The sequence below is a fragment of the Streptomyces gelaticus genome, assembly GCF_014649535.1.
Classification (GTDB): Bacteria; Actinomycetota; Actinomycetes; order Streptomycetales; family Streptomycetaceae; genus Streptomyces; species Streptomyces gelaticus.
In genome coordinates, this window is sequence record NZ_BMTF01000006.1 from 169,434 (window position 1) to 227,104 (window position 57,671).

At 70.4% G+C, this 57,671-nt stretch carries 52 protein-coding genes and 2 pseudogenes (1 of these 54 only partly in view); 36 read left to right on the forward strand and 18 right to left on the reverse strand.

Annotated features, from left to right (window positions below; all coding sequences use genetic code 11):
* The 3 genes from glpK to IE107_RS11340 all read right to left on the reverse strand — a co-directional run.
* A partial coding sequence (glpK, locus tag IE107_RS11330; protein WP_229866846.1) for a glycerol kinase GlpK occupies positions 1-1,467 on the reverse strand: 1,467 nt, incomplete at its 3' end.
* Positions 1,468-1,523: 56 nt separating this feature from the next.
* The gene (locus tag IE107_RS11335; RefSeq protein ID WP_189543598.1) at positions 1,524-2,315 is read right to left on the reverse strand and encodes an MIP/aquaporin family protein; all 792 of its coding nucleotides are present in this window, start codon (positions 2,313-2,315) and stop codon (positions 1,524-1,526) included.
* A gap of 235 nt (positions 2,316-2,550) precedes the next feature.
* Positions 2,551-3,315: an IclR family transcriptional regulator gene (locus IE107_RS11340; protein WP_229866847.1), complete on the reverse strand. Its 765-nt coding sequence runs from the start codon at positions 3,313-3,315 to the stop codon at positions 2,551-2,553.
* A gap of 239 nt (positions 3,316-3,554) precedes the next feature.
* Between IE107_RS11340 and metH the strand changes: the two genes are divergently transcribed.
* The 3 genes from metH (at position 3,555) to IE107_RS11355 (ending at position 9,854) form a co-directional block, all read left to right on the forward strand.
* Positions 3,555-7,067: a methionine synthase gene (gene metH, locus IE107_RS11345; RefSeq protein WP_189543600.1), complete on the forward strand. Its 3,513-nt coding sequence runs from the start codon at positions 3,555-3,557 to the stop codon at positions 7,065-7,067.
* 119 nt (positions 7,068-7,186) lie between these two features.
* Complete coding sequence (locus IE107_RS11350) at positions 7,187-7,888, forward strand: HAD family hydrolase (protein WP_189543601.1); 702 nt, start codon at positions 7,187-7,189, stop codon at positions 7,886-7,888.
* 364 nt (positions 7,889-8,252) lie between these two features.
* Positions 8,253-9,854: an ABC transporter substrate-binding protein gene (locus IE107_RS11355; RefSeq protein WP_189543602.1), complete on the forward strand. Its 1,602-nt coding sequence runs from the start codon at positions 8,253-8,255 to the stop codon at positions 9,852-9,854.
* 49 nt (positions 9,855-9,903) lie between these two features.
* Here IE107_RS11355 and IE107_RS11360 read toward each other — a convergent pair whose 3' ends face one another.
* The gene (locus tag IE107_RS11360) at positions 9,904-10,575 is read right to left on the reverse strand and encodes a response regulator (protein WP_093541287.1); all 672 of its coding nucleotides are present in this window, start codon (positions 10,573-10,575) and stop codon (positions 9,904-9,906) included.
* 10 nt (positions 10,576-10,585) lie between these two features.
* Positions 10,586-11,431 carry a RecB family exonuclease gene (locus tag IE107_RS11365; RefSeq protein WP_229866855.1) on the reverse strand — a complete coding sequence of 282 codons (846 nt, stop codon included), beginning with the start codon at positions 11,429-11,431 and terminating at the stop codon, positions 10,586-10,588.
* 171 nt (positions 11,432-11,602) lie between these two features.
* Between IE107_RS11365 and IE107_RS11370 the strand changes: the two genes are divergently transcribed.
* The 3 genes from IE107_RS11370 (at position 11,603) to IE107_RS11380 (ending at position 14,646) form a co-directional block, all read left to right on the forward strand.
* Positions 11,603-12,853, forward strand: coding sequence for a site-2 protease family protein (locus IE107_RS11370; RefSeq protein WP_189543603.1), 1,251 nt, complete (start codon positions 11,603-11,605; stop codon positions 12,851-12,853).
* A 61-nt stretch (positions 12,854-12,914) separates the two neighbouring features.
* Positions 12,915-13,820, forward strand: a complete 906-nt coding sequence (locus IE107_RS11375) for a tRNA (adenine-N1)-methyltransferase (protein WP_189543604.1) — start codon at positions 12,915-12,917, stop codon at positions 13,818-13,820.
* Between the two features lie 247 nt (positions 13,821-14,067).
* Positions 14,068-14,646: a hypothetical protein gene (locus IE107_RS11380; protein WP_189543605.1), complete on the forward strand. Its 579-nt coding sequence runs from the start codon at positions 14,068-14,070 to the stop codon at positions 14,644-14,646.
* 39 nt (positions 14,647-14,685) lie between these two features.
* Here the strand turns inward: IE107_RS11380 and IE107_RS11385 are convergent, their stop codons facing one another.
* Complete coding sequence (locus tag IE107_RS11385) at positions 14,686-14,997, reverse strand: ferredoxin (RefSeq protein ID WP_189543606.1); 312 nt, start codon at positions 14,995-14,997, stop codon at positions 14,686-14,688.
* A 241-nt stretch (positions 14,998-15,238) separates the two neighbouring features.
* Between IE107_RS11385 and arc the strand changes: the two genes are divergently transcribed.
* From arc to prcA, 6 genes and pseudogenes are all read left to right on the forward strand, one after another.
* Positions 15,239-17,005: a proteasome ATPase gene (gene arc / locus IE107_RS11390; RefSeq protein ID WP_189543607.1), complete on the forward strand. Its 1,767-nt coding sequence runs from the start codon at positions 15,239-15,241 to the stop codon at positions 17,003-17,005.
* A gap of 234 nt (positions 17,006-17,239) precedes the next feature.
* Complete coding sequence (gene dop / locus IE107_RS11395; protein WP_189543608.1) at positions 17,240-18,751, forward strand: depupylase/deamidase Dop; 1,512 nt, start codon at positions 17,240-17,242, stop codon at positions 18,749-18,751.
* Positions 18,752-18,871: 120 nt separating this feature from the next.
* Entirely contained in the window at positions 18,872-19,090 is a 219-nt protein-coding gene (locus IE107_RS11400; protein ID WP_124718707.1) for a ubiquitin-like protein Pup, read from the forward strand.
* A gap of 101 nt (positions 19,091-19,191) precedes the next feature.
* A pseudogene (locus IE107_RS36275) lies at positions 19,192-19,382 on the forward strand (endonuclease domain-containing protein); the annotation flags it as partial.
* On the forward strand, positions 19,334-20,179 hold the full coding sequence (gene prcB, locus IE107_RS11405; protein WP_189543609.1) for a proteasome subunit beta: 846 nt from the start codon (positions 19,334-19,336) through the stop codon (positions 20,177-20,179). The pseudogene IE107_RS36275 and the gene prcB, both read left to right, overlap by 49 nt.
* A 58-nt stretch (positions 20,180-20,237) precedes the next feature.
* The gene (gene prcA / locus IE107_RS11410; protein WP_189543610.1) at positions 20,238-21,050 is read left to right on the forward strand and encodes a proteasome subunit alpha; all 813 of its coding nucleotides are present in this window, start codon (positions 20,238-20,240) and stop codon (positions 21,048-21,050) included.
* A 67-nt stretch (positions 21,051-21,117) separates the two neighbouring features.
* Here the strand turns inward: prcA and IE107_RS11415 are convergent, their stop codons facing one another.
* Complete coding sequence (locus IE107_RS11415; RefSeq protein WP_189543611.1) at positions 21,118-22,158, reverse strand: LacI family DNA-binding transcriptional regulator; 1,041 nt, start codon at positions 22,156-22,158, stop codon at positions 21,118-21,120.
* A 134-nt stretch (positions 22,159-22,292) separates the two neighbouring features.
* On the opposite strand from IE107_RS11415, the gene IE107_RS11420 reads away from it, so the two are divergent.
* The 12 genes from IE107_RS11420 to IE107_RS11475 all read left to right on the forward strand — a co-directional run bounded on the left by IE107_RS11420 (position 22,293) and on the right by IE107_RS11475 (position 34,299).
* Positions 22,293-23,552, forward strand: coding sequence for an MFS transporter (locus IE107_RS11420; protein WP_189543612.1), 1,260 nt, complete (start codon positions 22,293-22,295; stop codon positions 23,550-23,552).
* Positions 23,553-23,561: 9 nt separating this feature from the next.
* Entirely contained in the window at positions 23,562-24,923 is a 1,362-nt protein-coding gene (gene pafA, locus IE107_RS11425; RefSeq protein ID WP_072484408.1) for a Pup--protein ligase, read from the forward strand.
* A gap of 126 nt (positions 24,924-25,049) precedes the next feature.
* Positions 25,050-25,997, forward strand: coding sequence for an FKBP-type peptidyl-prolyl cis-trans isomerase (locus IE107_RS11430; protein ID WP_189543613.1), 948 nt, complete (start codon positions 25,050-25,052; stop codon positions 25,995-25,997).
* A 46-nt stretch (positions 25,998-26,043) separates the two neighbouring features.
* Positions 26,044-26,418, forward strand: a complete 375-nt coding sequence (locus tag IE107_RS11435; protein ID WP_189543614.1) for an FKBP-type peptidyl-prolyl cis-trans isomerase — start codon at positions 26,044-26,046, stop codon at positions 26,416-26,418.
* A gap of 113 nt (positions 26,419-26,531) precedes the next feature.
* Entirely contained in the window at positions 26,532-27,485 is a 954-nt protein-coding gene (locus IE107_RS11440) for a helix-turn-helix transcriptional regulator (RefSeq protein WP_189543615.1), read from the forward strand.
* A gap of 16 nt (positions 27,486-27,501) precedes the next feature.
* Positions 27,502-28,458, forward strand: a complete 957-nt coding sequence (locus IE107_RS11445) for a helix-turn-helix transcriptional regulator (protein ID WP_189543616.1) — start codon at positions 27,502-27,504, stop codon at positions 28,456-28,458.
* 19 nt (positions 28,459-28,477) lie between these two features.
* The gene (locus tag IE107_RS11450; RefSeq protein ID WP_189543617.1) at positions 28,478-28,774 is read left to right on the forward strand and encodes a CpXC domain-containing protein; all 297 of its coding nucleotides are present in this window, start codon (positions 28,478-28,480) and stop codon (positions 28,772-28,774) included.
* A 19-nt stretch (positions 28,775-28,793) separates the two neighbouring features.
* Complete coding sequence (locus IE107_RS11455; RefSeq protein WP_189543618.1) at positions 28,794-28,991, forward strand: hypothetical protein; 198 nt, start codon at positions 28,794-28,796, stop codon at positions 28,989-28,991.
* Between the two features lie 212 nt (positions 28,992-29,203).
* A complete protein-coding gene (gene tatA / locus IE107_RS11460; RefSeq protein WP_014157210.1) occupies positions 29,204-29,497 on the forward strand; it encodes a Sec-independent protein translocase subunit TatA in 294 nt (97 codons plus the stop codon).
* A gap of 49 nt (positions 29,498-29,546) precedes the next feature.
* Positions 29,547-30,494: a twin-arginine translocase subunit TatC gene (gene tatC / locus IE107_RS11465; RefSeq protein WP_189543619.1), complete on the forward strand. Its 948-nt coding sequence runs from the start codon at positions 29,547-29,549 to the stop codon at positions 30,492-30,494.
* A gap of 17 nt (positions 30,495-30,511) precedes the next feature.
* Positions 30,512-31,420 (forward strand): diacylglycerol kinase, encoded by a 909-nt coding sequence (locus tag IE107_RS11470; protein WP_189543620.1) that lies wholly within the window; start codon positions 30,512-30,514, stop codon positions 31,418-31,420.
* 44 nt (positions 31,421-31,464) lie between these two features.
* Positions 31,465-34,299, forward strand: coding sequence for a DEAD/DEAH box helicase (locus tag IE107_RS11475; protein WP_189543621.1), 2,835 nt, complete (start codon positions 31,465-31,467; stop codon positions 34,297-34,299).
* A 280-nt stretch (positions 34,300-34,579) separates the two neighbouring features.
* Here the strand turns inward: IE107_RS11475 and IE107_RS11480 are convergent, their stop codons facing one another.
* The 4 genes from IE107_RS11480 to IE107_RS11495 all read right to left on the reverse strand — a co-directional run bounded on the left by IE107_RS11480 (position 34,580) and on the right by IE107_RS11495 (position 39,041).
* Complete coding sequence (locus IE107_RS11480; protein WP_189543622.1) at positions 34,580-35,023, reverse strand: SPW repeat protein; 444 nt, start codon at positions 35,021-35,023, stop codon at positions 34,580-34,582.
* A 255-nt stretch (positions 35,024-35,278) separates the two neighbouring features.
* Positions 35,279-36,907 (reverse strand): molybdopterin-dependent oxidoreductase, encoded by a 1,629-nt coding sequence (locus tag IE107_RS11485; protein WP_189543623.1) that lies wholly within the window; start codon positions 36,905-36,907, stop codon positions 35,279-35,281.
* A 58-nt stretch (positions 36,908-36,965) separates the two neighbouring features.
* Positions 36,966-38,330: a cryptochrome/photolyase family protein gene (locus tag IE107_RS11490; RefSeq protein WP_189543624.1), complete on the reverse strand. Its 1,365-nt coding sequence runs from the start codon at positions 38,328-38,330 to the stop codon at positions 36,966-36,968.
* Positions 38,331-38,456: 126 nt separating this feature from the next.
* Positions 38,457-39,041: a sigma-70 family RNA polymerase sigma factor gene (locus IE107_RS11495; RefSeq protein ID WP_189543625.1), complete on the reverse strand. Its 585-nt coding sequence runs from the start codon at positions 39,039-39,041 to the stop codon at positions 38,457-38,459.
* 188 nt (positions 39,042-39,229) lie between these two features.
* Here IE107_RS11495 and IE107_RS11500 point away from each other — a divergent pair, with 188 nt between their 5' ends.
* The 3 genes from IE107_RS11500 (at position 39,230) to IE107_RS11510 (ending at position 41,897) form a co-directional block, all read left to right on the forward strand.
* Entirely contained in the window at positions 39,230-39,892 is a 663-nt protein-coding gene (locus IE107_RS11500) for a PadR family transcriptional regulator (RefSeq protein WP_189543626.1), read from the forward strand.
* 215 nt (positions 39,893-40,107) lie between these two features.
* Positions 40,108-41,121, forward strand: coding sequence for an ABC transporter ATP-binding protein (locus IE107_RS11505; RefSeq protein ID WP_189543627.1), 1,014 nt, complete (start codon positions 40,108-40,110; stop codon positions 41,119-41,121).
* Positions 41,118-41,897, forward strand: a complete 780-nt coding sequence (locus IE107_RS11510) for an ABC transporter permease (RefSeq protein WP_189543628.1) — start codon at positions 41,118-41,120, stop codon at positions 41,895-41,897. Before IE107_RS11505 ends, IE107_RS11510 begins: the two co-directional genes overlap by 4 nt.
* Before the next feature lie 9 nt (positions 41,898-41,906).
* On the opposite strand, the gene IE107_RS11515 is transcribed toward IE107_RS11510, so the two are convergent.
* Together IE107_RS11515 and IE107_RS11520 are read right to left on the reverse strand one after the other, a co-directional pair.
* Positions 41,907-42,377 carry an ABA4-like family protein gene (locus IE107_RS11515; protein WP_189543629.1) on the reverse strand — a complete coding sequence of 157 codons (471 nt, stop codon included), beginning with the start codon at positions 42,375-42,377 and terminating at the stop codon, positions 41,907-41,909.
* Complete coding sequence (locus tag IE107_RS11520) at positions 42,374-43,378, reverse strand: hypothetical protein (protein ID WP_229866848.1); 1,005 nt, start codon at positions 43,376-43,378, stop codon at positions 42,374-42,376. The genes IE107_RS11515 and IE107_RS11520 overlap by 4 nt, the downstream gene beginning before the upstream one ends.
* Before the next feature lie 110 nt (positions 43,379-43,488).
* Between IE107_RS11520 and IE107_RS11525 the strand changes: the two genes are divergently transcribed.
* Positions 43,489-44,163, forward strand: coding sequence for a MerR family transcriptional regulator (locus IE107_RS11525; protein WP_373302431.1), 675 nt, complete (start codon positions 43,489-43,491; stop codon positions 44,161-44,163).
* Positions 44,164-44,230: 67 nt separating this feature from the next.
* Here IE107_RS11525 and IE107_RS11530 read toward each other — a convergent pair whose 3' ends face one another.
* Positions 44,231-45,073 (reverse strand): siderophore-interacting protein, encoded by an 843-nt coding sequence (locus IE107_RS11530; protein ID WP_189543631.1) that lies wholly within the window; start codon positions 45,071-45,073, stop codon positions 44,231-44,233.
* 47 nt (positions 45,074-45,120) lie between these two features.
* Positions 45,121-46,029, reverse strand: coding sequence for a 5'-3' exonuclease (locus IE107_RS11535; RefSeq protein WP_189543781.1), 909 nt, complete (start codon positions 46,027-46,029; stop codon positions 45,121-45,123).
* Positions 46,030-46,353: 324 nt separating this feature from the next.
* Between IE107_RS11535 and IE107_RS11540 the strand changes: the two genes are divergently transcribed.
* From IE107_RS11540 to IE107_RS11555, 4 genes are all read left to right on the forward strand, one after another.
* Positions 46,354-47,427 carry a quaternary amine ABC transporter ATP-binding protein gene (locus IE107_RS11540; protein WP_189543632.1) on the forward strand — a complete coding sequence of 358 codons (1,074 nt, stop codon included), beginning with the start codon at positions 46,354-46,356 and terminating at the stop codon, positions 47,425-47,427.
* The gene (locus IE107_RS11545) at positions 47,420-50,056 is read left to right on the forward strand and encodes an ABC transporter permease/substrate binding protein (protein WP_189543633.1); all 2,637 of its coding nucleotides are present in this window, start codon (positions 47,420-47,422) and stop codon (positions 50,054-50,056) included. Before IE107_RS11540 ends, IE107_RS11545 begins: the two co-directional genes overlap by 8 nt.
* Before the next feature lie 158 nt (positions 50,057-50,214).
* The gene (locus tag IE107_RS11550; RefSeq protein ID WP_189543634.1) at positions 50,215-50,760 is read left to right on the forward strand and encodes a helix-turn-helix domain-containing protein; all 546 of its coding nucleotides are present in this window, start codon (positions 50,215-50,217) and stop codon (positions 50,758-50,760) included.
* Positions 50,761-50,772: 12 nt separating this feature from the next.
* Positions 50,773-51,477 (forward strand): helical backbone metal receptor, encoded by a 705-nt coding sequence (locus tag IE107_RS11555; RefSeq protein WP_189543635.1) that lies wholly within the window; start codon positions 50,773-50,775, stop codon positions 51,475-51,477.
* Here IE107_RS11555 and IE107_RS11560 read toward each other — a convergent pair.
* Positions 51,416-52,567 (reverse strand): TDT family transporter, encoded by a 1,152-nt coding sequence (locus tag IE107_RS11560; protein WP_189543636.1) that lies wholly within the window; start codon positions 52,565-52,567, stop codon positions 51,416-51,418. The two genes, IE107_RS11555 and IE107_RS11560, sit on opposite strands and share 62 nt — an antisense overlap.
* 70 nt (positions 52,568-52,637) lie before the next feature.
* On the opposite strand from IE107_RS11560, the gene IE107_RS11565 reads away from it, so the two are divergent.
* Positions 52,638-53,573 (forward strand): LysR family transcriptional regulator, encoded by a 936-nt coding sequence (locus tag IE107_RS11565; protein ID WP_189543637.1) that lies wholly within the window; start codon positions 52,638-52,640, stop codon positions 53,571-53,573.
* A gap of 176 nt (positions 53,574-53,749) precedes the next feature.
* Here IE107_RS11565 and IE107_RS11570 read toward each other — a convergent pair whose 3' ends face one another.
* Complete coding sequence (locus IE107_RS11570; protein WP_189543782.1) at positions 53,750-54,445, reverse strand: FadR/GntR family transcriptional regulator; 696 nt, start codon at positions 54,443-54,445, stop codon at positions 53,750-53,752.
* 71 nt (positions 54,446-54,516) lie between these two features.
* Between IE107_RS11570 and IE107_RS34810 the strand changes: the two are divergent.
* A pseudogene (locus IE107_RS34810) lies at positions 54,517-54,720 on the forward strand (hypothetical protein); the annotation flags it as partial.
* A 367-nt stretch (positions 54,721-55,087) separates the two neighbouring features.
* Here IE107_RS34810 and IE107_RS11580 read toward each other — a convergent pair.
* Positions 55,088-56,290, reverse strand: coding sequence for an amino acid deaminase/aldolase (locus tag IE107_RS11580; RefSeq protein WP_189543638.1), 1,203 nt, complete (start codon positions 56,288-56,290; stop codon positions 55,088-55,090).
* Positions 56,291-56,766: 476 nt separating this feature from the next.
* Between IE107_RS11580 and IE107_RS11585 the strand changes: the two genes are divergently transcribed.
* Positions 56,767-57,669, forward strand: a complete 903-nt coding sequence (locus IE107_RS11585) for a hypothetical protein (protein WP_268246584.1) — start codon at positions 56,767-56,769, stop codon at positions 57,667-57,669.
* Positions 57,666-57,671 carry the start of a type VII secretion-associated serine protease mycosin gene (mycP, locus tag IE107_RS11590; protein WP_189543639.1) on the forward strand. It continues 1,182 nt past the right edge of the window, so the window shows 6 of its 1,188 coding nt (coding positions 1-6); its start codon is at positions 57,666-57,668; its stop codon lies beyond the right edge, outside the window. Before IE107_RS11585 ends, mycP begins: the two co-directional genes overlap by 4 nt.

The window sequence follows — 57,671 nt, forward strand, 5'->3', positions numbered from 1 at the left end:
CTCGCGGTCGCGACTGTCCGCGTCCATGCGGGGGGTCCACTCGGCGGCCCGGCGCCAGTTGGCGCGCAGCGCGTCGGTGTCCGGCCAGAAGCCGACGGCGAGACCGGCGGCGTAGGCGGCGCCGAGGCAGGTCGTCTCGGCGACCATCGGCCGCACCACGGGTGCGTCCAGGAAGTCGGCGAGCGTCTGCATCAGCAGGTTGTTGGAGGTCATGCCGCCGTCGACCTTGAGGGCGGTCAGCTCGACCCCCGAGTCCTTGGTCATGGCGTCGGTGATCTCGCGGGTCTGCCAGGCGGTGGCCTCCAGGACGGCACGGGCGATGTGCGCCTTGGTGACGTACCTGGTCAGACCGGCGATGACGCCACGGGCGTCGGAGCGCCAGTACGGGGCGAACAGGCCCGAGAACGCGGGCACGAAGTACGCGCCGCCGTTGTCCTCGACCGACAGGGCCAGGGTCTCGATCTCGGCCGCCGATTTGATCAGGCCCATCTGGTCGCGCATCCACTGCACCAGCGAACCGGTGACGGCGATGGAGCCCTCCAGGGCATAGACCGGCTTCTGGTCGCCGATCCGGTACCCGACGGTCGTCAGCAGTCCGTTGTACGAGTTGACGGGCGTCTCACCGGTGTTCATCAGCATGAAGGTGCCGGTGCCGTACGTGGACTTGGCCTCGCCCTGGGAGAAGCAGGTCTGGCCGAAGAGCGCCGCCTGCTGGTCACCGAGCGCGGACGCCACCGGGACGCCGTCGAGCACGCCGCCCTTGGCGTTGCCGTACACCTCGGCGGAGGAACGGATCTCGGGGAGCACCGCGGCCGGGATCTCCATCGAGTGGAGGATCCGCTCGTCCCACTGCATGTCGTGCAGGTTCATCAGGAGCGTGCGCGAGGCGTTGGTGACGTCGGTGACGTGGACGCCGCCGTCGGTGCCGCCGGTCAGGTTCCAGATGACCCAGGAGTCCATGGTGCCGAAGAGGATGTCGCCGCGCTCGGCACGCTCGCGCAGCCCCTCGACGTTGTCGAGCAGCCAGCGCACCTTGGGGCCGGCGAAGTACGAGGCGAGCGGGAGACCGGTCTCGCGGCGGAAGCGGTCCTGGCCGACGTTGCGCCCGAGCTCCTTGCAGAGCGCGTCCGTCCGGGTGTCCTGCCAGACGAGGGCGTTGTGGACGGGCTCACCGGTGTGCTTGTCCCAGAGCAGCGTGGTCTCGCGCTGGTTGGTGATGCCGATCGCCTTCACGTCGGCGGCCGTGATGCCCGCCTTGACGATGGCGCCGGCCACGACTTCCTGGACGTTCTCCCAGATCTCGGTCGCGTTGTGCTCGACCCAGCCCGGCTTCGGGAAGATCTGTTCGTGCTCCTTCTGGTCGACGGAGACGATTCGGCCGTCCTTGTCGAAGACGATGCAGCGGCTGGAGGTGGTGCCCTGGTCGATGGCCGCGATGAACGGGCCGGTGGTGTGTGCGTCGGTCACGGTGTGCTCCCGGAAGTCTGTGTGGTCGTGGGGGTTGCGGCTCTGGGTGCCGCGGCTCAGGCGAAGGCGACGTTGTAGAGCCCGCCCGCGATCGCGCCGCCGATGAGCGGTCCGGCGACCGGGATCCACGCGTAGCCCCAGTCGGAACCGCCCTTGTTGGGCAGTGGCAGCAGCGCGTGCACGATACGCGGGCCGAGGTCGCGAACCGGGTTGATCGCGTAGCCCGTCGGGCCGCCGAGCGAGAGACCGATACCGACGACCACCAGAGCGGTGACCAGCGCGCCGAGCGTGCCCAGGCCGTTGCCGTCGTCGTTGAGGCCCTGGGTGAGGATCGCCAGGACGAGCACGACAGTGGCGATGATCTCCGTGACCATGTTCTGCACGGCGTGGCGGATCTCGGGGCCGGTGGAGAAGATGCCCAGGACCGGGCCGGCCTTCGGTGCGGCGGCCTTGTCGACCATGCCCTCTTCACCCGTGTGGGCGCCCACGACCTCCGGATCCGTGAGATGAGCCCGGAACTGCCCGTAGTACGTCAGCCAGACCAGCACCGCGCCGATCATCGCGCCGAGCAGCTGGGAGCCGAGGTACAGCGGAACGTCGCTCCACTCGGTGCCGCCCTTGATCGCGAGACCGATCGTGACCGCCGGATTGAGGTGCGCGCCCGAAACGCCACCGGCCAGATACGCGCCGGTCAGCACGGCGAAACCCCACCCGAAGGTGATGGCCGTCCAGCCGGCGTTCTGCGCCTTGGAGCGCTTGAGAGTGACGGCGGCACAGACACCGCCGCCGAGCAGGATGAGCACGGCGGTACCTATGGTCTCGCCGATGAAGATGTCGGAGCTGGACACCCGCGACTCCTTTGTCCTTCGTCCAGGGAAGCCGAACCCCGGGTCCCTCCGGTGGTCCGCGCCCTCGTGTGAGGGCGTTTTCCGGCCCTTGGCGCTGTCACACCCTAACGCTTGTTTCCGTTTGGTGTTCGACAATGCCGACCGATGAACGGCAATGCTTCCCTCAGGTGAATCAGGCGTCAAGGGTTGTGTGGCCTATAACTCGATCGTTACCGGCTACGGTCCGCCGCGACGGTCAGAACCGTCCGGCGCCCAGGTCCCTGGAGACCGCCCGTGCGCAGTCGCGCACCGCGGCGATCAGCTCCGGGCGCAGCTCCCCGTCCGCGCAGACCCGCTCCACGGCGCCGGTCACGGCCACCGCGCCGACCGGCATCCGCCGCCGGTCGTGGATCGGGGCGGCCACCGCGGCCACGCCCTCCCAGGTCTCCTCCACGTCGGCCGCCCAGCCGCGCGCCCGGATCAGGTCGAGCATCGCCTCGAACTCCTCCGCATCGGTGACGGTGCGCGGGGTGAAGGACTGCCGCTCGGCCTCCATGGCCTCGGTGTGCGCCACCGGGTCGTACGCCGACAGCACCTTGCCCAGGGCCGTGGAGTGCAGCGGCTGCATGGCCCCGACCTCCAGGACCTGCCGGCTGTCGTCGGGGCGGAAGACGTGGTGGACGATGAGGACGCCCTGCTGGTGCAGCACGCCCAGATGGGCGCTCTCGCCGCTGGAGCGGGCCAGGTCGTCCGTCCAGACCAGCGCGCGGGCCCGCAGCTCGTGGACGTCCAGATAGCTGTTGCCCAGGCGGAGCAGTTCGGCGCCCAGCTGATAGCGGCCGGACGCGGCGTCCTGCTCGACGAAGCCCTCGTGCTGGAGCGTGCGCAGGATGCCGTGTGCGGTGCCCTTGGCCAGGCCCAGTGAAGAGGCGATGTCGGACAGTCCCAGCCGACGCTCGCCGCCTGCCAGCAGACGCAGCATCGCCGCCGCCCGCTCCAGCGACTGGATGTTCTTGGCCATCGCGCCGTACTCCTCCACCTCGGTTCGACAATGCTGAACACTATCGGTCGATGTCGACCTCCGCTCGATCGCGCGGCGAAACCGCGGCATCGCTGCGAACCGGACATCCCCCCGCACAGCATGCAGTCCGCTCCGTGGGACGAAGTGACGGCCCCGGGCGCCGCCCGGCTAGGCTGGCCTGGTGCGCCTTCCACCGAAGACGCAAAGCCGACAGCCGTCGCATCCCAGGGAGTACATCCATGGCCTCGTCGCCGACCCCTTCCGCCGACAGCCGGAACCGAGCCGAAGCCCTCCGCGAGGCGCTCGCCACGCGTGTGGTGGTGGCCGACGGTGCCATGGGCACCATGCTCCAGGCACAGGACCCGAGTCTCGAGGACTTCCAGCACCTCGAGGGCTGCAACGAGATCCTGAACGTCACCCGCCCCGACATCGTGCGCTCGGTGCACGAGGCGTACTTCTCGGTCGGTGTGGACTGCGTCGAGACGAACACCTTCGGTGCGAATCTCGCGGCCCTGGGCGAGTACGACATTCCCGAGCGGGTCTTCGAGCTCTCCGAGTCCGGCGCGCGCATCGCCCGCGAGGTCGCCGACGAGTTCACCGCCTCCACCGGGCAGCAGCGCTGGGTGCTCGGCTCGATGGGCCCGGGTACGAAGCTGCCGACGCTGGGCCACGCCCCGTACACCAAGCTCCGCGACGCCTACCAGCAGAACGCCGAGGGCATGATCGCCGGCGGCGCCGACGCCCTCCTGGTCGAGACCACCCAGGACCTGCTCCAGACCAAGGCCTCCGTCATCGGCGCCCGCCGCGCCCTGGAGGCCACCGGCGCCAACCTGCCGGTGATCTGCTCCGTCACCGTCGAGACGACCGGCACCATGCTGCTCGGCTCCGAGATCGGTGCGGCGCTCACCGCTCTGGAGCCCCTCGGCATCGACCTCATCGGCCTGAACTGCGCCACCGGCCCCGCCGAGATGAGCGAGCACCTGCGCTACCTCGCCCGGCACTCCCGCATCCCGCTCTCCTGCATGCCCAACGCCGGCCTCCCCGTGCTCGGCAAGGACGGCGCGCACTATCCGCTGTCCCCGGCCGAGCTCGCCGACGCGCAGGAGACCTTCGTCCAGGAGTACGGCCTCTCGCTGGTCGGCGGCTGCTGCGGGACGACCCCGGAGCACCTGCGCCAGGTCGTCGAGCGGGTCCGCGGCACGGCCGTCACCCCCCGCGCCCCGCACCCCGAGCCGGGGGCCGCCTCCCTCTACCAGAGCGTCCCGTTCCGTCAGGACACCTCGTACCTGGCGATCGGTGAGCGTACGAACGCCAACGGGTCGAAGAAGTTCCGCGAGGCCATGCTCGAAGCCCGCTGGGACGACTGCGTGGAGATGGCCCGCGACCAGATCCGCGAGGGCGCGCACATGCTCGACCTCTGCGTCGACTACGTGGGCCGCGACGGGGTGGCGGACATGGAGGAGCTGGCCGGCCGTTTCGCCACCGCGTCCACCCTCCCGGTCGTGCTGGACTCGACGGAGCTGCCCGTGCTGCGGGCCGGTCTGGAGAAGCTGGGCGGCCGTGCCGTACTGAACTCGGTCAACTACGAGGACGGCGACGGTCCCGAGTCCCGGTTCGCCAAGGTCACCGCGCTGGCCGTGGAGCACGGCGCCGCGCTGATCGCGCTGACCATCGACGAGGAGGGCCAGGCCCGCACCGTCGAGCACAAGGTCGCTGTCGCCGAGCGGCTGATCGAGGACCTCACCGGCAACTGGGGTGTCCAGGAGTCGGACATCCTCATCGACACCCTGACCTTCACCATCTGCACCGGTCAGGAGGAGTCGCGCCGCGACGGCGTCGCCACGATCGAGGCGATCCGCGAGCTGAAGAAGCGCCACCCCGATGTGCAGACCACGCTGGGCCTGTCCAACATCTCCTTCGGCCTCAACCCGGCCGCCCGTGTCGTGCTGAACTCCGTCTTCCTCGACGAGTGCGTCAAGGCCGGTCTCGACTCCGCGATCGTGCATGCCTCCAAGATCCTGCCCATCGCCCGCCTGGAGGAGGAGCAGGTCAAGGTCGCCCTCGACCTGATCTACGACCGCCGCGGCGAGGACTACGACCCGCTCCAGAAGCTCATGGAGCTCTTCGAGGGTGTCAGCACGAAGTCCATGAAGGCGGGCAAGGCCGAGGAGCTTCTGGCCCTGCCGCTCGAAGAGCGGCTCCAGCGCCGCATCATCGACGGTGAGAAGAACGGTCTGGAGAGCGACCTCGACGAGGCGCTGCGGACCCGCCCGGCCCTCGACATCGTCAACGACACCCTCCTTGAGGGCATGAAGGTCGTCGGCGAGCTCTTCGGCTCCGGCCAGATGCAGCTGCCCTTCGTCCTCCAGTCCGCCGAGGTCATGAAGACCGCGGTGGCCTACCTCGAACCGCACATGGAGAAGTCCGACGCCGAGGGCAAGGGCACCATCGTCCTGGCCACGGTCCGCGGCGACGTCCACGACATCGGCAAGAACCTCGTCGACATCATCCTGTCCAACAACGGCTACAACGTCGTCAACCTCGGCATCAAGCAGCCCGTCTCCGCGATCCTGGAGGCCGCCGAGGAACACCGGGCGGATGTCATCGGCATGTCCGGCCTCCTGGTGAAGTCCACCGTGATCATGAAGGAGAACCTGGAGGAGCTGAACCAGCGCAAGCTGGCCGCGGACTTCCCCGTCATCCTCGGCGGCGCGGCCCTCACCCGGGCCTACGTCGAGCAGGACCTCCACGAGATCTACGAGGGCGAGGTCCGCTACGCCCGCGACGCGTTCGAGGGGCTGCGCCTGATGGACGCGCTGGTCGCGGTCAAGCGCGGTGTCCCGGGTGCGGTCCTGCCCGAGCTCAGGCAGCGCCGGGTGCCCAAGCCCCACACCGCGGTCCTGGAGATCGACGAGCCGGAGGAGGGCGTACGCTCCGACGTCGCCGTCGACAACCCGGTCCCCGAGCCCCCCTTCTGGGGCACCCGGGTCGTCAAGGGGATCCAGCTCAAGGAGTACGCGTCCTGGCTCGACGAGGGCGCCCTCTTCAAGGGCCAGTGGGGGCTGAAGCAGGCCCGCGCCGGCGACGGCCCGACGTACGAGGAGCTGGTGGAGACCGAGGGCCGCCCGCACCTGCGCGGCTGGCTCGACAAGCTCCACACCGAGAACCTCCTGGAAGCCGCCGTCGTCTACGGCTACTTCCCGTGCGTGTCCAAGGGCGACGACCTGATCCTGCTCCACGAGGACGGCTCCGAGCGGACCCGCTTCACCTTCCCGCGCCAGCGCCGCGGCCGCCGCCTCTGCCTCGCGGACTTCTTCCGCCCCGAGGAGTCCGGCGAGCGGGACGTGATCGGTCTCCAGGTCGTCACCGTCGGCTCGAAGATCGGCGGCGAGACCGCGAAGCTCTTCGAGGCCAACTCCTACCGCGACTACCTGGAGCTGCACGGCCTGTCCGTGCAGCTGGCCGAGGCCCTCGCCGAGTACTGGCACGCCCGGGTCCGCTCGGAACTGGGCTTCGGCGGCGAGGACCCGTCCGATGTCGAGGACATGTTCGCGCTGAAATACCGGGGGGCGCGTTTCTCCCTCGGCTATGGCGCCTGCCCCGATCTGGAGGACCGGGCGAAGATCGCCGAGCTGCTCCAGCCGGAGCGGATCGGGGTGCATCTCTCGGAGGAATTCCAGCTGCATCCGGAGCAGTCCACCGACGCGATCGTCATCCATCACCCGGAGGCGAAGTACTTCAACGCGCGGTAAGACGCCGTTCAACGCGCGGTAGCAGGACAAGTCGTACACTTGTCGGTCCAGCGCAGGCCGGTCGCCCTTCCCACGGAAATGGCGGCCGGCCTTCTCGTCCCTTACGGAAGGTGTGCCGGATGACCAGCACGGTCCCAGCGTCCATGACCCGCACGGCCGAAGGCGCCGCGCTCCAGGCCGTCCTCCTCGACATGGACGGCACCCTCGTCGACACCGAGGGGTTCTGGTGGGACGCGGAGGTGGAGGTCTTCGCCGAGCTCGGTCACCGGCTCGACGAGGCATGGCGGGACGTGGTGGTCGGCGGGCCGATGACCCGCAGCGCGGGGTACCTCATGGACGTCACCGGCGCGGACATCACCCTCGACGAACTCACCGTGCTGCTCAATGACCGCTTCGAGAAGCGCATCGGCCGCGGTGTGCCGCTGATGCCGGGCGCGGCGCGGCTGCTGGCCGAGCTGGCCACGCACGAGATCCCCACGGCCCTGGTCTCCGCCTCGCACCGGCGGATCATCGACCGGGTGCTGGATTCGGTGGGCCACCACCACTTCGCCCTCACCGTCGCGGGCGACGAGGTCACCCGCACGAAGCCGCACCCCGAGCCCTATCTCACCGCCGCTTCCGGCTTCGGTGCCGACCCCGAGCGCTGCGCGGTCGTCGAGGACACCGCGACCGGCGTCGCCGCCGCGGAGGCGGCCGGCTGCCGGGTGGTCGCGGTACCGTCGGTCGCTCCCATCGCCCCGGCGTCCGGCCGGATGGTCGTGGGGTCGCTCGAAGAAGTCGATCTCGCCTTCCTCCGGCGCCTGATCACGGGAACGCGGTGATCCGTGCACCGAGAGTGTTTCTGTGAACAAATGGAAAAGCTCTCGGTGGTGAATGGTGCATTTTCCGTCGCGTGCAGGTGCGGCAGTCAGGGTGGGCGATAAAGGATTCGAACAGCGAAGGCGTGAGCTTTCTCACCCGCGCGCAAATCAAAGCCTTTCGGGATCGCCCGGCGTGTCCGTTTTGCTGTGGTGGAATGTCCCGGTTCATCTCGATATCAACGGAACCTTTTCGGTTCGGGAAATCGGCTCGCCGTCGATTCCCGCCCGCCATTCGAATACGCATCGGCGCTTCTCCGGTCCGGCATTGCCGACGACGCCTACTAATGTCGCTTTCTCCATTCCGGAACGAGGGAGAGCGTCCGAGATGAACCGCAAGACTCTGGTGCTGCCGGCCGTCGTCGGCCTGCTCGCGCCCGCACTCGCCGCCTGCGGCGCGTCGGGGGACGGGGGCGAGGGCAGCGCCGCCATCGTTGTCGGCACCACGGACCAGTTCGTCGCCTCGAAGGACAACCCCGCACCGCTCGATCCCGCCATCGGCTACGAAGCCGGCGTGTGGAACGTGCTCCGGCAGACCGTGCAGACCCTGGTGCATGTGCCGCGTGGCGGCGGCGAGCCGGTGCCCGAGGCCGCGGAGAGCTGTACCTTCACGGACACGCAGAACGAGAGCTACCGCTGCAAGCTGCGCAGCGGTCTGAAGTTCTCCGACGGCAAGGCCGTGACCGCCGACGACGTGAAGTACTCCATCGACCGCGTCATCCGCATCCATGCCCCCAACGGGCCCGTCGCCCTGCTCGACAACATCGACACGGTCGAGACACAGGGCGATCGGGAGATCATCTTCCATCTGCGCGCGCCGGACGCCACGTTCCCTTACAAGCTCGCCACCCCGGTCGCCGGGATCGTGCCGCAGAGCCGGTACGGGGCGAAGTCCGCGCGCGCCGGATTCCAGGTGGACGGCTCCGGCCCGTACACCATGAAGCCGGAAGTCGAACACAATCAGGTCGTCAAGGTGGTCTTCACCCGGAACCCTCACTACAAGGGGGATCTGAAGGTGCGGAACGACAAGGTCGAGCTGGACGTCTTCCCCGACCCGAAGGCCATGGGCAAGGCCTTCGACAGCCAGAAGATCGACATGATGGCCCGCACCATGTCGCCCGAGCAGTCCCAGCAGATGCTCCAACGGCCCGAAGACGGAATCAAGCTCACCGAGATGCCCGGCCTCGCCATCCATTTCCTGGGTTTCAACACCGACGACCCGGCCGTCAAGAACAGGGCCGTCCGTCAGGCCATGGCCCAGATCATCGACCGCGGTGAGATCGCGAGCAAGGTGTACGGCACCACGGCCGAACCGCTGTACTCGCTGATCCCGTCCGGAATCACCGCGCACGCCAACTCGTTCTACAACAAGTACAACGAACCCAGCCCTGAGAAGGCCGCGGCGATCCTGAACGACGCGGGCGTCGAGACCCCGGTGAAGCTCACGCTCCACTACCCGACCGACCGTGCCGGCGCCGGCACCGCCGCCGAGTTCGGAGCCCTGAAGAAGCAGTTCAACGACACCGGGCTGTTCGACGTCTCCGTTCAGGGAACCCCCTGGGCGAAATACCGCCCGGCACAGCTGCGCGGCGACTACGCCGTCTACGGCATGGGCTGGTTCCCCGACTTCCCGGACCCCGACAACTTCGTGGCGCCGTTCCTCGGCCGGAACAACTTCCTCAACTCGCCCTACAAGTCCGCTCTGGCGCAGAAGACACTCATCCCGCAGTCCCGCCGCGAGACCGATCGCAGCGCCGCGGCCAAGACCTTCCAGCGGCTCCAGGACACCGTCGCCGCGGACGTGCCCGTACTGCCGATCTGGCAGGGCAAGCAGTACGCCGCCTCGCGCGACGGCCTCACCGGCGTCGAATGGGCGGTCAACTCCTCCGCCGACCTCCAGTTGTGGGAGCTGGCGAAGGGCGCCCGCTGAGCCAGGAGGTGCCCCGGCCCTGTCCGGCCGGGGCACCCACCCGCTCAGGTCACTGGGCGCCGGGACGCACCAGGCCGCTCTCGTACGCGTACACGGCGGCCTGCACCCGGTCGCGCAGCCCGAGCTTGGTCAGCACATGGCCGACATGCGTCTTGACGGTCGTCTCGCTGACGAAAAGATCCGCGGCGATCTCCGCGTTCGACAGACCGCGGGCCACCAGTTTCAGCACCTCGACCTCGCGGTCGGTCAGTGTGTGCAGGGTGTCGGGCACCGGCTCCTCGCCGGACGGCAGATGGTCCGCGTACTTGTCGAGGAGCCTGCGGGTGATGCTCGGTGCGAGCATCGCCTCGCCCGCCGCGACCACCCGGATGGCCTGCACCAGCTCATTGGCCGGAGCGTCCTTCAGCAGGAAGCCGCTGGCACCGGCGCGCAGTGCCTCCACCACGTACTCGTCGAGATCGAACGTGGTCAGCACCAGCACCTTCGCGGGGCCGTCGCGGCCCGGCCCGGTGATCTGGCGCGTCGCCTCGACGCCGTCCATCCGCGGCATGCGGATGTCCATCAGCACCACATCGGGCTGCAGCGCCCGCACCTGGTCGAGAGCCTGGAGACCGTCACCGGCCTCGCCCACCACCGCGAGATCGCCTTCCGCCTCCAGAATCATCCGGAAGCCGGTGCGCAGCAGCGGTTGGTCGTCGACCAGTAGGACGCGGATAGCCACAGGGTCTCCTTCACGGTCCTTCGAGGGTCACAGGCCGGCCGGCCTCAGCGCGGACCGGATCTATTCTGCCCTGCACATCCTGCCCGGACTCCGCCGGGCGGACCGTCAACGGATAGACCGGGGGAGTACCACCGAATTCGGGACAGACCGACTGGTGGTCGCACCAGCCGCAGAGCTTCGTCGGCCGGGGCCGCCACTCACCCGTCTCCGTGGCCAGCCGGATCGCGTCCCACAGCGCCAGCAGCTTGCGCTCCACCCGCTCCAGGTCCGCCACCACCGGGTCGTACGTCAGGATGTCCCCGCTGCCGAGGTAGACGAGCTGGAGCCGGCGGGGCGCCACACCTTTCAGCCGCCAGATCACCAGGGCGTAGAACTTCATCTGGAAGAGCGCACCCTCCGCGTACTCCGGGCGTGGTGCCTTCCCCGTCTTGTAGTCGACGATCCGGACCTCGCCCGTCGGCGCCACGTCGATCCGGTCGATCACCCCGCGCAGCCGCAGCCCCGACTCCAGCTCCGTCTCGACGAAGAGCTCCCGCTCGGCGGGCTCCAGACGCGTCGGATCCTCCAGCGAGAACCACCGCTCCACCAGGCCCTCCGCCTCCGAGAGCCAGCGCGAGAGCCGCTCGCCCCCGGCATCCTCGGCGAACAGCTCCGACAGCTCCGGCTTCGACTCCAGCAGCCGGTCCCACTGGGCGGGGACCAGCGCCGTGGCCCGGCCCGCCGTGCGCTCCGCCGCGGGGTTGTCGAAGAGCCGCTCCAGCACCGCATGCACCAGCGTGCCCCGGGTAGCCGCCTCACTGGGCTTCTCCGGCAGCCTGTCGATGACCCGGAAGCGGTACAGCAGCGGACACTGCATGAAATCGCTCGCCCGCGACGGTGACAGGGACGAAGGCGGCGAAGCGGGCCGCGGCAGGGTGGTCATGTCGAAGACCCTACGGCCCGCCACTGACAGCGGGCGGCATACCATCGACCACACAGCCTCGAACACTGCATGATCGTGCCGTAGGGCACCGACCGAAGGGACCCCGTGGACGAGAGCGGCGACAGCGGGCGGCCGCAGCCCGGCGCAGGGGGAACGACCTCCGGCACCGGCCCCGGCAAGGACGGACCGCAGCGTCCCGAAGAGCCCGGAGGCGGCCTTCTCATGGGCCGTCCCTTCGGCGTGCCGGTGTACGTCGCGCCCAGCTGGTTCCTGGTGGCCGCGCTGATCACCTGGGTCTTCGGCGGTCAGCTCGACCGGGTGCTGCCCGAGCTCGGCACGGCGCGCTATCTGGTCTCCCTCTTCTTCGCGATCGCCTTCTACGCCTCCGTACTCGTCCACGAACTCGCCCACACCGTCGTGGCGCTGCGCTACAAGCTGCCGGTGCGCCGCATCCAGCTCCAGTTCTTCGGCGGGGTCTCCGAGATCGAGAAGGAGTCCGAGACCCCGGGCCGCGAATTCCTGCTCGCCTTCGTCGGACCGCTGCTCTCCCTGGTGCTCGCGGGCGTGTTCTACGCCGGGATGAAGTTCGTCGCCCCAGGCACCGTGCCCGGCGTCCTGCTCGCCGGGCTGATGATCTCCAACCTCCTGGTGGCCGCCTTCAATCTCCTGCCCGGCCTCCCGCTGGACGGCGGGCGGATGCTCCGCGCCGTCGTCTGGAAGATCACCGGACGGCCGATGAGCGGCACCGTCGCCGCGGCCTGGGTCGGCCGCGCCCTCGCCGTCGTCACCCTGATCGGCCTGCCGCTGCTCACCCACACCGGGACCTTCGGCAACGACCCCCGCGACCTCAGCGGCATGGACACCATCACCGACGCGCTGCTCGCCGCCATCCTCGCCGCGATCATCTGGACCGGAGCGGGCAACAGCCTGCGCATGGCCCGCCTGCGCGAACACCTCCCCGAGCTGCGCGCCCGCACCCTCACCCGCCGCGCCGTCCCGGTGGAGTCCGCCACCCCGCTCTCCGAGGCCCTGCGCCGGGCCAACGAGGCGGGCGCCCGCGCCCTCGTCGTCGTCGACGGACACGGCGAGCCCAAGGGCATCGTCCGGGAGACGGCCATCGTCGCCGTACCGGAACACCGCCGCCCCTGGGTGGCCGTCAGCGGCCTCGCCCAGGACCTCACCGAAGGCATGAAGGTCTCCGCCGAGCTCTCCGGCGAGGCACTCCTGGACCGGCTCAAGGCCTGCCCGGCCACCGAGTACCTCGTCCTGGAGGAGGCCGGCGAGATCTACGGCGTCCTCTCCACCGCCGACGTCGAACGCGCGTTCGTCGCGGCCCTGGCCAGGCCGGCCGCCTGACCGCCGGGGCCCGCCCCGGGCTCGCGGACGGAGCCCCGGGAATCACCGGTACGCTGGTCACATGTCTGAACCGACCGGTGCCGCCCGCCGACGCGGGCCCTTCAAGGTCGGGGACCAGGTCCAGCTCACCGATCCCAAGGGACGCCACTACACCTTCACGCTCGAAGCCGGAAAGAACTTCCACACCCACAAGGGTTCTTTCCCGCACGACGAGCTGATCGGTGCTCCCGAGGGCAGTGTTGTCCGGACCACGGGAAACGTCGCCTATCTCGCGCTGCGCCCGCTGCTCCCCGACTATGTCCTGTCCATGCCCCGCGGCGCCGCCGTGGTCTACCCCAAGGACGCGGGGCAGATCCTGGCCTTCGCCGACATCTTCCCCGGCGCCCGCGTCGTGGAGGCCGGCGTCGGCTCCGGCTCGCTCTCCACCTTCCTGCTGCGCGCCATCGGTGACCAGGGCATGCTGCACTCCTACGAGCGCCGCGAGGACTTCGCCGAGATCGCCCAGCAGAACGTGGAGCGCTACTTCGGCGAACCGCACCCGGCCTGGCAGCTCACCGTCGGCGACCTCCAGGACAACCTCTCGGACACCGACGTCGACCGCGTCGTCCTGGACATGCTCGCCCCCTGGGAGTGCCTGGAGGCCGTCTCCAAGGCGCTGGTGCCCGGCGGCATCCTCTGCGCGTACGTCGCCACCACCACCCAGCTCGCGCGGACCGTCGAGTCCATCCGCGAGATCGGCTGCTTCGCCGAGCCGCAGCCCTGGGAATCGATGATCCGCAACTGGCACGTCGAGGGCCTGGCCGTCCGCCCGGACCACCGCATGATCGGCCACACCGGCTTCCTCGTCACCGCCCGCCGACTGGCCGACGGTGTGGAACCCCCGCTGCGCCGCCGCCGCCCCGCCAAGGGCGCCTACGGCGAGGACTACGACGGTCCCGGCAGCCAGAGCGGCTCCTCCCGCGGCTGACCCGCGCAACGCACCGGCGCCGCCGCGGAGTTCCCGGACCGACCCGGGAACTCCGCGGCGGCGCCCTTTCGTTGCCGGTACGAGGACTACGTCCTCACCGGCCGGGCAATCCGTGCCGACCCCACCGTTCCGCTGTTCTGTGAGGTGTGGCACGATGCTGGCCACCCCGCGCCACCGCAGCGGTCCCGCCGGCGGCGCCGCTCATCCCGGCATCCTCGGCCCACAGGAACCACAGGAGACATCCCGCGTGCAGACCTCCGAGCTCCCGGACCTCGCGCACACCGATACCAAGCCGCTGCACTGGCTCGCCACCGCGGCCGCCATGGCCGCCGTCATAGCGGCGGCCGGCCTGCTCCAGCCGGACCCCGCGGCGTCGGCTTCCGCCTCCCACCGCACCACGGCGAGGCACGGCACTGAGGCCGTCACCGCCCCCGATCCGGCACGGGCCGTCTTCCCGCTGGAATGCGGTGGACAGGAGTACACCGTGACCAAGCAGGCCACCGGCGACCTGGACGGCGACGACCGCCCCGAGACCGTCGCGGTGGTCCACTGTGCGGCAGGCTCGGGCACCCCGCCCAGCGGCGTCTACGTCCTCACACGCGGAAGCGGGGCCGCACCGCGGGTCGTGGCGACCCTGGTGGACCCCGCTCAGCAGATGAGCATCAGCGATTTTGCGGTGCGTGACGGAATCATTTCGGCCACTCTGCTCGGCTACTCCTCGGACGCCGTGGCGCGCTGCTGTCCCGACCAGCAGGAGCAGGTCACCTGGCAGTGGAAGGGCGGCGCCTTCGTCCGCGCCGCCCAGACCGCCCCGGGCAGCGTCTGACCGGTCACCGGGCGTGAGCGGGGGCCCGCGACCGCCGGATCAGGCGGCCTCGGGCCCGTACACCTCGACGCTGTCCGAGACGCGACGTACATGGATGCAGTCGCCCGGGCACTCCTTGGCCGAGTCGACGACGTCCTGGAGGAGGGGCAGCGGAACGGGCGTGGTCGCGCCCTTGTCCTGCAGCAGCTCGTCGTCCGCGCTCTTCACGTAGGCCAGACCGTCGATGTCCAGCTCGAACACCTCGGGCGCGTACTGGACGCAGATGCCGTCCCCCGTGCAGAGGTCCTGGTCGATCCAGACCTCCAGCTCCTGTGCGTCGCCACCGTTGGGAGCGTCCTGCTGCACGGTCATTTCTCCTGCCGTTCCCTGCGTATCCGAACCAAAAGAAGCCAGCCCTGACGGGTGTTGAACGGTTCGACGATACAACCGGCCGCTTTCCGATGTTGAAGGGTGGGTATTCCCCTGGGACGAGGGGGAACGCAAGGGTGAAGATCGGACACGCCCCGCAGTCTTTGTGATCTAGGGGTTTCAATCATCACCCACCCAGGTAGGGTCAGGAAGCGTCCAGCTCCCCTTGGAGGAGGTGAGGACCGTGGCAGCCCACGACGACGACATCAACCGCGGCATCCGGCCCGGGCGGGGGTCCGACGACCCAGCCGGCCAGGTCGCCTATCTCGAGCAGGAAATCGCCGTCCTGCGACGTAAGCTCGCCGACTCTCCGCGCCATACGAGGATTCTCGAAGAGCGGATCGTCGAGTTGCAGACCAACCTGGCAGGTGTGTCCGCACAGAATGAGCGGCTCGCCAACACATTGCGCGAGGCCCGCGACCAGATCGTGGCCCTCAAGGAAGAAGTCGACCGGCTCGCACAGCCGCCGGCCGGTTTCGGTGTGTTTCTGCAAGGCAATGAGGACGGTACCTGCGACATCTTCACCGGGGGCCGGAAGCTCCGGGTGAACGTCAGTCCCAGTGTCGAGATCGACGACCTCCGGCGCGGCCAGGAAGTCATGCTCAACGAAGCGCTCAACGTGGTCGACGCCATGGAATTCGAGCGGGCCGGGGACATCGTCACCCTCAAGGAAATCCTCGAGGACGGCGAGCGGGCCCTGGTCATCGGGCACACCGACGAGGAGCGGGTGGTGCGGCTCGCCGAGCCGCTGCTGAACATCGCGATCCGTCCCGGCGACGCCCTCCTGCTCGAACCCAGGTCCGGCTACGTCTACGAAGTGGTGCCCAAGAGCGAGGTCGAGGAGCTCGTCCTCGAAGAGGTGCCGGACATCGACTACGACAAGATCGGCGGTCTGGGCGACCAGATCGAGCTGATCCGGGACGCGGTCGAGCTCCCCTACCTGCACCCCGACCTCTTCAAGGAACACGAACTGCGTCCGCCGAAGGGCATCCTGCTCTACGGTCCGCCGGGCTGCGGCAAGACCCTCATCGCCAAGGCCGTCGCCAACTCCCTTGCCAAGAAGGTCGCCGAGGTCACCGGCCGGCCGACGGGCAAGAGCTACTTCCTCAACATCAAGGGTCCGGAGCTTCTCAACAAGTACGTCGGCGAGACCGAGCGGCACATCCGCCTGGTCTTCCAGCGCGCCCGTGAGAAGGCCGGTGAGGGCACCCCCGTCATCGTCTTCTTCGACGAGATGGAGTCACTCTTCCGTACCCGGGGATCCGGTGTCAGCTCGGACGTGGAGAACACCATCGTCCCCCAGCTGCTCGCCGAGATCGACGGCGTCGAGGGCCTGGAGAACGTCATCGTCATCGGCGCCTCCAACCGCGAGGACATGATCGACCCCGCGATCCTGCGACCCGGCCGCCTCGATGTGAAGATCAAGATCGAGCGCCCGGACGCGGAGGCCGCGAAGGACATCTTCGCGAAGTACCTCACGCCTTCGCTGCCGCTGCACGCGGACGACCTCGCGGAGCACACCGGCTCCAAGGAAGCCGCGGCGCACGCCATGATCCAGTCCGTCGTCGAGCGGATGTACACCGAGTCCGAGGAGAACCGCTTCCTCGAAGTCACGTACGCCAACGGCGACAAGGAAGTCCTGTACTTCAAGGACTTCAACTCCGGCGCGATGATCCAGAACATCGTCGACCGGGCCAAGAAGATGGCCATCAAGGCCTTCCTCGACCAGGGCCAGAAGGGCCTTCGCGTCTCCCATCTCCTCCAGGCCTGCGTGGACGAGTTCAAGGAGAACGAGGACCTGCCGAACACCACCAACCCGGACGACTGGGCCAGGATCTCCGGCAAGAAGGGCGAGCGGATCGTCTTCATCCGTACGCTCGTCACCGGAAAGCAGGGCGCGGACACCGGTCGCTCCATCGACACGGTGGCGAACACCGGGCAGTACCTGTAGAACACGGACAGGCTGCGGATGCCCGGCCGGGCATCCGCAGCCGGTTGCTTTCGGTACAGCTCACGCGACACCGCAGCAATGACGTAATTGATCTCCCCACCAGCACAGAGGCGCTCTAGGCTCTTGCGTACCGCCCGGTCGCGCAGTGCGTGGACGGGCAGTGCACGCGCACCGACAAGCAGCGGTACTGGAGCGCCGCCCCTCAAGGGAGCGCCGCCGGGCAAGGAGGGCCGCATGACCGTACGGCGAGTAATGGGCATCGAGACGGAGTACGGGATCTCCGTCCCCGGCCACCCCAACGCCAATGCCATGCTCACCTCGTCCCAGATCGTCAACGCCTACGCAGCGGCGATGCACCGGGCGCGCCGCGCCCGCTGGGACTTCGAGGAGGAGAACCCGCTGCGGGACGCGCGAGGTTTCGACCTCGCCCGCGAGACCGCGGACTCCAGCCAGCTCACCGACGAGGACATCGGCCTCGCCAATGTCATCCTCACCAATGGGGCCCGCCTCTACGTCGACCACGCGCACCCGGAATACAGCTCCCCGGAGGTCACCAATCCGCGGGACGCGGTCCTCTGGGACAAGGCCGGCGAACGCATCATGGCCGAGGCCGCCGAGCGCGCGGCCCAGCTTCCCGGCGCCCAGCCGATCCACCTCTACAAGAACAACACCGACAACAAGGGCGCCTCGTACGGCACGCACGAGAACTACCTGATGAAGCGGGACACCCCGTTCTCCGACATCGTGCGCCATCTGACCCCGTTCTTCGTGTCCCGCCAAGTGGTCACCGGGGCGGGGCGCGTGGGGATCGGCCAGGACGGCACCGAGCACGGCTTCCAGATCAGCCAGCGCGCCGATTACTTCGAGGTCGAGGTAGGGCTGGAGACCACGCTCAAGCGCCCCATCATCAACACCCGCGACGAACCCCATTCCGACGCCGAGAAGTACCGACGGCTCCACGTGATCATCGGGGACGCGAACCTCTCGGAGATCTCCACCTATCTCAAGCTCGGCACCACGGCCCTGGTCCTGTCCATGATCGAGGACGGCTTCATCAACGTCGATCTCGCGGTCGACCAGCCGGTGCGCACCCTGCATCACGTCTCCCACGACCCGACCCTGAAGCACCTCATCACGCTGCGCAGCGGCCGCACCCTCACCGCCGTGCAACTGCAGATGGAGTACTTCGAGCTGGGCCGCAAGTATGTGGAGGAGCGGTTCGGGGCCGATGCCGACGAGCAGACCAAGGACGTCCTGATCCGCTGGGAGGACACTCTCAACCGGCTGGAGAACGATCCGATGAGCCTGTCCGGCGAGCTCGACTGGATCGCCAAGCGGGAGCTCATGGAGGGCTACCGCCGCCGTGACAGCCTGGACTGGGACGCGGCACGTCTGCACCTGGTGGATCTCCAGTACGCCGACGTACGGGCCGAGAAGGGCCTGTACAACCGTCTGGCGGCCCGCGGGAAGATGAAGCGGCTGCTGGACGAGAGCGAGGTCGAGCTGGCCCGTACGGGGCCTCCGGAGGACACCAGGGCCTACTTCCGCGGCCGCTGCCTGGAGCAGTACGCCGACGACGTGGCCGCGGCCTCCTGGGACTCGGTCATCTTCGACCTGCCGGGTCATGACTCGCTGCAACGGGTACCCACCCTGGAACCGCTGCGCGGCACCCGCAGCCACGTCAAGGAGCTCCTGGACCGCTGCCGCACGGCGGAGGAGCTGGTCCAGGTCCTGTCGGGCGGCTGAAAGGGAAGGGATCGGGGAATCATCGGGATGTCCCCCGGACGTTGAGGGAAGTACCGGGCCGATGTCGGAGCCCGTGGGTAGGGTCTGATCAAGTGCTTCGAACCGAGCGGGGTGAGCTAGATGGCGACCAAGGACACCGGCGGCGGACAGCAGAAGGCGACGCGTTCCACGGAGGAGGTCGAGGAGCAGGCGCAGGACGCGCAGGTCTCCGAGGACCTCAAGGACCGCCAGGAGAAGCTGAGCGACGACGTCGACTCGGTTCTGGACGAGATCGACGACGTGCTCGAGGAGAACGCAGAGGACTTCGTGCGCTCCTTTGTTCAAAAGGGTGGACAGTAGTTCACAGACGTGAAAACGGGGGAGTGGAGAGCGATGCGCGCGGTACGGGCCGGGTCGGCCCGTACCGCGCGGGCGCTGGCGGCACCGCGAGCCGTGCAGCTGCCCCCGCCGTTCGTGTGGAGCATCGCCGCGGGGCGGGTAGGGTCCGTGGCGTAACCGCATCAACTGCAAATCGGCCATCGGCAAGTTGGGAGACGATCCTGACGCCTTGCGCAGGGCCGTCGCTTACCTGGAGGGAAACGCGTGGAAGCCAACACTCGTAGCACCGGGCGTCTACCAGCTGCCTTCCTGACGCCGGGATCCTCTTCGTTCATGGATTTCCTGTCCGACCACTCGCCCGGGATGCTCCCGGGCAACAGGAACCTGCCACCGCTCCAGGGGGCAGTGGAGGCGCCGCACGGGACGACCATCGTCGCGGCGACGTTCGGCGACGGTGTGGTCCTGGCCGGTGACCGGCGCGCGACCATGGGCAATGTGATCGCGCAGCGCGACATCGAGAAGGTCTTCCCGGCCGACGAGTACTCGGCGGTGGGCATCGCCGGCACGGCCGGGCTGGCCGTGGAGATGGTCAAGCTCTTCCAGCTGGAGCTGGAGCACTTCGAGAAGGTCGAGGGCGCCCAGCTCTCCCTGGAGGGCAAGGCGAACCGGCTCTCCACGATGATCCGCAGCAATCTGGCCATGGCCATGCAGGGGCTGGCCGTCGTCCCGCTCTTCGCAGGTTTCGACATCGACCGCGAGAAGGGCCGCATCTTCTCGTACGACGTCACCGGCGGCCGTTCCGAGGAGCACGGCTACGCGGCCACCGGCTCCGGGTCGGTCTTCGCCCGCGGCTCGATGAAGAAGCTCTACCGCCAGGACCTGACGGAGCAGGAGGCGCTCACTCTGGTGGTACAGGCGCTGTACGACGCGGCGGACGACGACTCGGCGACCGGCGGTCCGGACGTGGCCCGGCGGATCTATCCGATCGTCACCGTCATCACCGACGAGGGCTTCCGGAGGCTGGACGACGCGGAATCCTCCGAGATCGCCCGCTCCGTCCTGGAACACCGGCTGGAACAGCCCGACGGCCCGCGCGCCGCGCTGCTCTGACCTTCGTTCCGCTGCCTCTTCGATGCTCTCGTCACTGACAGAAAGGGACGGATAACCGGTGTCGACGCCGTTCTATGTCTCACCTCAGCAGGCCATGGCCGACCGGGCGGAATACGCCCGGAAGGGCATTGCCCGTGGTCGCAGCCTGGTTGTGCTGCAGTATGCCGACGGCATTGTGTTCGTCGGCGAGAACCCGTCCCGCGCGCTGCACAAGTTCAGCGAGATCTACGACCGGATCGGCTTCGCCGCTGCCGGCAAGTACAACGAGTACGAGAACCTCCGCATCGGCGGCGTGCGCTATGCCGATCTGCGCGGATACACCTACGACCGTGACGACGTGACCGCCCGCGGGCTGGCCAACGTCTACGCGCAGACGCTGGGCACCATCTTCTCCAGTGCGGCCGAGAAGCCGTACGAGGTGGAGCTGGTGGTCGCCGAGGTGGGCGTCGCGCCCGAGGGCGACCAGATCTACCGGCTGCCGCACGACGGCTCGATCGTCGACGAGCACGGCTCGGTCGCGGTCGGCGGCAACGCCGAGCAGATCAGCACCTTCCTGGACCAGCGGCACCGCGACGGGATGACGCTCGCCGAGGCGCTGAAGCTGGCGGTGCAGGCCCTCTCGCGCGATCCCAACGGCAGCGAGCGGGAGATCCCCGCGGAGCGGCTGGAGGTCGCGGTCCTGGACCGTACACGGCCGCAGCAGCGGAAGTTCAAGCGCATCGTCGGCAGGCAGCTGGCCCGGCTGCTGGAGGCGGACGGCGGCTCCGCGCCGACGGACGCCCCCTCCGACACCGAAGAGGGTGAGGGCGGCGAGTCCGCCGCTGCGACGGATGCCCCCGAGTCCACCGACTCCGGCGGGGACGTGGAGTAACCTTCCGGGGGACGCCCCACGCTGTTCCTGAGCCCCGGTCCGCCGCACTCGGCGGGCCGGGGCACTGTCATGCGTGCGGGGCGTCGGCGGGCGGGGGCGCCGACGAGCCCCGGGCCACCAGGTGCACGGGGAGGCTGCCGGGCTCGGCCGGCCGGTCGTCCAGGACCGCCAGCAGCGCCGCCATGCCGCGCTCCCCGACCTGCTCGGCGGGCAGCCGCACGGTGGTGAGCTCCGGCTCGACGGCCGTGGCCAGGGCCAGATCGTCGAAGCCGGTGACGGACAGGTCGTCGGGCACGCGGAGGCCGAGCCTGCGGGCGGCCTTGCAGGCACCCGCGGCGAGAATGTCGTCGTCGCAGACGATGGCGGTGGGCCGGGGGCCCGGGGCGGCGAGCGTGTGCTCCGCCGCGATGCGGCCCGCATGGACGTCGAGCGCCGCCGGGACGGTCCGTACGGAGGTGCCGGGCACCATGCGCAGGGCGTCGTGGAGAGTCCGGCCGCGCACCGCGAAGGTCCAGGAGTCGACGGCCGAGGCCAGGTGGACGAAGCGACGGTGGCCGAGGCCGAGCAGATGCTCCGCCACCTGGCGCATTCCGTCGGCGATGTCCAGATTGACGCGGGCCGCGACGCCGGTGTCCGCCGGGTCGCTGTCGAGCATGACCAGCGGCAGGCCCGCGCCGCGCAGCTCGCCGAGCGCGCCGGCGGCCATGGAGGAGGCGATCACGCCGTCCAGGGAGGCGCTCGCGGAGGCGAAGGGGTCCCGGGCCGGACCGATGCCGTCCGGGGACGGGTAGAGCACGACGCCGAAGCCGTGCTCGGCGGCGACCGCGGCGGCGCCGGTGTAGACGCGGGCGAAGAACTCGTTGGTGAGCGCGGGCACGACCAGCAGCGCGGTCCTGGTGCGGCCCAGGCGCAGGTTGCGTGCGGCGAGATTGGGCCGGTAGCCGAGTTCGTGGGCGGCACGGCGCACACGTTCGGCGGTGGCCTCGGAGACCCGGCCGCGCCATTTGCCGCCGAGCACCAGGGAGACGCTGGCCTGCGAGACCCCCGCGGCCCGCGCGACGTCGCGGCTGGTGGGCCGGGTCGGGGCGGGCTGTGCTGCGCTGGTCACGGGGACCTCCGGGCCGGTCGGGGCAGGCGCCGTGAGGTGGACCTGCGGACTGGGCACATGGTACGTATGAACCTCGACGTTATACGTAAAACCTCGGGGTCGCCGGACCGCTCGGGGGAGAGGGGCGACGGGACATGGCGGCGGGATATCTGGACATCCTCCGGGCGCGGCACGCCGCCCGGCTGCTGGCGGGAACCCTGGTGGGGCGGCTGCCGAGCGGCACCGCCCACATCGCGATCGTGCTCTTCACCAGGGCCGAGGGCGGCAGCTACACCCTCGCCGGAGCGCTCGCGGCCGTCTACGGGCTGGCCACCGCGGTCGGCCAGCCGCTGCTGGGCCGCGCCGTCGACCTGTACGGCCAGCCACGCGTCCAGCTCCCGGCCGCCGTGGTGTCGGCGCTCGGCATGGCCGTGCTGGCCCTGGCGGGCCTGGGATCGCTGCCGTTGGCCTACGCGGCGGTGACGGTGGCCGGCGTCTTCACACCGCCGCTGGAGGGCGGTCTGCGGGCCCTGTGGCCGAGTGTGCTGGGCGGTGAGGACCGGGTGCACCGGGCGTATGCCATGGACGCGGTCGCCCAGGAGGTCATGTTCACCGTGGGCCCCCTGCTGGTGACGCTGCTGGTCTCCCTGTGGTCGCCCGCCGCCGCCCTGCTCGTCATCAACGCGATAGGCGTCCTGGGGGCGCTCTCCGTCGTCCTCTCCGAGCCCTCCCGGGCCTGGCGCTCGGCACCCCGCGAGGCGCACTGGCTGGGCGCACTGCGCTCGCCGGGGCTGCTGGCACTGCTCGGGGCGTTCTTCTTCGTCGGACTCGCGCTGGGCTCGATCACGGTGGCCGGTGTGGCCTACGCCGACGACCACGGACGGGAGTCGGTGTACGGCTGGCTGATGGCCGCGCTCGGGCTGGGCGCGCTGATCGGCGGCGCGGTCTACGGGGCACGGCAGTGGGCCGGGGCGCCGGAGCGCCGGCTGCGGGTCATCGTCGCGCTGCTGGCACTGGGCTACCTGCCGCTGATGCTGACCCCCGGAGTGGTCGCCATGACCGCACTGGCGGCACTGGCCGGAGTCTTTCTGGCACCCGCCATCGCGTGCTCCTTCATCGTGGTCGACCGGCATGCCCCGCAGGGCACCGTGACCGAAGCGTTCTCCTGGCTGGTGACGACCTTCGGGGTCGGTGCTGCGGCGGGAACGGCCGTGGCGGGCCCGGCGGTCGAGCTGGGCGGCACCTCGTGGAGTTTCGCCGTCGCCGCCGCCGGTGGAGTGGCGGCGCTGCTCGTCCTGCTGGCGACGGGAAGGGTACTGACAGTTCCCGGGCGCACGGCCGTTGCCGTACGGGGATCGGAAAATGATCGAAACGGTGCTGTCGAACCCGGTTTCAGCTCAGGCCATCAGGCGTAATGTTCTGTCATGGACCGCCGCATTTTCGGGCTGGAGAACGAGTACGGCGTCACGTGCACGTTCAGGGGACAGCGCCGACTGTCCCCTGATGAAGTGGCGCGCTACCTCTTCCGCCGTGTTGTGTCATGGGGCCGCAGCAGCAATGTCTTTCTGCGGAACGGCGCCCGCCTCTACCTCGACGTGGGATCGCATCCGGAATATGCAACCCCCGAATGCGACAACCTGACCGAACTGGTCACCCACGACAAGGCCGGCGAGCGCATTCTCGAAGGTCTGCTCGTCGATGCCGAACGCCGCCTGCACGAGGAGGGAATCGCGGGCGACGTATATCTCTTCAAGAACAACACCGACTCGGCGGGAAACTCCTACGGATGCCATGAGAACTACCTCGTGGCCCGGCACGGAGAATTCTCCCGGCTCGCGGACATCCTCATTCCCTTCCTCGTCACGAGGCAACTGATCTGCGGCGCGGGCAAGGTGCTGCAGACCCCCCGGGGCGCGGTCTACTGCGTCAGCCAGCGTGCCGAGCACATCTGGGAGGGCGTCAGTTCCGCGACCACGCGATCCCGCCCGATCATCAATACACGTGACGAACCGCACGCGGACGCGGAGCGCTACCGCCGCCTCCACGTCATCGTCGGTGACTCCAACATGTCCGAGACGACCATGCTGCTCAAGGTCGGTGCGACCGACCTGGTGCTTCGCATGATCGAAGCGGGCACGGTGATGCGGGATCTGACGCTGGAGAACCCGATCCGGGCGATCCGCGAGGTCAGCCACGACACCACGGGGCAGCGCAAGGTGCGCCTGGCCAGCGGCCGAGAGGCGTCCGCCATCGAGGTGCAGCGCGAGTACTACGAGAAGGCCGTCGACTTCGTCGACCGCCGCGGCATCCGCACCGGCACCGTCGCCCGGGTCCTGGAGCTCTGGGGCCGCACCCTCGACGCGGTCGAGGCCGAGGACCTCGACCGGATCGAGACCGAGATCGACTGGGTGATGAAGTACAAGCTCATCGAGCGGTACCGGGCCAAGCACAACATGACCATGTCGCACCCGCGGGTCGCCCAGATAGACCTCGCGTACCACGACATCCACCGCCGTCGCGGCCTGTACTACCTGCTGGAGCGCAAGGGGCAGGCCGCCCGCGTCTGCAACGACCTGAAGATCTTCGAGGGCAAGTCCGTGCCCCCGCAGACGACCAGGGCGCGGCTGCGCGGCGACTTCATCCGCAGGGCGCAGGAGCAGCGGCGGGACTTCACCGTCGACTGGGTCCACCTCAAGCTCAACGACCAGGCGCAACGCACCGTGTTGTGCAAGGACCCGTTCCGTTCGGTCGACGACCGTGTGGAGAAATTGATCGCGGGTATGTGAGCCGGCGCAGGACGATCCCGGCCACCGGCGCGACGCGGGCCCCGTACGTTCCTCGTACGGGGCCCCGCGTACGCCCTAGAGTGTCGGGGACTCAACCAACCGTGCCGTCTGAGATCTGAGGAACAAGTGCGCCGACTTGCCGGCCTTCTCGTCGTCCCCCTGTTGCTGCTGACAGCGGGCTGCGGCGACGAAAAGGAATCCGCTTCCGTTTCCGCTTCCGCCGCGTCGAAGGACGGGTTCCCCGCGATCACCGCGGGTGCGAAATTCGGTGAGAAGCCGACCCTGGCCAAGGGCACGGGGAACCCGCCCAAGGAGCTGAAGACCAGAGTCGTCAGCCCGGGAGACGGCGCCACGCTCAAGAACGGCGACGCGATCCAGGTCAACTACCTCGGTCAGTCCTGGGACTCGGACAAGCCCTTCGACAACAGCTTCGACCGCAAGCAGCCGTTCGATCTGACCCTCGGCGCCGGCATGGTCATCCAGGGCTGGGACAAGGGCCTCGTCGGCCAGAAGGTCGGCAGCAGGGTCCAGCTGGTCATTCCGCCGGACCTCGGTTACGGCGCCCAGGGCCAGGGCGACATCAAGCCCAACGCCACGCTCGTCTTCGTCGTCGACGTCCTGAAGGCGACGCAGATCCCGGCTTCCGCCAAGGGCACCGAGGTCGCCCAGGACAACATCGACCTGCCGAAGGTCGGCACCAACACGGACGGCAAGGCTCCCAAGGTCACCGTCCCGACCAAGAGCGACCCGCCGACGAAGCTGGTCTCCAACTACATCCTGGAGTCCAAGGGCGATGTCGTGAAGGACACCGACAGCGTCGTCGTGAACTACGTCGCACTGACGTGGAAGGACGGCAAGACCTTCGACAGCACCTACGCCACGGGCAAGACACAGACCTTCCCGCTCGACCAGGTGACCCTGAAGGGGCTGAAGAACGGCCTGGTCGGCAAGAAGATCGGCAGCCGGGTGCTGCTCGTCATCCCGCCGGACCAGGGGTTCGGTGACAAGGCGCAGCAGACCATCCCTGCCAAGTCCACGCTGGTCTTCGCCGTGGACCTCCTGGCGAAGATGTAAGACTGTCCCGGTTGCCCAGTAGTTCATCAGTTAGAGGAGCAAGTCAGTGAGCATCGAGAAGCCCGAGATCGACTTCCCGGGTGGCGAGCCGCCGGCCGATCTGGAGATCAAGGACATCTGGGAGGGCGACGGCCCGGTCGCCGAGGCCGGTGCCACCGTCTCCGTCCACTACGTGGGCGTGGCCTTCTCCACCGGCGAGGAGTTCGACGCCTCCTGGAACCGCGGCACCCCGCTGCAGTTCCAGCTCGGTGCCGGCCAGGTCATCGCCGGCTGGGACAAGGGCGTACAGGGCATGAAGGTCGGCGGCCGTCGCCAGCTGACCATTCCCGCGCACCTCGCCTACGGCGACCGCGGCGCCGGTGGCGGCCGCATCGCGCCCGGCGAGACGCTGATCTTCGTCTGCGACCTGGTCGCCGTCTGATCCGCATCCGTGCGATACGAGGGCCCGTGCCGCAAGGCACGGGCCCTCGCTTTTGTCCCGACACCGCGTAGCGGTACGGTCGAGCGTCGTAGGGCGAAACAGAAAGGGCATCGATGGCGATTGCCAAGGCCGAGCGGCTGATGAACCTGGCGCTGTGCCTGCTGGGGACCCGCCGTCCGCTCAGCAAGCGCGAGCTGCGCGGATCCATCGAGGCCTACCTGGAAGGGGGCTCCGACGACGCCTTCAACCGGATGTTCGAGCGCGACAAGGACGACCTGCGCGAGCTCGGCCTGATCATCGAGACCGTGGAGAACCTGGACGGCGAGACGGGGTATCTCGCCCGCCGCGACAGCAATCGGCTGCCCCCGATCACGCTGGACGCCGAGGAGGCCGCCGCGCTCGGGCTGGCCGCCAAGGTCTGGCAGCAGGCACGGCTGGCCGGCGCGGCCAGCGGTGCGCTGCAGAAGCTGCGGGCCGCCGGGATGCCGGAGGCCGAGGACGCGTACGAGGTGCACAGTGCCCTCGAACCGCGCATCCCCGTCCACGAGGCGGCGTTCGAACCGCTGATGCTGGCCTGTCGTGACCGCCGCCCGGTGACCTTCGACTACCGCAAGGGCAACGCCGCCAAGCCCGAACAGCGCCAGGTCGAGCCGTGGACCCTGGAGTGCTGGCGCGGACACTGGTACCTGGCCGGCTGGGACCGGGACCGCAGTGCCGAGCGGGTGTTCCGGCTCTCCAGGATCACCGGCCGGGTCCGCTCCCGCGCCGGGGTGTTCACCGCCGAGGTGCCCGACGTCGTGACCGTGCGCGAGACGGTAGAGAGCTGGGCGGGGGAGACGGCCACCAGGACCGCGCTGATCAGGCTGCGCACCGGTGCCGGCTACCCGCTGCGCTCCCGCGCCGTGTCGGTCCGGGAACTCGGCAACGGCTGGGACGAGTTGGAGATTCCGTACGGACACGGTCTGGACGCCTGGCTCGTCGAGTTCGGTCCGGACGTCGTCGTACAGGAACCCGCCGACCTGCGGGCCGATGTGGTGGACCGGCTGCGCGCCGTGGCCAAGGACTGAGAGAGAAACGGCACCCATGGCCACGAACGCGATCGACCAGACCCGCCGGATGCTCTCCCTGGTGACCTATCTGCGCGAGCGCCCGGGCGCCCATGTCCAGGACGTCGCCCGCGCCTTCGGGATCACCGAGGACGAGCTGATCTCGGACCTCGACGTGCTGCCCATGTGCGGTACGAGCTTCCGCGGCGGGGACCTGCTGGACATCGACACCGACGGCGACCGCATCTGGTGGCACAACCCGGACGACGTCGCCGAGCCGCTGCGGCTCGCGGCCGACGAGGCGACGGCCCTGCTGGTCGCCGCCCGCGCCGTGGCCACGCTGCCGGGGCTGCGCGAGAGCGACCGGCAGGCGCTGCTGCGGGCGACCGCGAAGCTGGAGACCGCGGCCGGCGAGGTGGGGGCGGCGAGCTCGCGGCTCTCGGTCACCTTCGAGTCCGAGGGCGGCGTGTTCGCCGATGTGGACCGGGCGATCTCGGAGCGGCGCCGGCTCTGGCTGCGCTACTACTCTCCCGCGCGCGACGAGCTCACCGAGCGCGAGGTGGACCCGATCCGGCTGTTCGCCGTGGGGCACACCTACATGGAGGCCTGGTGCAGGTCGTCCGAGGACCGGCGTACGTTCCGGCTCGACCGGGTCGCCGAGATCCGGCTGCTGGACGAGCCGGCCGCGCCGCCCGAGCTGGAGCTGCGGGATCTGTCCGAGGGGCTCGTCCAGCCGGCCGCCGAGGACCCGGAGGTCGTCGTCGAGGTGGGCCCCGGCGGACGCTGGGTCGCCGAGTACTACCCGCACGACAGCGCACAGGAACTGCCCGACGGCGGACTGCGGATCGCCCTGCGCACCCCCGACCCGGCCTCGCTGCGCCGGCTCGCGCTGCGACTGGGTGGCGAGGGCCGCATCGTCTCCCCGCCGGAGCTGGCGCGGAGCGCACAGCAGGCGGCCCGTGCGGCGCTCGCCGCGTACGACGTACAGGTCTGAGCGGAAACCTGAGGGAGATATGAGCAATATGTCTGTGGTGTCAGGTGTTCCGACCGTGGTGGTGCCCGAGTCCGTACGGTTCAAGGCGGCCTGCCCGGACTGCCGCGAGCGGTTCGAACTGGCCGCGGCCGCCATCCGGCTGGCCGTGGGGGCGAGCCGCCGGACGACGTTCTACTCCTTCACCTGTCCGCAGTGCGGCGCGGCCGTCCGCAAGCCTGCCGGGGAGCGGATAGTCGAGCTCCTCAGCCGGGGCGGGGTGCGGACGCTGCGCCTCCACACCGGCAACCAGTCCTCCTCCACGCCGTCGGCCCCCTAGACACATCGAGGCTCTGCGCATGTTCTGGCCCATGCTCGCCATCGCCCTGGGATTTCTCGGGATCGCCGTGCTCGGCGTGCTGGCCGTCAAGGTCTTCATCGAGGCCCGGCGGCTCGGGCACCAGGTGACGCGGACCACCCAGCGCATCAACCGTGCCGCGGAGGACCTCGAAAGGGCGGCGACGGACCTTGCCGCGACCGGCGAGGCGCTGCGCTAGCAGGGGAGCGGCCTTTGATTCACCGGTACGGAGGTACGCTGCTGACGTCGGCCCAGGGGGAGGCGCGGGCCGCAAGCGGGAGTATGCACGGGCATTGCCTTGCGTTTACCCCTGCGGGTTACGATCGCTGTCAGCGCACAGGTTGGACGTGTGTCCGGCCGAATGGGTAGCGAGCCCGCCCTCCAGTCGCCTCAGTGAGAAGGAAGTCGCACATGATCGGCAATCTGAAGCCCCTCGAGATCGTTCTGATCATCGCTGTCATCCTGCTGCTCTTCGGTGCCAAGAAGCTTCCTGACATGGCGCGTTCGCTCGGCAAGTCGGCCCGCATCCTCAAGAGCGAGGCCAAGGCCATGAAGAAGGACGATGCGGAGCCCGCGGCGCCCACCACGGAGACCGTCGCGGACACCACTCCGCCTGCGGCCACCGCGCGCACGATCCAGGCCGCTCCGGGAGACGTCACCAGCTCCCGTCCGGTCAGTGAGGCCAAGCCCACCACCCAGAGCTGACAGCTGATCCGCATCACCGGCAGCTGCCGCACGAGACGAGGGAAGTGGGTTGCTCAAGTCTGCCCGCAAGCAGGAGAAGGACGACGAGGGGCGCATGCCCCTCCTCGATCACCTGCGTGAGCTGCGCAACCGGCTGCTGAAGTCGGTTCTGGCGATCGTCGTCGCCGTGATCGTGGCGGCGTTCTTCCAGAAGGAGATCTTCGAGTTCCTGATGAAGCCGATCCTGGATTCGGTCGGCTGCAGGAACGGTGCCGTGACCATGATCAACGGTCGGCCGTGCGCGGAGATGACCACCAACGGCCTGCTGTCGCCGTTCACCATCGCACTGAAGGTGTCCCTGATGACGGGCGTGCTGGTGGCCACTCCAGTGTGGCTGTACCAGCTGTGGGGCTTCGTCGCCCCGGGCCTGCACAAGCACGAGAAGCGCTACTCGATGGCCTTCGTCGCCGCCGGGGTCCCGCTCTTCTTCGCCGGCGCCTACCTCGCGTACGCGATCCTGCCGCAGACCGCCCAGATCATGCTCGGCTTCACGCCCGACAACGTGAAGAACCTGCTGCCGCTGGACGATTTCCTGGACCTGATCACCCGCATGGTGATCGTCTTCGGGCTGGCCTTCGAGCTGCCGCTGCTGCTCATCCTGCTCAATATGACCGGCGTCCTGTCCGGTGCCCGCATGCTGCGCTGGTGGCGGGGGATGATCATCGGCCTCACCGCGTTCGCGGCCATCGCGACACCCGGTGGCGAGCCCATCTCGATGCTGCTGCTGGCCGGTCCGCTGGCCGTGCTGTACTTCATCGCAGTCGGTTTCTCCCTGCTCAACGACAAGCGCAAGCGGCGTGCCAACCCCGACGCCGAGCTCGACGACGACGAGGCGTCGAAGCTGGACCTCACCCCCGAGGGCATCGGAGAGGTCGAATCGGTCTCCCCCAGCAGGGCGTTGCCCACCCAGGCGAACTCGGACCGTGACCGGGCCAACGGTTACGACGACATCACCTGACCTTGTAGGGTCCCCGGGTGACCAGCGAGATCACCCTCTTCGTCAATCCCACCGCAGGAAGCGGCCGGGGCGCGCGTGCTGCGCAGCCGGCCGCTTCCGCGTTGCGGGACGCCGGATTCTCCGTGCGTACGGTGCTCGGTGAGGATGCCGACGACGCCCTGCGGCGGGCCCGTGAGGCCGTTGCCGCCGGGACCGGTGCCCTGATAGCCGTCGGCGGGGACGGCATGATGTCGCTCGCCCTGCAGGCGGTCGCGGGAACGATGACCCCGCTCGGGGCCGTCGCCGTCGGCACCGGGAACGACTTCGCCCGCGCGCTCGGGCTGCCGATACGGGACCCGGCCGCCGCCGGACGGCTGGCCGCCGAGGCGCTCAAGGGCGGTGCCGTGCGCGAGATCGACCTGGGCCGGGTCGGTGAGCGGTGGTTCGGGTCGGTGCTCGCCTCCGGCTTCGACTCCCGGGTCAACGACCGCGGCAACCGGATGCGATGGGTCGGCGGACGGTTCAAGTACGACCTCGCGATCCTCGCCGAACTCGCCGCGTTCAAGCCCATCCCGTACCGCGTCCGGCTGGACGGCGGACCGGTGCGGGAGATCGAGGCGACGCTCATCGCCGTCGGCAACGGGACGACGTACGGCGGCGGCATGCGGATCTGCGCCGACGCCGTCATGGACGACGGGCTCTTCGACGTGACCGTCGTCGGGGACTGCAGCCGCACCACTCTGCTCAAGGTGTTCCCCCGCGTCTACAAGGGCACGCATCTCGACCATCCCCAGGTCACCGTGCACCGGGTCTCCTCGATCGAGCTGGCCGCAGCCGGTGTCACCGCGTACGCGGACGGTGAACAACTCGGGGCGCTGCCGCTGACGGCACACTGTGTGCCGGGCGCGGTCAGGGTGCTCGCGCCGGGCTCTGTCACCGGGATTTAAAGATCGCGTCGCTGTCAGAGGCGGCGGGTAGGCTCATAAGCAAGATGACAGAGGACCTCTCACCAGCTGAGCGATACCAGGCTTCTCGGATCCGCGCCGCCGAGCAGGCCACCGCACTCGCGCCCTTCCGCGAGCTGTACGAATTCGATCTGGACCCCTATCAGATCGAGGCCTGCGAGGCCCTGGAAGCCGGCAAGGGGGTGCTCGTCGCGGCCCCGACCGGCTCCGGCAAGACGATCGTCGGCGAATTCGCCGTGCACCTCGCCCTCGAACAGGGCCGCAAGTGTTTCTACACCACCCCCATCAAGGCCCTCTCCAACCAGAAGTTCACCGATCTGGTCAAGCGTTACGGACCGGAGAAGGTCGGCCTGCTGACCGGCGACAACAGCGTCAACGCCGATGCCCCGGTGGTCGTGATGACCACAGAGGTGCTGCGGAACATGCTGTACGCGGGCTCGCAGGCGCTGCGGGGCCTCGGCCATGTGGTGATGGACGAGGTGCACTACCTCTCCGACCGTTTCCGGGGCGCCGTCTGGGAGGAAGTGATCATTCACCTCCCGGACTCCGTGACCCTGGTGTCACTGTCGGCGACCGTGTCCAACGCCGAAGAGTTCGGCGACTGGCTGGACACCGTCCGCGGTGACACCCAGGTGATCGTCTCCGAGCACCGCCCCGTGCCGCTCTGGCAGCATGTGCTGGCAGGCCGCCGGATGTACGACCTCTTCGAGGAGGAGACCGACCACGGCGGCCGCGGCATCGGACGCCGCGAGGTCAACCCCGACCTCGTCCGGCTCGTCCGCATGGAGAACCAGCGCGGGTACAACCCGCGTGAGCGCCGCCGCGGCAAGATGGTCCGCGAGGCCGACCGCGAGCGCGAGCGGCGCCAGCGCAGCCGGATCTGGACACCGGCGCGGCCCGAGGTCATCGACCGGCTGGACGCCGAAGGACTGCTCCCCGCCATCACGTTCATCTTCAGCCGGGCCGGCTGCGAGGCCGCCGTGCAGCAGTGTCTGCACGCCGGACTGCGGCTCAACGACGAGGCCAAGCGACGCCTGGTCCGCGAGATCGTCGAGGAGCGGACCGCGTCCATTCCTGGCGAGGACCTCCACGTCCTGGGCTACTACGAATGGCTCGAAGGGCTGGAGCGGGGCATCGCCGCGCACCACGCGGGCATGCTGCCGACCTTCAAGGAAGTCGTCGAGGAGCTTTTCGTACGCGGGCTCGTCAAGGCCGTCTTCGCCACCGAGACCCTCGCCCTCGGTATCAACATGCCCGCACGCTCGGTGGTGTTGGAGAAGCTCGTCAAGTGGAACGGCGAGCAGCACGCCGACATCACCCCCGGCGAGTACACCCAGCTGACCGGGCGGGCCGGGCGGCGCGGCATCGACGTCGAGGGCCACGCGGTGGTGCTGTGGCAGCGCGGTATGGATCCGGGGGCGCTGGCCGGACTCGCGGGTACGCGTACGTATCCGCTGCGGTCCAGCTTCCGGCCCTCCTACAACATGGCCGTCAACCTGGTGCAGCAGTTCGGGCGGCACCGCTCGCGCGAGCTGCTGGAGACCTCCTTCGCGCAGTTCCAGGCGGACCGTTCGGTGGTCGGCATCTCGCGGCAGGTCCAGAAGAACGAAGAGGGGCTGGAGGGCTACCGGGAGGGCATGACCTGCCACCTCGGTGACTTCGAGGAGTACGCGCGGCTGCGCCGCGACCTCAAGGACCGGGAGACCGAACTTGCCAAGCGGGGCGCCACCCAGCGGCGGGCCGAGGCCGCGGCGTCCCTGGAGCGGCTCAAGCCCGGCGACGTCATCCATGTGCCCACCGGAAAGTTCGCCGGACTGGCGCTGGTCCTCGACCCCGGCCTGCCCGCCGGGCGGACCAACGGCCACGGCCACCGGGGGCTCGAATACCACGACGGGCCGCGGCCGTTGGTGCTCACGGCCGAGCGTCAGGTCAAGCGGCTCGCCTCGATCGACTTCCCGGTTCCGGTGGAGGCGCTGGAGCGGATGCGGGTGCCGAAGTCGTTCAACCCGCGTTCCCCGCAGTCGCGCCGCGACCTGGCCTCCGCGCTGCGGACCAAGGCCGGGCACATAGTCCCCGAGCGGCACCGCAAGGGGCGGTCACCCGCGGCCGACGACCGGGAGATCGCCCGCTACCGGGCGGAGCTGCGCGCGCATCCCTGCCACGGATGCGCCGAGCGCGAGGACCATGCGCGCTGGGCCGAGCGGTATCACCGCCTGCAGCGCGACACCAGGCAGCTGGAGCGGCGGATCGAGGGGCGGACCAACACGATCGCCCGTACCTTCGACCGGATCGTGGCGCTGCTCACCGAGCTCGACTATCTGCGCGGCCATGAGGTCACCGAGCACGGGCGCCGGCTGGCGCGGCTCTACGGCGAGCTCGATCTGCTGGCGAGCGAGTGCCTGCGGGCGGGTGTGTGGGAGGGGCTGAACCCCGCCGAACTCGCGGCGTGCGTCTCGGCGTTGGTGTACGAGGCACGGCAGGCCGACGACGCGGTGGCGCCGAAGCTGCCGTCGGGACCCGCGCGGACCGCACTGGGCGAGATGGTCCGGATCTGGGGTCGGCTCGACGCGCTGGAAGAGGAATTCAAGATCAACCAGGCGGAGGGTGTCGGGCAGCGCGAACCTGATCTCGGCTTCGCCTGGGCGGTCTACATGTGGGCGTCGGGGCGGACGCTGGACGAGGTGCTGGGCGAGGCGGAGATGCCGGCCGGAGACTTCGTGCGGTGGTGCAAGCAGGTGATCGACGTGCTGGGGCAGATTGCGGCCGCGGCGCCCCGGGACGGGAGTTCTGTGGCGCGCAGTGCGCACAAGGCGGTGGACGCGGTGTTGCGGGGGGTTGTGGCCTACAGCTCGGTGGGGTGAGGTGGCCGCCGCCGCGGAGTGTGGCGGCGGGCTGTTGTGCGGTGGGCTGTTGCGGTGCGCCTGCGGCGGGCTGTCCCCTGCCACCCCTTCCCGTGACCGGGGCTCTGCCCCGGACCTGCTCCTCGAGCGGCGGAGGGGCCGGACCGCGGTACTTCGGGTACGACGGGGACCATCTGCTGTTCCGGGAGGGCTGACCCATGGGCCGGAGAACACCGGCGCCCGGCCGGTCCGCGCGCAGCGGACCGGCCGGGCCTTCCCTTCCGCCGGGCCCTCCCTTGTCTCAGGTCCCGCGCTTGCCGCTCTTCATGGACACCGCGACGCAGGCCAGCCCCAGCAGCACGGTCAGACCGCCGATGATGACGTTGCTGAGGACGATGCCGAGGCCGGGGCTGCTGCCGACGATCCACGTCGAGAGGATCGTCCAGATGCCCATGGCGCAGATGGCCCAGCTCAGGCCGTACATGCGCTCCGGCATGACGGTGAACCCGAGTCCCAGGGCGGCGATCGCGATACCCATGATCAGGTTGTGCGTCGCGAGTGCGGGCTGACTTGCCGTGAAGTGCAGCACCCACGGCGAGATGGCGCAATAAAGACCGACGAGGAACACCGGTGCGTCCACCAGGGCCACATCGCGGCCACCGAGCACGCGGGCATAGCGATCGCGCATTTCGGAAACATCCGGGTGACTGGCTATGTCACGGCCGGTGTGCGAGAGGTTTGACATGGGGTTCGTCTCCTTCGCTCCTGCAGACCAACCCGCCACTTCTGTGCGATAAGCGGCCTGCAATGTCATTCTGCGCTTATACCGCCCTTATGTGTAGATTCAGGACCTGCGAAATCTGCGGGAACCGCACATGGCCGCATGGGAAGCGCGCGGGGTGCGCAAAAACCGCGTAACCCCGCGCCGGTTACGCGGGAACCGCGCGATCCGGGCCACCGCCCAGTCCCTTCGCCGCACTCCGGTTCAGCACCCGCCGGTTCAGGGAACGTCGACCACCACCGAGTGCCAGCCGGTCGCACCACTGGGTACGGTGCCCGCGCGAGCACCGGTCTGGGTGGCGCCGGTTCCGTCGGTGGCGCGGACCTCCAGGGTGTGACGGCCGGATGTGGCGGCCCATTCCCACACCCACTGGCGCCAGGTGTCCCGGGTGTCCGCGGCGGCCAGCCGCGCGGTGTGCCACTTCCCGCCGTCCACCCGGACCTCGACCCGGGAGATGCCGCGGTGCTGGGCCCAGGCCACCCCGGCCACCGGCACGATGCCGGGCTTCGGGGAGGCGAACGGGCGGGGGGTGTCGATCCGCGACTCGGTCTTGACCGGTGCCTGCTGGGCCCAGCTCCGCCTGACCCAGTAGGCGTCGTAGGCGGCGAAGGTCGTCAGCTCGATGTCCTCGATCCATTTGCAGGCGGAGACGTATCCGTACAGGCCGGGTACGACCATCCGGACCGGGAAGCCGTGCTCGAAGGGCAGCGGCTCGCCGTTCATGCCGAAGGCGAGCATCGCGTCGCGCCCGTCCATGACCGCCTCGACCGGTGTGCCGATCGTCATGCCGTCGACGGAACGCGCCACGATCTGGTCGGCGGGGCCGCCCTTCGACGGGGGGCGCACTCCGGCGTCGCGCAACAGATCGGCCAGCCGTACGCCGAGCCACCGGGCGTTGCCGACCAGGGGCCCGCCGACCTCGTTGGACACGCAGGCCAAGGTGATGTCGCGTTCGATGACCTCCCTGTGCAGCAGATCGCGGAGACCGATGGTGACGGGCCGCGCCACACCCCTGCCGTGGATCCTCAGCCGCCAGGTGCCGGCATCGACGCGTGGTACGACCAGAGCCGTGTCCACCCGGTAGAAGTCCTTGTTCGGGGTGATGAAGGGGCTCAGCCCCCGGATCCTCAGATCGGCGCCGGGCGGACGTGCCGGTGCTGCGGAACGCGGGGCCGGGAGAACCAGGGCGCGACGTGAGGCGGAGGCTCCGGCCTGGACGGAGGAGGTGAGCCGCCGGCCCAGGAGTCCCGCGCCGGCGGAGGCCGCCGTCGTGGCGGTGGCCGCGACCACGAAGCCGCGCCGGTCGAAGCCGCCGTCCGCACCTTTGTCCCGCTCCACGGCCGAGGCAGCGGGACGAGGCCCTGGTACGAGTCGTCCGACCAGGAGATACAGCACCGCGACGCCCACCGCGGCACCCACCACCGAGGGCAGCGCGTCGGCCGGCACACCCTCCGGACGCCCTGCCGCCGCCACGGCCCCGACCAGGCCGAGGACCAGGACGGCGGCCGAACCCATCCGTCGGTGCCGCAGCGCCAGGACCCCGATCGCCATGGCGAGGAACGCCAGGAGGACCAGGATCCCGAGCTGGAGCACCAGCTTGTCGGCGGTGCCGAAGTTCCGTACGGCGAAGTCCCGCACGGCCGGGGGAGTGCGGTCGATCACCGCACTGCCCACCGCCGTGACCGGGCCCGCCTCGGGACGTACGAGAGCCGCGGCCAACTCGGCGACCGCCAAGGCGCAGAACCCGGCGATCAGACCGCTGAGCGCGGCGAGGGCAGTGCGCGTCCCGCCCGGTCGCCGGGGCCGGGCCGCCCCGGTCCGCTGTGCATCGTCTCGATCTCCACTCACGACCGGGATTCGTCGCCCCGTGCCGGGCGGATTGGTCCCTCACCCGATCGGATGCGGGTCAGTCCAGGCCGCGCGCCCTTTCGAACCGGGCCCGTGCCTCCGCCAGGCCGACGAGCGGGTCCGGGTAGTCGATCGCGGCCCGGCGTGGCCCGGTGAGTTTCCACGGCTCATGGATCTCGCCGTCCGCCAGTTCCGCGAGCTCCGGCACCCAGCGGCGCACGTAGGTGCCGTGCGGATCGAACCGCTTGCCCTGGACCACCGGGTTCAGGAGCCGGTTGGGGCGGGTGTCGGTGCCGGTGCCCGCCATCCACTGCCAGTTGAGCTGATTGTTCGCCAGGTCGCCGTCGACCAGCAGGTCCAGGAAGTGCCGGGCACCCACCCGCCAGTCCGTGTACAGCGTCTTGGTGAGGAAACAGGCCACGAGCATCCGGCCCCGGTTGGGCATCCAGCCCTCGTACGCCAGCTGTCGCATCGCCGCGTCGACGAGCGGAAAGCCGGTGCGCCCCGCGCGCCAGGCCGCGATCTCGTCCTCGTCGGACCGCCAGCGGTCGTGCCGGGTGCGGTAGTCCTCCCGGGCGGCATCCGGCCGTGCGGCGAGCACCTGGTGGTGGAAGTCCCGCCACGCCAACTGCCGCACGAACGCGTCGGCGCCCGGCCCGCCCCGTTGCCTCGCCCGGTTGATCACCTCGGCCGCCGAGAGGCAGCCGAAATGGAGGTGGGGGGAGAGCCTGGACGTCGCGTCACCGGCCAGATCGTCGTGACCGTCCCCGTAGTCGGCCAGCGGGCCGCGCAGCCAGGACGACAGCAGCCCCCGTCCGGCCGACTCGCCGCCGTCGGCGAGCCCGGGGGAGACGCCGGCCACCTCAGCCCGCTTCGGCAACGGCTCCGACTCCACTCCGTCCGGCAGCCGCACCGCGCGTGGCGCGGCCAGTGTTCCCCGTACTCCTACCTCTTCCCAACGGCGCAGGTACGGCGTGAACACCGCGTAGTGGTCACGGCCCGCCGGGGTGATCCGGCCCGGGGCGACCGCGGTGACGACCGCGTCGTGGACGTGCAGGGTGCAGCCGGCCGCCGCCAGAGCCGTACGGAGCCCGTTCTCGCGGTGCGTCGCGTACCCGCTCACCCCGCTGCCGATGTGCAGACTCCGCGCACCGGTCGCCACGGCCACGGCACGGGCGACGGCCACCACGTCGCCCTCCCGCACGACGAGCCGTCCGCCGCGGCGGCGCAGTCCCGCGTCGAGGTCGGCGAGGCAGTCGGCCAGGAACGCCCGCCGGTTCGGCGCGTCGAAGCCGGTCCGGCGGATGCCCCGGTCCCGCACGAACAGCGGAATGACGGCATCCGCGTCCCGCACCGCGGCGCGCAGCACCGGGTTGTCGTGCACCCGCAGGTCCGAGGTGAACAGTGCGACGGAGACAGCCATGGCGGTGTGCCCTTCCCGGTGTCGGTCGTGCCGTCGCCGTGCGACGGGTCGTCACGGCGCGGTACGGCGAGTGCGGTGCCGGACGGGTCCGCCCGGCGGCGCGGCCGGAGCGTTCGCCGGCGTCGCTCACGTGCTCGCCCCGAGGCAGCCGCGCAGCCGGATCAGCCCGTCGCGCAACCGGGTCTTGACCGTCCCGAGCGGCACCGAGAGCAGCTCCGACACCTCGCGGGGGGTCAGCCCCCGGTAGTAGGCGAGTGTCACGGACTGGCGCTGCAGCTCGGAGAGCGTCCCTACGCAGCGGCGGACCTGTTCGCGCTCCAGCCGGGCCTCCACCTGCTCGGCGACCTGGTCGAAGGCGGGCGTACGGTCCAGCAGCGCCGCCGCGCGATCACGGGCCGCCGATGCCTCGGCCGAGCGCACCCGGTCCACGGCCCGGTGGTGGGCGAGGGTCAGCACCCAGGTCATCGCGCTGCCGCGGGAGGCCCGGAAGCGAGGGGCCGACCGCCACACCTCGGCCAGGACCTCCTGCGCCACCTCCTCCGCCTGGGCGGGATCGCGCAGCACACTCCGTACCAGCCCGAGGACGGGCCCGCTCACCGCGGTGTACACCGTGGTGAAGGCTTCCTGGTCGCCCCGGGCGACCAGGCCCAGCAGCTCCTGGAGATCGGGTCCCTCCGACGGTGCCCCACCGATGTGCACGGCTTCTTTCACGGGGTCTTCTCCCTGATCGCGCATCGGCTCCCCGACGTGATCCCGGACCGACGGCGGTGCGGTGTGGTCAGTGCGCGAGATCCTTCCATGCCTCCTGAGATTCGCGATACATCGTGGTTGACGCGTAAGAGTGAACGCGATATGTTCGTCCGCGAGTATTCGACGGCGAGGTAGAGGTGGTGGGAGCGGTGGCCAAGCGGCGCAAGCTCGGCAATCCGCTGGCGCTGACGGTCATGGTGCTGCTCGCCGAGCGCTCCATGCATCCGTACGAGATCGCCCAGACGCTTCGGCGGCGCGGCAAGGAACACAGCGTCAAGATCAACTTCGGCTCGCTCTACACCGTCGTCCAGAACCTGGAGAAGCACGGATACGTCGAGGTGGCCGGCGTCCAGCGGCAGGGCAACCGCCCCGAGCGCACGCTCTACGGCATCACCGAGGCCGGGCGCGCGGAGATGCTGGACTGGCTCTCCGATCTGCTCGCCGTGCCCGCCGCCGAGTACCCGGTCTTCGAGACGGCGCTGTCGCTGCTGCCGGTGCTGCCGCCGCAGGATGTGGCGGAGCTGATGGAGACCCGGGGGGCGGCGCTGGCGATCCAGGCGGCGGCCCTGCGGGGTGTCCTCGGCCAGCTGGGGGAGAAGTTGCCCCGCGTCTTCGTCGTCGAGACCGAATACCAGCTGCACATGATCGACGCACAGCTGGAATGGATCAACAGCTTCCGCACCGAACTGACCGAAGAGACGATCAGCGGCATCGAGGAGTGGAAGTCCTTCCACGAGACCGGTGAAGTCCCGCAGGACTGGCAGGACCTGGACGAGCAGGAGATCGTCCCGGCCCCGGAGCGGAAGGCCTGAATCGCAGGAACCAGACAGGGAAAGACCCCGGTGGGAGCTGTTGGAGCAGCGACCGCCGGGGTCTCGAACCCCGAACCGGCCACGCCGTGGAGGCGGGCCGGGCCATCGAGGTGCGGCACACCAAGGATAGCCCGGCGCTCTTCACGCGGACCCGGCTCGGCATACCCGCGTGCTCGGTGCACCCGAGCACCCGCCGACCACAGGAGAGCTCCGTCATGAGCACCCGTGCGCCCGCAGTAGTGGCGCGAGACCTGATCAAGACCTATCCCGGCGATGTCACCGCCCTGGGCGGCATGGACCTCGCCATCGGAGCCGGCACGGTCTTCGGACTGCTCGGCCCCAACGGCGCCGGCAAGTCCACCACCGTCAAGATCCTCACCACCCTGACGCGCCCCGACTCCGGCACCGCGACCGTCGCCGGACACGACGTACTGCGCCACCCCGGCCGGGTCCGCCGCGCCATCGGCGTCGTCGCCCAGAAGTCCGGCGCCGACCCGGTCGCCACCGGCCGGGAGAACCTTCTGCTCCAGGGCAGGCTGTACGGGATGCGGGGCGCGGCCGTCCGGCGCCGCGCCGATGAGCTGCTGGACCGCTTCGACCTCGCCGACGCGGGGAACCGCCGGACCGAGGGCTACTCCGGCGGGATGCGGCGCCGCCTCGACGTGGCGCTCGGCCTGGTCCACCGCCCCGAGGTGCTCTTCCTCGACGAACCCACCACCGGGCTCGACCCCGAGGCCCGCACGGCGATGTGGGACGAGATCGCCCGGCTGGCCGGCGACGAGGGGCTGACCATCATCCTCACCACGCACTATCTGGAGGAGGCCGACCGGCTGGCCGAGCGGATCGCGATCGTCGACCGCGGCCGGATCGTCGTCGAGGGCACCCCCGACGAGCTCAAGGGCGAACTCCGGGGCGACGCCGTCCACATGGAGCTGGGCGCCGAGGGTGATGCCGGGATGATCGGCGCCGCGCTGGGCGGGCTGCGCGGTGTGCACGAGGTGCTGGTCGAGGGCCGCCGGGTGAGCGTGCGCGCCGAGGACGGCGCCGCGGCCGTCCCCGTCCTGCTCGCCGCTCTGGAGCGGGCCGGTGCGGCGGTTGCCGCCGCCACCGTCGCCCGCCCCTCGCTCGACGACGTCTATCTGCGCTACGCCGGGCGCCGCTTCGCCGAGGCCGAAGCCGCGGTCGCCCGGCAGGTTCCCGCCCTCACCGCCGCCGGAGGCAACCGATGAGCAGTCAGGCACTGTCCCAGATCCGGTATATGACTCAGCGTCAGCTCATGCAGATCGTCCGGCAGCCGGTCTTTCTGGTGATCTCCCTGATCCAGCCGGCGATCTGGCTGTTCCTGTTCGGCAACCTCTTCAGGGAGGTCGTCGAGCTCGGCGGCTTCGGCACCACGTCCTACCTGGACTACCTGATCCCGGGCATCGTGGTGATGAGCGCGCTCGGCACGAGCATGTGGGCCGGGATGGGCACCCTGGAGGAAATCGAACGGGGCACCCTCGACCGCTTCCTGACGACGCCGGTCAGCCGCAGCGCGCTGATGAACGCCAACGTCGTGCAGAACGGCGTCGCCACCGCCGCGCAGTCCGTCGTCATCGTGCTGCTCGGCCGGGCGGCCGGAGCCGCCTACCCGGGCGGCGCGGTCGGGCTGCTGGTCCTGGTCGTCGCCTCGGTGCTGCTCGGTACGGTCTTCGGCGCGCTCTCCAACGCCCTGGGGATGCTGGTCCGTCGGCGCGAGTCGATCATCGGCATCAACACCTTCCTCCTCCTGCCGCTGACGTTTCTCTCCTCGTCCTTCATGGCTCCGAGCCGGATGCCGTCCTGGATGCGGCACATCGCCGACTTCAACCCGGTCGACTGGGCAATGGTGGCGGGCCGTTCGGCGCTGAACGGCGAGCCGGACTGGGGGGCGGTGCTCGGTCGCGGGGGAGCCCTTCTGGTCCTCGCCGCGGTGGCGGTCGGGCTGTCGACCCGTACGTTCCGCTCGTACCAGAAGTCCGTCTGAGGGGCGCGCCTACGACGGCGTCACGCCATCGACCCGGTCCGGGACCGGATTCCCGGGCCGGGTCCTCGGCTTCCGTGCGGCCCTCAGTGTCAGAAAGAGCAGCAGCCCGAACGGCGAGAGCAGGATCGTCAGCACCAGCAACGGCCCCATCACCACCGGGGAGATCCCCAGTCGGCGCCCTTCCAGGAACATCCACTGCCCCAGCAGCAGATCCCAGGCGATCACCTGCGCCCAGATCGCCCCCGCCCCGTTCGCCAGCGCCATCAGATCGCGGAAGGTGTCGAGGTCGGGGCTGCGCACCGCGTCCCAGAGCTCGGGGAAGACGGGCACGGCCATGACCAGGTAGAGCGCCAGCACCGGCAGAACGGTGAGCGGCGAGGCGGCGATGTGTGCCGTGGGGCGCCAGTTGGGCGCCAGGATCATCAGCAGCCAGAACGGAGCTGCCAGGAAGAACGAGATCTCGAAGAGTGCACCGGTCATGACACGAGCTCCTTCTGGGTGTGATCGGAACGGGAATCGGGTCCGGCGCCGGTGTCGTGGCCCGAACCCGTCCGCAGCCCTGCGGCAGCCGGCCTCAGCACCCCGCAGGCGGCGGAGGCGCTCGCGGCCACGATCAGGGCGGCGGCGCCGAGCGTCGCGCCGTCCGGGCGGATCAGCGGCTGGCCGCGCAGCGCCTGCCAGGCGACCAGGGCGACGACCGCCGCGTACGCCCCCGAGGCCACCAGCACCAGCCGCAGCCGGACCCGCGGGTCGCGCAGCAGCGGGAAGCGCGGGGCCAGGCAGAGCAGCGCGAGCAGGAAGAGCGGCAGCAGCTGGAGCGCGTGCATCCCGACGAAGTGCGGGATGCGCAGATCGCCACCGGTCGTGGACCAGCCGGTCAGCGGCATCGACGGGCCGCCGTCCGGTACGCCGACGGAGTGCGCGCCGATCACATCGGCGGTGTCCAGGTTCCCGGCCGTCCGCTGCTCGGGGGTGGGCTGAGTCATCAGGAAACCGAATGCGGCGCCCACCAGGGCTATCAGTACGCCGGAGCGGATCGCCCAGGCGGAGGCGCGGTCGGCGATGCGGGCGCGCAGCAACAGGACCGCGATGACCAGGGTGCCGGTCCACAGGATGACGACGGTGACGGCCATCGCGCCGAACAGCGACTCGTCGAACGGGGTGGCGTGATTGAAGTGGCTGCGCTTCCCGCGGATCACCTGCCCGGTGATGATCGCCATCTCGGCCAGGCTGGAGAGCGTGACCACGGTCCCGGCCCACCAGCCCACCCGTCGGCCGCGGGTGACCAGCGTCAGCATCCAGGCGAGGGCGAGTGCGTACACCACGAACGAGACCGCGAATTTGAACGGTTTGAACCATATGGCCGCGCCCGCCAGGACCCGGTCGTCGGCTATGAGGCCGATGGCCGAGACGACCGCCATGACGGCCATCGCCGCGGCGAAGAGGACCAATGGCCGATGCCAGGAACGCCAGGAAGACATGAGGACCCCTCGGAGATTATGGATAGCGGCACTTTCCGCTGTCCGATAGCGGAACTATCTATGATGGGGTCGGGGGTTGGCAAGGGCGGAAGGGTGAACGCACGGTGCGCATCGGTGAGTTGAGCAACAGGTCCGGGGTTCCGGTACCGACGATCAAGTTCTACGTACGTGAAGGGCTGCTTCCCGCAGGGCAGTTGACCAGCCCGAACCAGGCGAGTTACGACTCGGGTCATGAGCGCAGGCTGCGGCTGATCCGCGCCCTGCTCGATGTCGGCGGGCTCTCGCTGGCCGCCATCGGCGAGGTGCTGCGGGCGATCGAGGATCCGGCGCAGCCGGTCCACGAGGTGCTGGGTGTCGCGGCGAAGCGCCTCACTCCGCCCCAACGGGACGAGCCGGGGCCCGAGTTGGAGGACGCCCGCGAAGAGGTGGCGGAGCTGCTGGAGCGGCGCGGCTGGCGGGCCGAGGCGCACGGTCCGGCGGGCGAGTCCCTGGCCGAGGTGATCGTCGCGCTGCGGCGGGCCGGGCACGGGGGCTTCGTCGAACTGCTCGACGACTACGCGGCCGCCGCCGAGCCGGTCGCGCGGGCCGACCTCGACTACGTGGGGCGGCGGGTGGCGCGCGAGGACCTGGTGGAGAGCGTGGTGGTGGGCACGGTGCTGGGGGAGGCCATGTTCGGAGCGCTGCGACGGCTCGCGCACGCGGACGCCTCCGCGCGGGTGTACGACGGCGACGGGGCGGGCGGTCCGGGCGGCGACGCGGCGGAGGGGTACGTCGGCCAGGGGTGATTCCGTGCCCCGTACGCGCGTACGCCCCGGCCGGGGGCCGGGGCGTACGGATGCGTTCCGGTGTCGGTTACGCGGCGCCTTCCTGCTCGCGCTCCACCTGTGCGTTCCACTCGCGCTTGACCGAGCGCCAGGCGTCGTCGTTCTGGCCGAGCCGCCAGTAGCCCGAGATGGACAGCCGGTCGAGCGGGATCCCGCGCTCCAGGCGCAGATGGCGGCGGATCTCCTTCACGAAGCCCGCCTCGCCGTGGACGAACGCCTGGACCTCGCCCGCCGGGAACTCCAGCTCCTTCACGGCGGCGACCAGCGCCTTGCCGACCGGGCGCTCCCCGCGGTGCAGCCAGGTCACCTCGACGCCGTCGGGCGTCACGATCTTCTGCTCCTCCGCCGCGTCCGCCACCTCGATGAACGCGTGCACCACCGCGCCCGCCGGCATCTGCTCCAGGGCCGCCGCGACGGCCGGCAGTGCGCTCTCGTCGCCCACCAGGAGGTGCCAGTCGGCCGCGGCGTCCGGGCCGTAGCCGCCGCCCGGACCCAGGAAGGTCACCTGCTCGCCCGGGACCGCCCGCGCCGCCCAGGGCCCGGCGAGCCCCTCGTCGCCGTGGACCACGAAGTCGATCGCCAGCTCGCGGGCGGCCGGATCCCAGGAACGCACCGTGTACGTACGCGTGGTGGGCCACAGCTCCCGCGGCTGCTCCTCGCGGATGCGGGCCATGTCGAAGGGGTGCGCGTACTCGGCGCCCTCGGGGGCGAAGCAGAGCTTGACGTAGTGATCGGTGAACCCCGAGAGCCCGAAGCCGGCCAAGCCCTCGCCGCCGAGCACCACGCGCACCATGTGCGGGGTGATCTGCTCGGTGCGCACCACCTGGGCCCCCTGCGCCCGGGGTGCCTGCCGTGCCGGTCGTTCTGCCACGAGGTTCTCCCTGCTCCGATGTGCTTAGGCTTACCTAAGCTAGCATCTCAGTCGCGCAGCGCGGAGAGCAGGCGCTGGAGCGCACCGCCCAGTCCCCACCGCTTCGCGAGGACTTCGAGGGCGGCGGGATCGCGCGGCGCGACGGGCAGCGCGGAGTCGAATTCCGGCAGGGGGACGTCACCGGCGACCCGGACCACCTTCGGCGCGACGGCCACGTAGCCCCGCGCCTCGTCGAGCCGCCTGCGCTGCGACGGCGTCAGCCCAGCCGCCGGGTCGTCGACGGCGGCCATGATCCCGGCCAGATCACCGAAGGCGTCGAGCAGCTTCGCCGCGGTCTTCTCGCCGATGCCGGGGACACCCGGCAGCCCGTCGCTCGGGTCGCCGCGCAGCAGGGCCAGATCGGCGTAGCCGGAGCCGTCCACCCCGTACTTCTCCCGCAGCCACGCCTCGTCCGTCAGCTGGAGCGAGCCGACCCCCTTGAGCGGGTAGAGCACCCGCACCCCGCGCGCGTCGTCGACCAGCTGGTAGAGGTCCCGGTCGCCGGTGACGATGTCCACGGGGCCGGTGGCCAGGCCGGTGAGCGTGCCGATCACGTCGTCGGCCTCGTAGCCCGCGACGCCGACCCGGGCGATGCCGAGCGCGTCGAGCACGTCCTCGATGACCGGAACCTGCGGGGCCAGGGTGTCCGGGGTCTCCTCCTCGTCGGGCAGTCCCTCGGCGGTCTCCACCGCGACCCGGTGCGCCTTGTACGAGGGGATCAGCTCGACCCGCCAGTGGGGCCGCCAGTCCGCGTCCATGCAGGCCACCAGCTCGTCCGGCCGGTGGTCCTGGACCAGGCGCCCGATGAAGTCGAGCAGCCCGCGCACGGCGTTGACGGGCGTACCGTCCGGGGCGCGCACCGAGTCGGGGACCCCGAAGTAGGCGCGGTAGTAGAGGGAAGCGGTGTCAAGAAGCATCAGGCGCGTCACACCCCGATGATGCCGCACGCCACTGACACCGGCCGTCCCGGAGTGCGGGGGCGAATGGCCGCAATCATTCGTTCGCATGTGACCTGGATCACTCTTGCGTTTGGGTTGTGCAAGCGGGGGCAGGCGCGCAGCCGGAGCGGATCACGTACCGGTTTCAACCGGTGTGCGTGCCATGCGGGCCGAATCCGCGCCGCTCCACGGTCTGCCGGAGGGGGTGGCAGACCGTTTTTCGGTTCAACCCGCGAGGTGTATGTGTCAAGGCTGGAAGCTGAACGCTTGTACAAAGTGTTCGGCAGACGACCCGATCAAGCCGTGCAGAAGCTCGAAGGCGGCGCCGACCGCGACGAACTGCGCGCCGACGGAACGACCGCAGCGGTGATCGACGCCTCGTTCACCGTCGAACCGGGACAGATCTTCGTCGTGATGGGTCTGTCCGGGTCCGGGAAGTCCACGTTGCTGCGCATGCTCAACGGACTTCTGGAGCCCACCGCCGGACGCGTCCTCTTCGACGGCCAGGACCTGACCGCCCTGAGCCCCGCCGAACTGCGCCATGTCCGGTCCTCCAAGATCAGCATGGTGTTCCAGCACTTCGCGCTCTTCCCCCACCGCAGTGTGCTGGAGAACGCCGCGTACGGCCTGGAGGTGCAGGGCGTACCGCGTGCCGAGCGCGAGAAGCGCGCCGCCGAGGCACTGGAGCTGACCGGCCTCGCCGGCTGGGAGAAGTCCTGGCCCGACGAGCTGTCCGGCGGCATGCAGCAGCGTGTCGGCCTGGCCCGCGCCCTGGCCACCGACGCCGACCTGCTGCTGATGGATGAGTCCTTCAGCGCGCTCGACCCGCTGATCCGCCGCGACATGCAGGACCAGCTGCTCGAACTGCAGAAGCGGCTGAAGAAGACCATCGTCTTCATCACCCACGACCTCAACGAGGCCATGCGCCTCGGCGACCGCATCGCCGTCATGCGCGACGGGAGGATAGTCCAGCTCGGCACCGCCGAGGACATCCTCGTCACCCCGGCCAACGACTACGTCGCCTCCTTCACCCAGGACGTCGACCGGACCCGGGTGCTGACCGCGGGCGCCATCATGGCCGAGCCGCACACCGTCATGGGCACCAGCACGGACGACGGCAAGGAGCTGCGCACCGCCGCCGACGTGCTCGCGGCCGCCCCGGCCACCGTCACCGAGTCCACGCCGATCATCGAGCTCTTCACGCCCTGCTCGCAGAGCGGTGTCGCGGTCGCCGTGACCGACAGCGAGGGCGAGCTCGTCGGTGTCGTACCGCGCGCCCGGCTGCTCGCCGTCCTCGGCGAGCCGATGACCCCCGCCGAGGCTCCCGAGAACGTCGAGCCCGGCACGGTCGGCACGAAGAAGGTGGCCAGTGTTTAGGCTCCCTCTCGGCGACTGGGTCGACTCCGCCGTCGACTGGCTCCAGACCCATCTGGCCTGGCTGTTCGACGCGATCAGCTCGGTCGTCAGCACCATGTTCGACGGCATCGCCGCCGTGCTCTCCGCCCCCGCCCCGCTGCTCTTCGCGGGCATCGTCGCGGTCATCGCCTGGTGGCTGCGCGGTCTGCTCGCCGGTGTGCTCGCCTTCGTCGGCTTCGCGGTCATCGACTCCGTCGAGCTGTGGGACGAAGCGATGGACACCCTCACCCTGGTGCTCGTCGCCACCATCATCGCGCTGGTGCTGGCCGTACCGCTGGGGATCTGGGCATCCCGCTCCAAGACCGTCAGCGCGGTGACCCGGCCGGTCCTGGACTTCATGCAGACCATGCCCGCCATGGTCTATCTGATCCCCGGCGTCATCTTCTTCGGCGTCGGCGTGGTGCCCGGCATCATCGCCACCATCATCTTCTCGCTGCCCCCGGGCGTCCGGATGACCGAACTCGGCATCCGCCAGGTCGACGGCGAGCTCGTCGAGGCGGCCGAGGCATTCGGCACCACCAAGCGCAACACCCTGCTGCGGGTCCAGCTGCCGCTCGCCCTGCCCACGATCATGGCGGGCATCAACCAGGTCATCATGCTGGGCCTGTCCATGGTGGTCATCGCCGGCATGGTCGGCGGCGGCGGCCTCGGCGGCGCCGTCTACCGCGCCATCGGCAACGTGGACGTCGGTCTCGGCTTCGAGGCGGGCATCTCCATCGTCATCGTGGCGATGTACCTGGACCGGATGACCGGCGCGCTCGGCCGCGAGGTCTCCCCGCTCGCCCGCCGCGCGCTCGCCAGGGCGCAGGCGACGGCCGGCGGCTTCAAGCTCTGGAACCACCGCCCGCAGCCCGTGGTCGCGGTCTCCGGCGTCGTCGTCCTCGCGCTCGTCGCGGGCGCCCTGGGCGTCTTCGGCTCCTCCGGCACGGACAAGACCGAGAGCACCGCCGACGGTTCCGCCATCGGCGCGGGCAAGAAGATCAGCATGGGCTACATCCCGTGGGACGAGGGCATCGCCTCCACCTTCCTCTGGAAGGAGATGCTGGAGAGGCGCGGCTTCGAGGTCGACGTCAAGCAGTACGAGGCCGGCGCGCTCTACACCGGTATGGCCAACGGCCAGATCGACTTCGAGACCGACTCCTGGCTCCCGGTCACCCACGCCCAGTACTGGGAGAAGTACCAGGACCGCCTGGAGGACATGGGCTCCTGGTACGGCCCCACGTCCCTGGAGCTGGCCGTCCCCTCGTACCTGAAGGACGTCCAGTCGCTGGACGATCTCAAGGGCAAGGGCGCGCAGTTCAAGGGCCGGATCGTCGGCATCGAGCCGAGCGCCGGCGAGATGGGCCTGCTCAAGGACAAGATCCTGCCGGGCTACGGCCTGGACAAGGAGTACAAGGTCGTCGACGGCTCCACGCCGTCGATGCTGGCCGAGCTGAAGCGCGCGTACGCCAAGAAGGAACCGATCGTCGTTCCGCTCTGGTCGCCGCACTGGGCGTACAACCAGTTCGAGCTCACCAAGCTCAAGGACCCCAAGAACCTCTGGGGCAAGGGCGACGGCATCCACACCCTGGCCCGCAAGGGCTTCTCCGCCGACAACCCCGAGGTCGGCAGCTGGCTCAAGAACTTCAAGATGAGCGAGGACCAGCTCACCAGCCTCGAGGCGGAGATCCAGAAGGCCGGCTCCGGCAAGGAGCAGGAGGCGGTCCGCACCTGGCTGAAGGCCAACCCGGGCGTCGCCGACAAGTGGACCCCGGTCGCCGGGGCCGGCGCGGCCAAGGGCGCGAACGGCAAGGACGAGCGCGACCGCGCCGTCGAGATGGCCTGGTTCCCCTGGGAGGAGGACATCGCCGCCACGTACCTGTGGAAGGCCGTCCTGGAGGAGCGCGGCTACAAGGTCAACCTCAAGCAGTTCGAGGTCGGCCCGATGTACGCCGCGATGTCGCGCGGCCAGATCGACGTGCAGTTCGACGGCTGGCTGCCGTACACCCAGAAGAACTACTGGGAGAAGTACGGCTCGCAGCTGAGCGACCTCGGATCGTGGTACGGCCCGACGTCCATCGAGGTCGCGGTGCCCTCCTACGTGAAGGACGTCAAGTCCCTCGCCGACCTCAAGGGCAAGGCCGCGCAGTTCAAGGGCCGGATCGTCGGCATCGAGCCAGGCACCGCCACGATGGAGAACCTCAAGAAGAACGTCCTGCCGGCCTACGGCCTGGACAAGGAGTACAAGGTCGTCGACTCCTCGACGCCCGGCATGCTGGCCGAGCTGAAGCGCGCGTACGCCAAGAAGGAGCCGATCGCGGTGCTGCTCTGGACCCCGCACTGGGCGTACAGCGAGTACGGCATGACCAAGCTGGCGGACCCCGAGAAGGCCTTCGGTGACGGCGACCGGCTGCACACCATCGCGTCCAAGGAATTCCCGGAGAACTACCCGCAGCTGACGAAGTGGTTCAAGGACTTCAAGCTGAGCGAGGACCAGCTCGCCGGCCTGGAGAACCAGATCCAGAAGCACGGCGCGGGGCACGAGGAAGAGGCCGTGAAGGCCTGGATGGAGAAGAACCCGGGCATCGTGGACAAGATGGCCCCGCAGTAGGACTCCCGCACGGACCGAAGCAACGGAAACGGCGGGCCCGCCGACGGCGGGCCCGCCCTTTCCGGGTCTCCGGACGTTCACCATCCGGCCGACCTTGCGCAACCGTATGCGTAAGGTGCTGGCAGCCGGAAGGATGACGAGTCGGGAGGGAGCCGGACATGGACGAGAAGGAAGCACTCCGCGTGGGCGCCGCGGTCCGCCGAAGGCGCAGAACCCTGGGACTCACCCTGGCCGCCGTCGCCGACCGCAGTGGTCTGTCCGTACCGTTCCTCAGCCAGATCGAGAACGAGCGGGCCAGACCCAGTGCCCGGTCCCTGGACCGGGTCGCCGAAGCACTGGAGACCACCACGGCACGGCTGCGCGCCGCCGCGGACTCCGCGCGCGCCGTCGACGTGGTGCGGGCGGGCGAGGGCGACGGGGTGCGCAGGGTGGTGCGCGGACGCCATCAGCTCAGCGCCCTGGAGTTCACCGGGGAGCTCGACCTCGGGCGCGAGTTCCAGCACCGCAACGACGAGGTGATGTACGTGGTGCAGGGCGCCGCGGAGGTGGAGGCCGAGGGGCAGGCGTACCGGCTGGAGCAGGGCGACACCCTCTTCCTGTCCGGCGGGGTGCGGCACCGCTGGCGGGCCACCGTGCCCGGCACTCGGCTGCTGGTCGTCGCGGTCGCCGAGCACATCGACGCCACCTACGACTCGCGCCGCTGAGCGGGGGCCGTCATGCGCGTCGTCTCCCTGGTGCCCTCGCTCACCGAGGCCGTCGCGGCCACCGCGCCCGGACTCCTGGCCGGGGTCACCGACTGGTGCACCCACCCGGCCGGCCTGGCCGCCGCGCGGATCGGCGGGACCAAGAATCCCGACGTGGCCGCGGTTCTCGCGCTCCGGCCCGATCTTGTCGTCGCCAACGAGGAGGAGAACCGCGGGGCCGACCTCGCGGCGCTCCGGGCCGCCGGCGCCGAGGTGCTGGTCACCGAGGTCCGCACCCTCGACCAGGCCTTCGCGGAGCTCGAACGCGTCCTGGCCGCCTGCGGCCGGTCCAGGCCGGGCTGGCTGGGCGAGGCCGAGGCGGCCTGGGCGGCACTCCCGCCGCCCCGCGCCCCGCGCCGTGCGGTGGTGCCCGTCTGGCGCAGGCCCTGGATGGTCCTGGGCCGCGACACCTTCGCCGGGGACCTGCTCGCCAGGCTCGGCGTCGAGAACGTCTACGCGGACCACGCCGAGCGCTATCCGCGTATCCCGCTCGACGTACTCAACACGGCGGGCGCCGACCTGGTGGTGCTGCCCGACGAGCCGTACCGCTTCACCGCGGACGACGGTCCCGAGGCCTTCCCCGCACTGCCCGCCGCGCTCGTCGACGGGCGGTACCTCACGTGGTACGGACCGTCACTGGTGCGGGCGCCTGCGGTGCTGCGAGCAGCGCTCCGCTGAACAGCCCGCGCAGCGTCCGTACTCCGGCCACCGCCCAGGCCGCCACCAGCAGCACGTACAGTGCGACGGCCAGCCAGGTGAACGCCGTGAGACCGGTGTGCCGGGCCAGACCCGCGGCGCCCGTGACACACGTACCGACCGGGAAGGTGAAGCCCCACCAGGTCATGGCGAAGGTCATGCCGTTCCGCGCGGCGCGCACAACCAGTGCGACGGCCAGTGCCAGCCACAGCAGCGCGAAGCCCATCACCGGCACCCCGTACAGCACGGCGAACACCCCGAACCCCGAGGCGTACGGTTCCCCGATCGCGCCCGGCGCCACATCCGCGAGCTGATTGACCGCGGTCGTCGACTGCCCCAGCGGGCCGAGGACCAGGAACAGGGTGGGCGTCAGCGCGAGCGGCAGCGGCCCCTGGTGGACGAGCCGGGCGAAGACCAACGGCAGCATCACCAGCGTGGCCAGCAGGCTCAGGCCGAACATCGCATAGCAGGCCAGCAGCATCGCCTCCCGCCACTGGCCGGCCGGCAGCTCCGGCACCAGCAGCGGACCGAGAGCCGCGGAGACCATCGGGGCGACCACCGGCAGCAGCCACACCGGCGACGCGGTGCCGGGGTCGATCCGGTGGCGTACGACCATCAGATACGGGATCGCGACCGCGGCGGCCAGCCCGATCAGCGTGCCCGCCGTGTACAGCACCACGTCCACGGCGAGCGCGGCCGGGTGCCCGATGACATCCCGGCCGACCACCATCGTCGAGCCGCCGACGGCCAGCAGGGCCATCGACAGACAGCCGTAGAACGGGGCCACGGCCGGGTCGAGGAGATGGCTGCGGGCCTGGTCGCGATGGGCGAGCCAGTGCCCGGTGCGGGCCACCAGCACCGCGACGAGCGCCGCCGCGGCCAGTGCCCACACCACCGTGCACGCCGCCCGTAGCCCGGGGACGTGCACGGGCAGCGCGACACCTCCGCTCGCGACGATCGAGGTGCCCATGACGGCGGCGTACCAATTGGGACCGAGGTACCGCAGGGAAGGCAGCCGTTCGGCGGCAGGGAGCGGGACCGGGGACTGCTGGGTCTGCGGAAAGATGGCCATGCCACGATTTTCTCGGCGGGGGCCGGGCCCCACCAGGGAGTTCGCATCTATGAGGTCATAAGGTGGTTTTATGACCGGCGAAGCACATGTCCCTCTCTCCCACCGGGTCCCCGATCTCGGAGCGCTGGAGCTCCTGCTCGCCGTCGCCCGGCACGGCAGCCTGGGACGCGCGGCCCGGGAGACCGGCGTCACCCAGCCCGCCGCCAGCAGCCGTATCCGCTCCATGGAACGGCAGCTCGGAGTGGCCCTGCTGGACCGCTCGCCGCGCGGCTCCCGGCTCACCGACGCGGGCGCGCTGGTCACCGACTGGGCGCGCAGGATCGTCGAGGCCGCAGAGGCGTTCGACGCGGGCACACAGGCGCTGCGCGACCGGCGGGACTCCAGGCTGCGGGTCGCCGCCTCCATGACCATCGCCGAGTACCTGCTGCCCGGCTGGCTGATAGCACTGCGCGCCGAGCGGCCGGACACTGCGGTCTCGCTGCTCGCCGGGAACTCGGCGGCGGTCGCCGGCCGGCTGCTGGCCGGTGAGGCCGACCTCGGGTTCGTGGAGGGCCTGTCCGTGCCGGAAGGGCTCGACGGGACGGTCATCGCCCATGACCGCCTCGTCGTCGTGGCCGCCCCCTCCCACGCCTGGGCCCGCCGTCTCACGCCCCTGACGCCGCAGGAACTGGCCGCGGCCCCGCTGATCCTGCGCGAACACGGCTCCGGCACCCGCCAGGTCCTGGACGCCGCCCTCGCCGTGCACGGCGGTCTCGCCCAGCCGCTGCTCGAACTCTCCTCCACGACCGCGGTGAAGGGAGCTGCGGAGAGCGGCGCCGGACCGTGCGTGCTGAGCGAACTGGCGCTCGGTGAGGAGCTGTCCTCGCGGCGCCTGGTCAAGGTCCCGGTCGCCGGAGTACGCCTGCGGCGCCAGCTCCGTGCGGTCTGGCCCTCCGGCCACCGCCCGACGGGGCCGGCCCGCGATCTGCTGTCACTGACCGCGCGGGACGGCCAGGCGCGTTCCTGAGGTCCCGGCGGCGCCGCACGCCCGGCAAAACCGGCGGGCGCCGTTGGACCCAATGCGCGCGGCGGCGCTCCGCCGGCTGCGCGGGAGACCCGGCCCCGGCGCTCCCTGAGGGAGCCTCACGGACACAAGCCGCCCAATGGTCTTTGCGTCCGCCAGGGGGGCGGCGCGCCCCCGGCTCAGGTCAGGAAGCCGCGCAGCAGCGCGGCCGTACCGGCGCAGTGCTCGCGCATCACCGCGCGCGCGGCCTCGCCGTCCCCGTCGAGGACCGCCTCGACGAGGCTGGTGTGCTGGTGCTGCGAATGCTCCAGGTTCCGCACGAGCAGCGGTATGCAGTCCAGCAGGTCGTTCAGGGTGGCCCGGACGGCTGCGTACTGCGTGGTGAGCGAGGCGGATCCGGAGAGTTCGGCCAGGGTCAGATGGAACAGGGTGTCGCGCCTGCGGTAGTCCTGGAGCGGAGCCTCGTGGGTCGCCGCCAGGGCCGCGCGCAGCCGGTCCGCGCCCTCGCCGTCGAGCCCCTGCGCGGCGCACAGCTCGGCCGCACCCGCCTCCAGCACCTCGCGGAAGCGCAGCACGTCCTCGATGTCGACGGACGCCACCCTGCGACGCAGCTCGTCCTCGCCGGGGCTGCCGGTACGCAGCCGCACGAACGTGCCGCCGTACCGGCCGCGCCTGCTCTCCACCAGCCCCTGGTCCTGCAGTACTTTCAGCACCTCGCGGAGGGTGACCCGGCTTATCCCCAGCAGTTCCGAGAGGTCGCGCTCGGCCGGCAGCCGCCCGCCGCCCGGCACCAGCCCGAGTCTGATCACCTGGAGGATCTGCTCCAGCGCCTCCTCGAAGCCGTTCCCCGCCCGGACCGGCCGCAGCACGGGCATCAGGCGGTCGATGAACTCGCTTTCCCCGGCCACGTCCCGTTCCCCCTAACCCGGTCACCGGTCGACCAGCAATGGCCGACGTCCACACCATAGGTCTTCCGGCCGGCCGGGTACGGAGCAGCCCCCGCACCCCTGTGCGGACGATCCGGACAGACCGTCAATCGCCGGGTCCGGGCCGGTGGCCGAACCCTGGAGTGGGGGGAACGACCAACGCGACGGCGCCCGGCTGGTACCCGGACGCCGCGGCACCGGGCACCGATCGGTGGTGGGACGGCACGGCGTGGACCGCGCGCACCCGCCCGGCCACCCCGGCACCCCAGGGCTTCGGCCCGCCCGAGCCGGTCGCCGCCGAATCCGGCAGCGGCGCCACCACCGGCGGGGGCGGCACCCGGATCGTCGCGCTCACCGTGGCCGGCCTGATCGTCGTCGGCGCCGCGTCACCGGAGCCGTCCTGCTGGGCGGTGACGACAACGGCGCGCGGCCCGAGGCCGAAGAGAGCAGCTCCGCACCGCCGGCCACCACCGCGACGGCCACCCCGTCGCCCGGCGACGACACCATCACCAAGGGGATCCGGTCGATCGGAGACAGCGCGACGAGCGGTGGCGCGGGCAGTTCGATCGCGTCTTGACCGGGCCGCCGCGCTCAGAGGAACGTACGGCCCTCGCCCCGGTACGTCGGCACGGTCGCCGTCACCCGGTCACCCTCGATCAAGTGCAACTCCTCGAAGCGCTCGCACAGTTCACCGGCCTTCGCGTGCCGGAACCACACCTTGTCGCCGATCAGCAGATCGTCCGCCGGGGAACCGAGCAGCGGGGTCTGCACCTCGCCCGGCCCCTCCTGCGGGTCGTAGCGCAGTCCCTGAGGCAGATACGGGACGGGCAGCCGGTCCGGGCCCGCGGGGCCGGACGCCGGATAGCCGCCACCGAGGACCGTCACCACCCCCACACCGGGCCGGCGCACCACGGGCTGGGCGAACAGCGCCGCCGGACGGGCCGTGAACGACGTGTAGTTGTCGAACAGTCTCGGTACGTAGAGCCCCGACCCGGCCGCGATCTCGGTCACCGCACGCTCGGCCGCCGTGTGCTGCACACTGCCCGTGCCGCCGCCGTTCACGAACTCCAGGTCCGGCGCCACCGCCCGTACCGCGCGCACCACCTCGGCCCGGCGGACGGCCAGCTCCCGGCGGGCCGCGGCCTGCATCAGCCGGACCGCCCGGGAGCGCAGCGGTCGGCCCGCGACCGCGTCCCCAACCCCGGCGACATGACCCTCGTACGCCATCAGGCCCACCAGCCGGAAACCCGGCCGCCGCGCCACCGAGCGTGCCAGCTCCGCCAGTTGGGCGGGGGAGCGCAGCGGGGAGCGCAGGGCGCCGACCCGGACCCGGCCGCCGAGCAGCCGGAGCGAGGTGTCCAGCTCCAGGCAGACCCGGATCTCCTCACGGCCACCGGCCCGCGCCGCGTCGATCAGCTCCAGTTGGGCATGGTCGTCGACCAACACCGTCACCGCGGCGGCCGGCTTCGGATCGCCGGCCAGCTCCGCGAGGGCCGCCCGGTCGGTCGTCGGATAGGCCAGCAGCACGTCGTCGAACCCGGCCCGCGCCAGCCACAGCGACTCCGCCAGCGTGAACGACATGATCCCGGCGAAGCCGGGCCGCGCGAGCACCCGCTCCAGCAGGGCCCGGCAGCGCACCGACTTGCTCGCCACCCGGACCGGCTTACCGGCCGCGCGGCGGACGAGATCGTCGGCATTGGCGTCGAAGGCGTCGAGATCGACGATGGCGATCGGGGCGTCCAGATGGGCAGTGGCCCGGTTGTAACGGGTCCGGTCAGCGGCACGGGCAGTCATGGCCGCAGCTTGCCAGACGTCCGTACCGCTGGGTAGGGGGATGATCTGCGCAGATCGTCCGGGGCGGGACGGCTGGCTCCCGCCGGGGGCGTCCCACCCCGTAGAGTGACGGGACGCGGCAACCAACGGGCCTGCCTGTGACGTCGATCCGCGCACGGTACGGAATGGGACCAGGGGGGCGGATGAGTACCGAGGCGCAGCGCGCTCCCGTCCCGCCCCGCCCCACGACCCCGCCACCGGCGCCCCCGGCACAGGACCCGGCGACGCCCTTTGCAGGCGCACCCCTTCCACAACGCCCGGCCACACCACCGCCCACGGCTCCCGCCCCGCCCGTGGAGACCACGGCCCGGCTCCGGCCCGTGCCCCCGCCCTCCGACGCGCCTGCCGCAGCTCCGACTCCCGCCACTGCGCCCCCCATCGCCCCGCCGCGCCCCGAGCAGCCACCCGCTGCCACCCGTCGGCGTCCCGTCGGCGCCGTGGATCTCACCCCGCGCCCCGGAGCGACCCCGCCCCCGGCCGGACGGGCCCACGTCCCGCACCCCTACCAGCTGTCGCAGCCGTACCGCGGGCCCCGCCCCGAGACGCCCGCCGAGACCACGACCCGGCTGCGCCCGATCCGTACCCGTCACCCCGCCAGGACCGCGGCCGCCGCGGCCTGCGTCGTGCTCGGGCTCGGACTGATCGGCGGCGCGGCCACCGGCGCCTGGCTCACCAGCGACTCCTCGGCCGACGCCGCCGCTCACAGCGCCTACACCGTGGGCCGCTCCGCCTGGCACAGCGTCCCCGTGGACACCCTCTTCCCGCGCACGCTGACCGGTGACGGAGCGGGCCCCGGCGGCGCCGACCGGATCTGGACACGGATCGCCGTGGCCCCGGACGGCGGCTGCCGGGCGGCCCTGGACCCGCTGCTGGCCAGGGCACTCGGCCCGGTCGGCTGCGAGCGCCTGCTCCGCGCCACCTACACCGACGCCACCCGCAGCAGCGTCACCACGGTCGGGGTGATCTTCACCGAGGGCGACGCGGCGGCGATGAAGGCGCTGAGCGCCCGCTTCGCCGACCAGCTCCTCGGCGGGCGCACCGATCTGATGCCCCGCACCTATCCCGTCAAGGGCACGGCCGCCGCCGGATTCGGCGACCGGCAGCGCGCCAGCTGGACGGTCCACGTACTGACCGAGGTGCCCGTCGTCGTGTTCGCCGTGTCCGGCTTCGCCGACGGGCGCGCCGTCACCGACCCGCAGCCCGCCGACAAGGCCATGGCCGCGAACGCCACGACGGCCGCCGCCCAGGCCGGGCTCGGCCACGAGGCCGAGGGCATCGCCGACCGGATCGAGCGCGGCCTGCGCCGGACCGTCACCGACCTCACGGAGAAGCCGGAATGAGC

Bases quoted from the DNA above. Each gene is read 5' to 3' on its own strand.
- IE107_RS11580 (WP_189543638.1), bottom strand. From the start codon at position 56,290: ATGACTGCCCGTGCCGCTGACCGGACCCGTTACAACCGGGCCACTGCC.
- IE107_RS11560 (WP_189543636.1), bottom strand. From the start codon at position 52,567: ATGGCCATCTTTCCGCAGACCCAGCAGTCCCCGGTCCCGCTCCCTGCC.
- dop (WP_189543608.1), top strand. From the start codon at position 17,240: ATGACCGTACGGCGAGTAATGGGCATCGAGACGGAGTACGGGATCTCC.
- IE107_RS11515 (WP_189543629.1), bottom strand. From the start codon at position 42,377: ATGACCGGTGCACTCTTCGAGATCTCGTTCTTCCTGGCAGCTCCGTTC.
- IE107_RS11480 (WP_189543622.1), bottom strand. From the start codon at position 35,023: ATGTCAAACCTCTCGCACACCGGCCGTGACATAGCCAGTCACCCGGAT.
- IE107_RS11365 (WP_229866855.1), bottom strand. From the start codon at position 11,431: ATGCAGTGTCCGCTGCTGTACCGCTTCCGGGTCATCGACAGGCTGCCG.
- IE107_RS11455 (WP_189543618.1), top strand. From the start codon at position 28,794: ATGTTCTGGCCCATGCTCGCCATCGCCCTGGGATTTCTCGGGATCGCC.
- IE107_RS11550 (WP_189543634.1), top strand. From the start codon at position 50,215: ATGGACGAGAAGGAAGCACTCCGCGTGGGCGCCGCGGTCCGCCGAAGG.
- IE107_RS11555 (WP_189543635.1), top strand. From the start codon at position 50,773: ATGCGCGTCGTCTCCCTGGTGCCCTCGCTCACCGAGGCCGTCGCGGCC.
- pafA (WP_072484408.1), top strand. From the start codon at position 23,562: ATGGACCGCCGCATTTTCGGGCTGGAGAACGAGTACGGCGTCACGTGC.
- metH (WP_189543600.1), top strand. From the start codon at position 3,555: ATGGCCTCGTCGCCGACCCCTTCCGCCGACAGCCGGAACCGAGCCGAA.
- IE107_RS11510 (WP_189543628.1), top strand. From the start codon at position 41,118: ATGAGCAGTCAGGCACTGTCCCAGATCCGGTATATGACTCAGCGTCAG.
- IE107_RS11385 (WP_189543606.1), bottom strand. From the start codon at position 14,997: ATGACCGTGCAGCAGGACGCTCCCAACGGTGGCGACGCACAGGAGCTG.
- IE107_RS11570 (WP_189543782.1), bottom strand. From the start codon at position 54,445: ATGCCCGTGCTGCGGCCGGTCCGGGCGGGGAACGGCTTCGAGGAGGCG.
- IE107_RS11450 (WP_189543617.1), top strand. From the start codon at position 28,478: ATGAGCAATATGTCTGTGGTGTCAGGTGTTCCGACCGTGGTGGTGCCC.
- IE107_RS11355 (WP_189543602.1), top strand. From the start codon at position 8,253: ATGAACCGCAAGACTCTGGTGCTGCCGGCCGTCGTCGGCCTGCTCGCG.
- IE107_RS11400 (WP_124718707.1), top strand. From the start codon at position 18,872: ATGGCGACCAAGGACACCGGCGGCGGACAGCAGAAGGCGACGCGTTCC.
- tatA (WP_014157210.1), top strand. From the start codon at position 29,204: ATGATCGGCAATCTGAAGCCCCTCGAGATCGTTCTGATCATCGCTGTC.
- IE107_RS11445 (WP_189543616.1), top strand. From the start codon at position 27,502: ATGGCCACGAACGCGATCGACCAGACCCGCCGGATGCTCTCCCTGGTG.
- IE107_RS11350 (WP_189543601.1), top strand. From the start codon at position 7,187: ATGACCAGCACGGTCCCAGCGTCCATGACCCGCACGGCCGAAGGCGCC.
- IE107_RS11420 (WP_189543612.1), top strand. From the start codon at position 22,293: ATGGCGGCGGGATATCTGGACATCCTCCGGGCGCGGCACGCCGCCCGG.
- IE107_RS11490 (WP_189543624.1), bottom strand. From the start codon at position 38,330: ATGGCTGTCTCCGTCGCACTGTTCACCTCGGACCTGCGGGTGCACGAC.
- IE107_RS11340 (WP_229866847.1), bottom strand. From the start codon at position 3,315: ATGGCCAAGAACATCCAGTCGCTGGAGCGGGCGGCGGCGATGCTGCGT.
- IE107_RS11475 (WP_189543621.1), top strand. From the start codon at position 31,465: ATGACAGAGGACCTCTCACCAGCTGAGCGATACCAGGCTTCTCGGATC.
- IE107_RS11535 (WP_189543781.1), bottom strand. From the start codon at position 46,029: ATGCTTCTTGACACCGCTTCCCTCTACTACCGCGCCTACTTCGGGGTC.
- IE107_RS11505 (WP_189543627.1), top strand. From the start codon at position 40,108: ATGAGCACCCGTGCGCCCGCAGTAGTGGCGCGAGACCTGATCAAGACC.
- IE107_RS11565 (WP_189543637.1), top strand. From the start codon at position 52,638: ATGACCGGCGAAGCACATGTCCCTCTCTCCCACCGGGTCCCCGATCTC.
- IE107_RS11520 (WP_229866848.1), bottom strand. From the start codon at position 43,378: ATGTCTTCCTGGCGTTCCTGGCATCGGCCATTGGTCCTCTTCGCCGCG.
- IE107_RS11440 (WP_189543615.1), top strand. From the start codon at position 26,532: ATGGCGATTGCCAAGGCCGAGCGGCTGATGAACCTGGCGCTGTGCCTG.
- IE107_RS11375 (WP_189543604.1), top strand. From the start codon at position 12,915: ATGTCTGAACCGACCGGTGCCGCCCGCCGACGCGGGCCCTTCAAGGTC.